The following is a 45,116-nucleotide window of genomic DNA, read 5'->3' as shown; positions in this document are numbered from 1 at the left end:
GCCCACAATTACCCCCGCAACCCGCACGCGGCAACCGCCCCCGTGACACCCCCCGTTCGCGGCGTGACTAAGGGCCTCGTGACACGCCGCAATCGAGGGCCATTCGACTGCGCTCGACGGGGCACGAGCACTTCAACGCGCACGGGCTCGCCTGTGCCCGGTTCGAATGCAGCGAACAGCCGACCGTGGCATCCGATCGCGCACACGTCGACCGGAACGTCGGCGCGTTCGATGTTCGCCGTGCCAATGCCCGCTCGACGGACGACGGTGCCGAGCGGCCTGGATCCCGGAGCGGGGGTGTCAGCGGGGCGGGTAGCGAGGGCCAGCTGACGATCAACGGAGCAGGGCTGAGCAAATCTCGGGTAGCCGTGCTCGGATGCACCGGTTGAGCAGGACGGCGACCAAGACGCGCGGGATAGTCAAATGGACACGCCGGATGGCAGCTGTCCGTTTCACGTGAATCAGCGAATTTGCCGCTATCGACCATGGTCGCGATCCGCCGGATCGGGCGGCGGGGCACGGGTGGTGATCATGGCGGCGGGTGGTCGGGGTTGCCGGGGTGGCGGCGTGCCCGTTGTCACGGCGGGCCGCGTGCCGGAGCAGCCCTGCCGACATGGGAAGATGGACGACGTGTTGCGCTGGATAACTGCCGGAGAATCCCATGGTCCCGCTCTTGTCGCCATCCTCGAGGGGATGGTGGCCGGTGTCGAGGTGACGTCCGACGAGATTTCCGCGCAGCTGGCGCGCCGCAGGCTCGGGTACGGCCGCGGCGCCAGGATGAAGTTCGAGGCCGACAAGGTGACCATGGTCGGCGGCGTCCGGCACGGGCGCACCATGGGCGGCCCGGTCGCCATCGAGGTCGCCAACTCCGAGTGGCCCAAGTGGACCACCGTCATGGCGCCCGACCCGGTGGATGCGGCCGAACTCGCCGAACTCGCCCGCAACGCGCCGCTCACCCGGCCACGCCCCGGCCACGCCGACTACTCCGGCATGCTCAAGTACAACTTCGACGACGCGCGCAACGTGCTCGAGCGCGCCAGCGCACGCGAAACCGCGGCCAGGGTCGCCGCGGGCACCGTGGCGCGCGCGTTCCTGCGCCAGGCGTTCGGCGTCGAGGTGATCTCGCACGTGGTGTCCATCGGCGCCGCCGCGAACACCACCGGTATCGCGCCCACCGCCGCCGATCTGGCCGCGATCGATGAGAGCCCGGTGCGCGCGTTCGACAAGGATGCCGAGGCCGCGATGATCGCCGAGATCGAAGCCGCCAAGAAGGACGGTGACACCCTCGGCGGCGTCGTCGAGGTGATCGTGGAGGGCCTGCCCGTCGGGCTCGGCTCGTTCGTCAGCGGCGCGGACCGTCTCGATTCGCGACTTGCCGCCGCGCTCATGGGAATTCAGGCGATCAAGGGTGTCGAGGTCGGCGACGGCTTCGAGACCGCGCGCCGCCGCGGCAGCCAGGCGCACGACGAGATGAAGCCCGGCCCCGACGGCGTGCTCCGCTCCACCAACCGCGCGGGCGGCCTCGAGGGCGGCATGACCAACGGCGAGGCGCTGCGGGTGCGCGCCGCGATGAAGCCGATCTCTACGGTGCCGCGCGCGCTGTCCACCGTCGACATGACCACCGGCGAAGAGGCCGTCGCCATCCACCAGCGCTCCGATGTGTGCGCCGTGCCCGCCGCGGGTGTGGTGGCCGAGGCGATGGTCGCGCTGGTCGTCGCGCAGGCCGCGCTGGAGAAGTTCGGCGGCGATTCGATCGCCGAGACCGTCGACAACATCACCAGCTACGTCAAGCGGGTCAACAGCCGCCCGCACGTCCCGGCGCCGCAATGATCGTGCAGACCGACCCGCGCGCACCGCGCGTGGTGCTGGTCGGACCGCCCGGTGCCGGGAAATCCACGATCGGCCGCAAGCTCGCCAGGGAACTCGGTGTCGAGCTGTACGACACCGATGCCGGGATCGAGCGCGATACCGGGCGCACCATTCCCGAGATCTTCGCCGAGGACGGCGAACCCGAGTTCCGCAAGATCGAGGAGCGGGTGGTGCGCCGCGCCGTGCTCGCCGAACGCGGCGTCGTCTCGCTCGGCGGCGGCGCCGTGCTGTCCAAGGACACCAGGGCGCTGCTGCGCAACCGCACCGTGGTGTACCTGGAAATCAGTGTGGCCGAAGGACTTCGGCGCACCGGCGCGAGCAACACCAGACCGCTGCTCAACGGCGCCGACCCGGCCGCCAAATATCGCGAGCTGATGCGCAAGCGCCGCCCGCTCTACCGCGAGGTGGCCTCGGTCCGCGTGCGCACCGACGGCCGCAGCCCCGGCCGCGTGGTCCGCATGATCATGGCCAAACTCGGCCTCGAACCCGCGGAGCCCGCCGTTACCGCCCCTTCCACCGAGGCGCCCAACGCGATCCCCCAGGGCAGCAGCCGATCCCGCGCCCGCCGCCGCGCCAGGGCCCGCGCCGCCGCCCGCCGCGCCGACGCGACCACCCCCGACCTACCGGGCGCCGACATCGCCGACACCGCGCCGCAGCCCACCCGAACCAGGCGAACCCGCCGCCTCCTTCCTCCGTCAACCGACCCCACACCCCCCGAAACCTCAACCAGCGCCGCGGAACCCAGCACCCCCGCGACCCGGCGCCCACGCCGCGCCCGCCGCCCCTCCGGGGCGCCAGGCACTCCCGCGGATCCCGAATCCACCACCCACGCCGCGAACTTCGCAGCGACGACCGCAGGCAGCGACATCCTGACATCGGGCGCGCCCACTCGACCAACGGCCGACGCGACGACGTCCAGCAGCACCCCCAGCCGCACCGCGAGTTCCAGCGACGCACCGGTAGGCAGCCGTGCCACCGATGCGACGAAAACCGTCGGCACGCACCGGGCCGACGCTTCCGGCACCGTAGGTGTCCGCGGCGGCACCCGTGGATCCGGTGGGGGCGACGAATCCGGCCCGGACCGCGCGCAGGGCGAAGTCGGCGCCACCGCCGCAGGTAGGCGCAGCACCGGCGAAACAAACCGGGGTGCCACCGAATCCAGTGCGGGCAGCCGGACACGTCGTGACGCTACGACCGCGGGCGGCCGGCCGGATCGCACACGGGGCGGAGTTGGTGACTCGGCAGCCGAGGCAGGCGCCGGAGCAAATCAGGATGCCACCGGATCCAGCGCGAAGCTGGGGAGCGACGAGTCTCGGCAGGCCGGGGATGATCCGGCGCCGGGTGAAGCCGGTGACGGCAGTAGTTCCAGTGGGCGGGCGCGGCGCGCTCGGGCACGGCGGGCTCGGGCGCGAGCACGCAAAGAGATGGCATCGACAGAATCGGAGCAGAGCACGTGACGATAGAGCCGACTCGCATTGAGGTCAGGACGGCCGAACCGTATCCGGTGATCATCGGGCGTGGCCTGCTCGGCGAGCTCGTCGAATCGGTGAACGGCAGCGGCGGGGTGCGCACGGTCGCGATCTTCCATCAGCCGCCGCTCGCCGAGACCGCGGAAGCGGTACGGAAAGCGCTGGCGGACACCGGAATCGACGCGCACCGGGTGGAGATCCCGGACGCCGAATCCGGTAAGGATCTCGCGGTCGCCGGATTCTGCTGGGAGGTGCTGGGCCGAATCGGCCTGACCCGCAACGACGTCGTGGTGAGCCTCGGCGGCGGCGCGGCCACCGACCTGGCCGGCTTCGTCGCCGCCACCTGGATGCGCGGCGTGCGCATCGTGCATGTGCCGACCACCCTGCTCGCCATGGTCGACGCGGCCGTCGGCGGCAAGACCGGTATCAACACCGAAGCGGGCAAGAACCTGGTCGGCTGCTTCCACGAACCGACCGCGGTGCTCGTCGATCTGGCGACGCTGGAGACCGTGCCGCGCAACGAGATCGTCGCGGGCATGGCCGAGATCCTCAAGGCCGGTTTCATCGCCGACCCGGTGATCCTCGATCTGGTGGAGCGCGATCCCGAGGCCGCGCTCGACCCGACCGGTGACGTGCTGCCCGAGCTGATCCGCCGCGCCATCCAGGTGAAGGCCGATGTGGTCGCCGCCGACCTCAAAGAGGCCAGCCTGCGCGAAATCCTCAACTACGGCCACACTTTGGGCCACGCCATCGAGCGCCGCGAGCGCTACCGCTGGCGCCACGGCGCCGCCGTCTCGGTCGGCCTGGTGTTCGCCGCGGAACTCGGCCGTCTCGCGGGCCGTCTCGACGACGCGACCGCCGACCGCCACCGCACCATCCTCGAAAGCGTCGGCCTGCCCACCACCTATGACGCCGACGCACTCCCCCAACTCCTCGACTCGATGCAAACGGACAAGAAGACCCGTTCAGGCGTCCTGCGCTTCGTCGTCCTCGACGGCCTGGCCAAACCCGGCCGCCTCGAAGGCCCCGACCCCTCCCTCCTGGCCGCCGCCTACTCCGCCATCGCCCGCGAACACCCCTCGAGCAGCGGCGCCATCCTCCTGTAGCCATCGACCGCAGCCGAATGGCCGCCTCACCTCGCGTGTCATCCGGCCATTCGACCGCGCTCGACCAGCAATAGCCCGCACTCAATGAATGCAGCTCGCCACTCGGCCAGGCGTCACCGCGCTCGACGAGCAGGAACCACACCAGGCAAGAGCAGCTACGCCGAGCGCAGTCAGCTGGCTGCCCTACTCGGCGTGTCGTACAGCCATTTGACTGCGCTCGACGAACCAGGACCGCGCTGGGTGATCAGCCCCGATCGGGTGCGGCGAATGCGCGGCGAGCGGGGCCGGGGCCGAGATGCGAAGCGGCGCACCTCATGTTGATGGGGTGCGCCGTGCGGGCTGCGGGCTGCGGGCTGCGGGCTGCGGGCTGCGGGCTGCGGGCTGCGGGCTGCGGGCTGCGGGCTGCGGGCTGCGGGCTGCGGGCTGCGGGGTCAGGCTACGGGGACGGCGGGGGTCTGGGCCGGGGTTTCCGCGGGGTGGTTGCCTGCGTTGCGGCCTGCCAGGTAGCGGCCGAGGGCTACGCCGACGAGGGCGGGGATGAAGATCAGCAGGACGATGAACGAGGCGCCGGCGGTGACTTCGAAGAGCAGGCCGTTGTCGCCCAGGTCGAAGCGGGGCACGAAGTCGAGCAGCCAGCTGACCAGGCCGCTGCCGAGGCCGCCGGCGACCGCGGTCGCGAGCCATCGAATGGTCAGGTCCGAGCCGTGCTCCGGGTCGGGGTGCGCGGCGCGATCCTTACGGCCGTCCAGCAGACCCCAGTAGCCGATCGCCGCGAGCAGCACGATCAGGCACAGGATCCGCATCCAGGCGCCGTGGGTCGGCCAGTACACCATCGCGAACCCCAGCACGGTGCGCAGGAATACGACCAGCGCGCCGAGCATCACGGCCCGCAACTGCCAAGCATTCATGACAGACACCATAGCCCCCACCCCCACACAACAAAACTAGAACCAGTATCAGAAATCCCCGCGATATGCGTGCGCCACCATGATCATCAGGAACTCAGGTAAGTAAATCGCGAGAGGCGACTCACCTCAGTTCCTGATGATCTTGACCTCGGCCGAGCACCAGCGCGTCGCTCCGGCGCGTCGCGGGCGAGCGTGCAGCCAGGGTAAGCCGCGGTTCAGGCGGAAAGGTCCAGGGCGGAGGCCATTTCGGCGCGCGGGGCCGGGCGGCCGGTGAACTGTTCGACCTGGCCGTATGCCTGGTTGAGGAGCATCTGCAGGCCGCTGACGACGGTGTGGCCGGCGCGGGCGACCGCCTCGGCCAGCGGAGTGGGCCACGGGTTGTAGATGGCGTCGAGCACGACCGGCGCGGTGGCGACAGCGGCGGCGAAGGGGGCAGCGGCGTCGGCGGGGATGGTGCTCACCACGGCGCCCGCGGTGGCACACGCCTCGGTGATCGCGAACGGGTCGAAGGCGATCACGGATGCGCTCATATCCAGTCGCTCCGCCAAATCCAGTGCGCTACTTGCCCTTCCGGCATCGCGCGCGACGACGGTGACGGACTTGGCCCCGAGCTCCGAGAGCGCGAGCAGCGCGGGCCGCGCAGTGCCACCCGCACCGAGCACCACCGCCTCGGACAGCTCGGCCACGCCCCCGCCACGCAGCGCCCCGAGCACCCCGTCCACATCGGTGCAGTCCGCCCGCCAACCACCATCGATCCGCACGAGCGTGTTGGCGGAGCCGACCAGCACAGCCCGCTCGGTCCGCTCCGCACCGTAAGCGAGCGCGGCCTCCTTACCCGGCATGGTCACCGAAAGCCCGACCCATTCCGGCCCGAGCCCATCGACCAGCCCCGGCAACTGCGCCGCGTCACACTCGATGCGCTCATAGGTCCAGTCCAACCCCAGCGCACGATAAGCAGCCAAATGCAGCTGCGGCGACCGCGAGTGCGCGATCGGTTTCCCGAGCACAGCCGCCTTCCGCACCGCGCAACCATCGCCGCTCACCACATCACTCCCTCTCGCACAGAACACCGCCACCGCGCTGCTCGCCATCCAGATTCCAGCACAACCCCACCGCATCGCCACGCGGCGGCCACCACTATGACGCACCCACCGCCGCGAAGTCACCGACCTCTCGATGTTCCTACCTCCCGAGCAGACCAGTCACTGTGCGAGCCCCCGCGCACGCGCCCCCGGAAGTCGCCCCGCATCAGCACGGCCGCCGGCCTGCCCGGCATCCACTACCGAGGTTTCCGCCCGGCTGTGCAGACCGGCCACTGCTCAGCGTCGCACGCACACCACGGCCTTCGGACACGCATCGCGCCGTACCCGGCCTGCGCCACATCGACACCGGCCGCCGACCAGTATCCGGACTCCAGCCCAACCGCACCATATCGATGCCGACGCACCGGGCGTTCCGCGCTCAGCGTTCGGCCGAGATCCCGCACCGCCGAGGCAGATCCGACCGCTGCTCGGGCCTGCGCACCGACCTCTCGACACGCCCGCTCCCCGGCATGCCGAGCATCACGAGGACTCGATCGCGTTCACCGTCCGCTGTCGAGAATTCCGCTCTGCCTTGCTTTTTCGATATTGCGGAGGTGTTCGGTGTAGCTCTCGGTGAAGAGGGTGGTGCCCTGTTTGTCGATCGTGACGAAGTAGAGCCAGGTGCCCTGTTCCGGATTCTCCATGGCCTGCAACGCTTTCAGCGAGGGGGCGGAGATCGGGGTGGCGGGCAGGCCCGGCATCGCGTAGGTGTTCCACGGGTTGCGCTTGGCGCGGTCGGCATCGGTGGTGGCGACCTCGGTGCGGTCCAGGGTGTAGTTGACCGTCGAGTCGAACTGGAGCGGCTGATTGACCCGCAACCGGTTCACGATGACCCGCGCCACCTTGGACATATCCTGCGGCAGCGCTTCACGTTCCACGAGCGAGGCGGCGATCAGCGTCTGGTACGGGCTCAGCTTGGTTTCGGCGCCGGAGCTCAGCAGCCCGGTCGACTCGTAACTGCGCGAGCTCTGGGTCAGCAGCTGCTTGAGGATCTGCTCGGGCGTGCCGCTCGGATCGAAATCCAAAGTGCCCGCGGCGATCAGGCCCTCGAGCTGCCTGCTGCGATCGGGGACGTTGCGCACCGAATCCACCGCCCAGGCGGGCACGCCGAGCGCGACGAGATCCGGACCGGCCCCGGCGGCCTCGAGCTGTTCGTAGGACACGCATTTGCGGTCGTTCGCGGTGCCGATGCAGCTGGCCTCGGAAATCTTGCGGTAGATGCCGTCCTTGCGCGAGCCGGTGTTCACGTCCTGCTGGTCGTGCAGCTGACGCCCCTCGGAGACGACCAGGTTGCCGACCCGCGATTCCTTGCCGACCAGCGCGGTCACCGCCTGCGCGGCGGGGCTGTGGCTCGGGATGGCGTAGTAGCCGGGCTGCAGCGAGTTCATATTCGAATTGCGCACGGCCGCTTCGTAGAACGCGGCACTGCTCGCGACGACGCCCTTGGCGTGCATGCTGTCGGCGATCTGGGTCGCGGTATCGCCGGGCTGCACCTGGACCACGACGAGCGGCCCGGCCGGTCCGGCGAAATCCTCGGCCTTCTCGAATCGCTTCGCCAGCTTCAGACCGGCGAATCCGGCGGCGGCGACGAACAGCAGCACGAAGACGCCGCCGATGATCCACAGGTTGCGGCGGCGGCGCTTGCGCTCGGCCGCCTTCCGCGATGCGACGCGAGAACGCTTGCCGCGCCCACTCGTTCGGCCCTCGGCGCGCTGCGGCGCCGACCGGCGGCCGACCCGCCGCGCGGGCGCCCTCGGCTCCTCGTGCGGGTCCTCGTAGGGCTCCTCGTACGGTTCGTCGTCGGAGTAGCGCGGGATGACGGTGGTGTCGTCCTCGTAGTCGTCCCAGTCGTCCTGCTCGCGCCCGACGACGCGGCTCTTGGCGCGTGCGTCTCTGGCGTCGCGGTTCCAGGCGCGGTCGTCGCGCCGGTAACGCCGATCAGCCTCGCGCTGTCGGTAGCGTTCCTCGGCCCGCGCCCATCGATCCGTCATGCATCATCACCCGATGATGTCGAACGCATCGCGTCTTCGACCGACTTCAACACCGCACTCCGTTCGTCCAACCATCCTTGCAGGATCGACACGGCGGCCGCCTGGTCGATCACCTGCCGCTGGCCACGCGCGCGAACTCCACTGTCCCGCAATGCACGTGCTGCAGACACCGTAGTCAAACGTTCGTCGGAAAGTCGGACGGTCACCGGGGCGATCGCATCCCGCAACCGCTCCGCGAATGCGACGGCAAGCCCGGCGGCGGTGCCCTTCTCCCCGCGCAATGTCCTCGGTAGCCCGACGATCACCTCGACGGCCTCGTATTCCCGCACAATTTCGGCAATTCTGGCGATATCGGGCGCTGTGTCCGATTGGCGGCGCTCCCTGTGCCCTGCGTGGTCACGCTTCGCTGCCGCCTCCGGGCCCTGAGCTCGCGCCGCGACGTTGCGCGCGTTGGCTTTCGCGCGCGGCACCGTCTCGACGGGCGTGGCGAGGATGCCATCCGGGTCGCTGGAGGCGACGCCGATCCGGACGCTGCCCACATCGACGCCGATCCGCCTGCCCCGGCCGGGGTCGGTGGCGGGGTCGGGGCGGTCGGCACCGCTTGGCGATGCCATCATTTCGCCAGTTCGGCCACCCGGGCGCGCACCGCGGCGAGGCCCGCCGCGATGCCGGACGGATCGGAGCCCGCACCCTGCGCCATCTCCGGCTTGCCGCCGCCGCGTCCGGCGATGCTCGGGCCGAAGGCGCCGACCAGGTCGCCCGCCCTGAAGCCCAGATCCTGGGCGCCCTTGTTGACGGTCACCACGAAAGGCACCTTGCCGTCGGCGTTGCCGAGCAGCACCACCACGGCGGGCTCGCTGCCGAAGCGGCCGCGGATATCGGTGGCCAGGGTGCGCAGGTCACCGGCGGCTACGCCCTCCGGCGCGGCGGCGGCGACCAGCAGCACGCCGCCGATCCGCTCGGCTTCCTCGACGAACTTGCCCGCCGAGGACAACACCGCAGCGATCTTGGTGCGCTCCAGTTCTTTTTCAGCAACCTTGAGCCGCTCCACCAACTGCTCGACGCGCGCGGGCACCTCCTCCGAGGGCACTTTCAGCGACGACGCGACACCGGCCAGCAGCGCACGCTCCTTGGCCAGGTACTTGTACGAGTCCAGGCCGACGAACGCCTCGACGCGGCGCACACCGGAACCGACCGACGATTCACCGAGCACGGTGATCGGGCCGATCTGCGAGGAATGCTGCACGTGCGTACCACCGCAGAGCTCCATCGAGAACGGGCCGCCGATCTCGACCACGCGGACCTCGTCGCCGTAGTTCTCCCCGAACAGCGCCATCGCACCCATGGCCTTGGCCTTCGGGTAGTCGGTGATGAAGGTGTTCACCGGGAAGTCGGCACCGACCGCGTCGTTGGACACGGCCTCGATATCGGCCTTCTGCTGCTCGGAGAGCTGCCCCTGCCAGTTGAAGTCGAAGCGCAGGTAGCCGGGCTTGTTCAGCGAACCGGCCTGCACCGCGTTCGGGCCGAGCACCTGACGCAGCGCGGCGTGCACCATATGCGTGCCGGAGTGGCCCTGGGTGGCGCCGCGACGCCAGGCCGGATCGGCCTGCGCCAGCACCACATCGCCCTCGGTGATCTGGCCGTGCTCGACGGTGGTCTTGTGCACCCACAGCGTCTTGGCGATCTTCTGCACGTCGTTGACGCGCACCTTCAGCCCCGACGACGCGGTGATGCTGCCGCGGTCGGCGATCTGGCCGCCCGATTCGGCGTACATCGGGCTGCGATCCAGGATCACCTCGACGTCCTGGCCCGCGCTCGCGGCCGGGATGCGGACACCGTCGGCGATCAGCGCGAGCACGTGCGCCTCGGAGGTCAGCTCGTCGAAGCCGGTGAATTCGGTGGCGCCGCGATCGACCAGTTCCTTGTAGATGGTGAGGTCGGCGTGCGCGTGCTTGCGGGCCTGGGCGTCTTCCTTGGCGCGCTGGCGCTGCTCGGCCATCAGCGCACGGAAGCCGTCCTCGTCGACCGCCAGACCGGCCTCGGCGGCCATCTCCAGCGTCAGGTCGATCGGGAAGCCGTAGGTGTCGTGCAGCGTGAACGCGTCCGAGCCGCCGATGGTCTTGCCGCCCTTGGCCTTCACCGCGGCGGCGGTGTTGTCGAACAGGGTGGAGCCGGTGTTCAGCGTCTTCAGGAACGCCGTCTCCTCGCCCACCGCGACGGTCTCGATGCGCCGGAAATCGGTGCCGAGCTCCGGGTAGGACGGCGACATGAGCTCGCTGACCACCTTCATGAACTGGCCGATCACCGGCTGCTCCGCACCGAGCAGGCGGGCCGAGCGCACGATACGGCGCAACAGACGGCGCAGGACATAGCCGCGGCCGTCGTTGCCCGGGTTGACACCGTCCGCGATGAGCATCGCGGCGGTGCGCGCGTGGTCGGCGATGACGCGGAAGCGTACATCGTCTTCGTGCTGCACACCGTAGGAACGGCCGGTCAATTCCTCGGCTTTATCGATGATCGGGCGGAGCAGATCGGTCTCGTAGACGTTGTCGACGCCCTGCAGCAGGAACGCGACGCGCTCCACGCCCATACCGGTGTCGATGTTCTGCTTCGGCAGCGGGCCGAGGATCTCGAAATTGTCCTTGCCGATGCCGGCGCCGCGCTCGTTCTGCATGAACACGAGGTTCCAGATTTCGAGGTAGCGGTCCTCATCCGCTTCCGGGCCGCCCTCCTTGCCGAATTCGGGGCCGCGATCGAAGTAGATCTCCGAGCACGGGCCGCACGGGCCGGGGATGCTCATCGACCAGTAGTTGTCGGCCATGCCGCGGCGCTGGATGCGCTCGCTCGGCACGCCCATCTCCAGCCACATCCGCTCGGCCTCGTCGTCGTCGAGATAGACGGTGACCCACAGCCGTTCGGGGTCGAAGCCGTAGCCGCCGTCCTCGACGCTGTTGGTGAGCAGCGACCAGGCCAGCGTGATGGCCTCACGCTTGAAGTAGTCGCCGAAGCTGAAGTTGCCCGCCATCTGGAAGAAGGTGTTGTGGCGGGTGGTGATGCCGACGTTCTCGATGTCGAGGGTGCGCACGCACTTCTGCACGCTGGTCGCCGTCGCGTACGGCGGGGTCTGCTGACCGAGGAAATACGGAACGAACTGCACCATGCCTGCGTTGACGAACAGCAGGTTCGGGTCGGCCAGGATCAGCGAGGCACTCGGCACCTCGGTGTGGCCGGCACGGACGAAATGGTCCAGGAAACGCCGTCGAATCTCGTGGGTCTGCACAGATATCCAGCCTACCGGTGCCGTCCACGCGGTTTTTCATCGACCGGCGTGGCGCCCGCCACCTCCGGCAGGTCCACCGGAAGACCCGGCGTGGCCACCAGGAAACCCATGTCGATCCCGCATATCGGGCGACCGGATCAGCACCCGATAGCTACCCCCGCCCGGCGCGCAGCCCGCGGACGATGCGGCGCAGGGTGCCGATGCGGGCGGCGATGGGGCGTTCGGCACCGTGGTCGGTGGGCCGGTAGTAGTCGACGCCGACGAGCTCGTCGGGGGGATATTGCTGAGCGAGGACGCCGTCCGGGTTGTCGTGCGGGTATTTGTAGCCCTGGGCGTTGCCCAGTTTGGCGGCGCCCGCGTAGTGGCCGTCGCGCAGGTGGGCGGGGACCGCACCGGCTTTGCCCGCGGAGATGTCGGCCATCGCGGCGCCGAGGCCCGAGGTCACCGCGCCCGATTTGGGGGCGGTGGCGATATGGATGGTGGCCTGGGCCAAGGCGAGCTGCGCCTCGGGCAGGCCGACCAGCTGGACCACCTGGGCGGCGGCGACCGCGGTCTGCAGGGCGGTGGGGTCGGCCATGCCGACGTCCTCGCTGGCCTGAATCATCAAGCGGCGGGCAATGAAGCGCGGATCCTCACCCGCGGTGAGCATGCGGGCGAGGTAGTGCAGCGCGGCATCCACATCGGAGCCGCGCAGGGATTTGATGAACGCGCTGATCACGTCGTAGTGCTGATCGCCTGCGCGGTCGTAGCGCACGGCGGCCTTGTCGACGCTGGCTTCGACCAGTGCCACGTCGACCTTGCCGTCGAGCGAGGATTCGGCCGAGGCCTCGAGCGCCGTCAGCGAACGCCGGGCGTCGCCGCCCGCGATGCGGACGATGTGATCGAGTGCCTCTTCGGTGACGGTGTACTCGCCCCTGAGCCCGCGCGGATCCTCGATCGCCCGGGTGAGCACCTGCCGGATATCCGTCTCGGTCAGCGAATGCAGTTGCAGCACAAGCGACCTCGACAGCAGCGGGGAGACCACGGAGAACGAGGGATTCTCCGTCGTCGCGCCGACAAGCAGCACGATCCGGTTCTCCACCGCCGCGAGCAGCGCATCCTGCTGGGTCTTGGAGAACCGGTGCACCTCGTCGATGAACAGCACCGTCTGCTCGCCGACGGTGAGCCTGCGCCGCGCGATATCGATGACCGCGCGCACGTCCTTCACCCCCGCCGACAGCGCGGACAGCGCCTCGAACCGCCGCCCGGTCGCCTGCGAGATCAGCGAAGCCAGCGTGGTCTTCCCGGTCCCCGGCGGACCGTAGAGCAGTACCGACGCCGCACCCGACCCCTCGATCAACCGCCGCAGCGGCGACCCGGGCCCGAGCAGATGCTGCTGCCCGACCACTTCGTCCAACGAAGCGGGCCGCATGCGCACCGCCAACGGCGCGGCGGCCCCCGCCCCGCGAAAATCGACAACGGCGCTACCTGACGATTCCACCTCGCCCCCTCCCCCCGGCACGTCGAACAGCCCATCACTCATAACTTTCGACCGTACCGCCCGGGTCCGACACATCGCGGCGCGCAGTATCCCGCCAACTCCACCCGACAGCCTGCGCTCGGCGAGGTGTCGATGTCGCGTGCGGGTGGCGGGCTGCCGACACGCGGGTGGGGCGCGCGGGTGCGAGCGGGTCGATTTGCTTGGTGTCCGCGGATCGACTGTGATCAATAGTCGTGGCTGAAAACGTGGGCGTTTCAGATTTTGGGTCCTTCGCGCGGCGCACGCTGTTCAAGGGTGGTGCGGCCGCGGCGGCGACCGCGACCGTGGCGCTCACGGCCGGGCCCGCGCGGGCGGCGGCGCCGGTGTTCCAGCACGGGGTCGCGTCCGGTGATCCGCTGCCGGGTGGTGTCATCCTGTGGACACGGGTCACCGTTTCCGAGGCGGCCACGCCGGGCTCCGGTGTCGGTGCGGATGCCGCGGTGCGCTGGGAGGTGGCGCACGACGAAGGGTTCGGCTCACCGGCCGCTTCCGGGACCGCAACGGCCACAGCGGATTCCGATCACACCGTGAAGGTCGACGTGTCCGGGCTCGCACCGGGGCGCGGCTACTACTACCGCTTCACCGCGTGCGGCGAGACCTCGCCGGTCGGACGCACCCGCACCGCGCCCGCGACCTCGGACTCGCCCGAGCGGCTGCGCTTCGGCGTGGTGTCCTGCGCGAACTGGGAGGCGGGCTACTTCGGCGCGTACCGGCACCTGGCCGACCGCGCCGACCTGGACGCGATCATCCACCTCGGCGACTACATCTACGAATACGGCCGCGGCAAGTACGGCGGCCGCAACGGCACGGTGCGCCCGCACGAACCCGCCAACGAGATCGTGACGCTCACCGACTACCGAATTCGCCACGCGCAGTACAAGACCGACCCCGACCTGCTCGCGCTGCACGCGCGCCAGCCGTTCATCTGCACCTGGGACGACCACGAATTCGCCGACAACACCTGGTCCGGCGGCGCCAACAACCACGATCCGGCCACCGAGGGCGACTGGCCGGCCCGCCGCGCGGCCTCGGCGCGGGCGTATCTGGAGTGGATGCCGGTGCGCACCAGTGGATCCGGCGCGGACGTGCAGATCTACCGCAGGCTGCGCTTCGGCGATCTCGCGGAGCTGTCGATGCTCGATCTGCGCAGCTATCGCGATCAGGAGGTCAAGCCGGGCGCGGGCTGGCGCGAGGTGGACAGCCCGGCGCGCACCATCACCGGCAAGGCCCAAATGGATTGGCTCACCGCCGGTCTGGCGTCGGCGCCGGTGCGCTGGAAACTCGTCGGCAACTCGGTGATGATCGCCCCGCTGGTGTTCCCGCCGCTGGAGCCCGCCACCACCGCGGCCATCACCAGCGCCATCGGCGTGCCGCAATCCGGTATCCCGGCCAACGCCGATCAATGGGACGGGTACACCGCGGATCGGCGAAAGTTGTTCGCCGCCATCACCGAACAGAATCTGGCGGATATCGTGTTCCTGACCGGCGACATCCATTCGTCCTGGGCCGCCGACCTGCCGCTCGATGCCGCGAACTACCCGGGCGGCCGGACCGCGGGCGCGGAGTTCGTCGTCCCGTCGGTCACCTCGACCAGCGTCGGCGACATGGTGAAGGCGAACTCGGCGCCGCTGGCCGAATCGCTGAAGGGCATCAACCAGCACCTGCGCTATGTCGAACTCGATTCGCACGGCTACGGCGTGCTGGAGGTCGTCCGCGACCAGACCCAGATGGACTGGTTCTACCTCGCCGACGTCACCGACCCGAATTCCGGTGTCCGCCACGCCGCCTCCTACGCGGTCCGCTCCGGCGGCCGAGTAGAACCCCGCACCGCCCCACTTGCCTGAGCCATCCCACGCACCGACCAGCCTCCCGCGCGGTGATTGATTCGCCGCGCACACATTCCCCCGCAAACCGCACGCGGCAACCGCCCCCGTGACAACCCCCCGTCGAGCGCAGTCGAATGGCCCAGTGACACGCCGCAATCGAGGACTATTCGACTGCGCTCGACGGGGCACGAGCACTTCAACGCGCACCGGCTCGCCTGTGCCCGGTTCGAATGCAGTGAACGGCCGACCGTGGCATCCGATCGCGCACACGTCGACCGGAACGTCGGCGCGTTCGGTCCGCACGAATAGCTGGCGCCGCGCACAGTTCTGGCCGCCGCGCACCCTCCCGAGCGCAACGCATCCATTCCGGCGCTGAAGCATGCGCGGCGTGACAATCGGAGCGCGCGGTACATCAGAAGCCGGATTCGCGTGCTCGAGCGGGCCTCTTCGGCGGTCCCGGCGAATGCGTAGCAATTCGAGCCGTTAGGCTGCCTTCCATTGCCAGAGGGAGTTCAAACCGGTCGGTATGCCTGCCGGTAGTGCGCGAGGGGGAACCAGATGCCGTTGCGGGTCAGTCCGGAGAGTCTGCGCTCGGCCGCGGGCACGCTGAGCCTGCTGCCGACCGAGATCGATCGGGCGCCGCATCTCGGCGCGGGGCCACCGGCGGCCAAGCTGATGAGCGGGTCGGCGGTCGGCACGGCACTCGGCACCACCGATCCGCTGAGCAAGCGGGCCAAGGACGTGCTGAAGGCGCGGTTCAACGAGTTCGCCGCGGTGCTCGCACTGTCGGCGGACACCTTCCAGGGCACCGATGCCGACGCGGCCCAGCGGCTCGCCGCGCTGAGCGATATCAACTCCGGCGACCCGCACGGGGGTAGATAGCGGTGGCCACCCCGAACGACGTGCTCGCCTGGGACGTCTCCGGACTGCAGGCGGTCGCCGACCACGCCACCCAGATCGCCGAGGCGATCATCAAGGCGTCCAACACCATGTTCACCACCATCAACGACGACCTGATCTGGGAGGGCCAGGCCAGGGAGGCCGCGAGCGACCGGGCGACCAGGGAGCAGCGGCAGATGCGCGCGATCGCGACGGCCTACGACGACCTGAGCACCGCCTGCGCCGGCGCGGGCCGTGACATGGCCTACCCGCTCGACGAGATCAAATCCATCTTCCGCAATTACGTTGTCGCGCCGGTATCGGTCGCCGACGACTGGTCGGTCAGCGGCGTGGACGACTGGGAATCCGAAGCGGGCGTTCAGCTTTCGCGACTGTCCGGGCTGGCGACGGCCCTGCTCGACGCCGACGCGAAGTGGGGCGGGCAGATCGCGACGGCCAACGACGAACTGTCAACGATGGCACCGGAATCGGCGCTCACCGCGGCGAACAACGAGATCCAGCAGGACAGGTCGCGCGATCCGCGCGCCGATCCCGAGCGGCTGCGCACCTCGGCGGCCGCCTTCCAGCAGGTATTCGGCCGCCCGCCGAAGAGCGCCGCCGACTGGCAGACCGCCGAGGTCCTCAATCCGCACAGCTACGACCCCAAATACAAGGGGCAGGATCCCAGCATCGTGGTCGGGCGGATCAATCCCGTTCCCGGACAGGGGGTTGTCCGCGCGGGCTTCTACATTCCGGCCGCGCAGGTGACCAACGTGCCCGCCTACGACCTCGGCGACAACCGCAAGGAAGACCCGAACTTCGATCCGGAACACACCCGGGTCACCACGTATATCGACTACGAGAACGGCCTGATCGTCACGCGGCAGAACCCGTCGGTCACGGTGGACGGTGACGTGAAGGTCGATACGCCGAAGGTCGAGGCGCAGCAGTTGCCCAATGGATCGGTGCTGGTCAGATACGATGCCGTCAACCCGTTCGCGCCGCCGGGCGCCCACGTCACCGGGCATACCGTCAACGGCACCCTGGTCGTGGCGCCGACCAGCGGGAACCCGGGCACGCCGCGGGTCGTCGCGGGCGGTGAGATCGGCGACTATCCGTCGGTCGAGGTCTACCAGGACAACTCGGCAGGTAAGGCTCGACCCGTTCTGATCGACGCGGCGGATTCCGGTAGCCAGTGGGGCCCGCTGTTCAATCTCCCGTTCAGCCACGAAGTCGGAGGAGGAACCGCCATGTACGACCCGTTCCGGGCCGATTTCAACGACCCCGACTGGATGAAGAACAAACCGACCGAGCTGGGCGGCGTCGACAAACCGCCGTCGATCGTCGTGGTGCGCAAATGATTTCCGGCGAAGACGCCGCGGCGCGGCCGAAGTACGGTCCGCCGTTCTGGCGGGCCGCGACGCTGGCGGTGCCGATCGCGGCGGCCGTCTCGGTGCTGGTGTTCGCGCTGTTCGGTTCCGCGATAACCAATTCCGACGACGACGCCGATCCGGCGCCGCTGCTATTGCTCGGCATCGCCTTCCTCGTGCTGGTGGCGGCCGCCGCGCTGCTCGCGCGCAAGCCGATTCCGTGGCGGCGCGGCGCGGCCCTCGGAATCGCTACGGCCGCAGCACTTCTGGTCTACGTCTGGGCGGTACTCGGATGAGCGGCCCCGCCGTGAACAGATCGCCGGGCGCCTGGTTCGGCCCGGAGAGCTTCGCCGCCGTCGTGCTCGGCATGGTCTGCATCTCGCTGCCGTACGTCGGCTTGGCGCCGCGCGAAGCGGGGTGGCTGATCCTCGCCCCGCTCGGGCTCGGCGGCGCGGCACTCGCGGCAGGCATCGGCATGAACCAGACCGCGTTGCGTCGCATCGGTGCCGGCCTGCTCGCCGCGTTCGCCGGATTTCTGCTGATGCTGATCGGCTTCCTGATCGGCATCGGCATCGGGCACCTGTTCCAGTGATGCTCGCTCGCCAGCGCCGATCCCTCAACGCGCCGGCAATGCGGGACAAGCACTTCCGCTCGCGATCCGTGAAAGCTATTCGGACCAGCGCTCTTCCAGCATCGCCGACACCCGCTCGGCGAAATCGCCGATCGCGTCGTCGCCGGTGCAGCGCGCATCCTCGGCCAGGGCGGCCCAGCGATTGATGAGCGCCTCCGACCGCGGCACCGACAGCCCGTGTTCGCGGGCGGACGCGATGCGCGCGTGATCGGCGGGCAGGAACCAGAAGGTCGACAGCCACACCCAGATGAGGCGGGCCTCCAGGATCCGCTCGGCGAGCACGTCGTCATCGGCCAGGGCGGGCCACACCCCGACCACCTCGGAGCGCCACGCCTCCACCATCTGCCGCGCGCGTTCGCGGGACAGCTCGAAATCGCACAGGCAGCCGGGGAACGACACCAGCGCATAGGCGATATCGAGGGTGGCGTCGCGGAAACCGCCCCACTCGTAGTCGAGGAACCGCGCGCCCTCCTCGTTGAGGATGACATTGTCCGGGCACAGGTCAGACGGGCTGAACGCGCGCGACCGGCCCGCGGAGAACAGCCGGTTACCGCGCACGATGCGCTCGGCGATCTCACCGGGCACATCGATACCGAGCTCGCGCTCGAGCAGTCCGGGCACCTCGGCGATGGCCGACTCGGCCTGCTGCGCGATCCCGTCGACCCGGTGCACCACATCGACCCGGCGCAGCAGCGCGACGAAATCCGCCTCGCGGCCGACGGTGGCGGCGTGCATCCGGCCGAGCGCCTGCGCGAAGGCCATCAGCGCGTTGCGGGTGGCCGGTTCGGCGCCGGATTGCAGCACGGCGGTCATCTTGGTGTTCTCGCCGAGGTCGCTGAGGATCAGCAGACGGTCGGGCAGGCTGTGCGCGATGACGTACGCGCCGGGTCGCTGTTCGCGGCTCAGCGCGGTCGTGAACTGATACGACACCGCTTCGCGCAGGAATGCGGAATCGATGCTGGCGACGCCGGGCGCTAGCCCACCGGTGCGTCGGTCCGCCGCGGATCCGCGAACCTGTTTGATGATGAGGGTCCGTGGCAACGAGAAGGCGTTCTCGGCAACACGCACGCGTAGGACTGTCGTCCTACCACTGCCGCTGAGTTCGATCGGATCGCTCAGCTTTACCGGAGCACCCATTCGCTTTGTGAGCAACTGTTGCGCTGCGGACACGACTTCGGTGGCGCGTTCGGCCAATAGTGCGGTCATCGCCTCTCAAGGTACTCGTATCCGGTCACTTCTAGCGAGCGGTTGCACAACCTTTCCGCGTCGCTCGGCGTGTCTCGATGAAGGTTGCGGAACGGGCGCTGGTTTGCTTGACACCATCCTGCCCGTACGCTTTTCTCATCGTGAACTGCTGTGCGCCACACCGCAAACCAGCTGCGTCGAAAGGTCTACCCGATGGCCGACAAACCGACTCCCACACCGGACGAACCGGCCGGCGACGCACCCGGGCACGGGGGTGGGGAACGCGGTGCGGCGCAGCCGGGGCAACACCAGAGCCACGACCCGCACGCACCGGATGCCGGCCCCGGGCACGGGCGCCACGAGATGGCAGGTGCGGCCGGGTATCCGCAGTTCGAGGGGCCGGGCGCGCCGCAGTACGGCAACTTGCCGGTCGAACCGGCGCCGCCGATCGCCAACGCGCCCGGCGCGTCGCAGCAGCAGTCGCACAGTCCGGCGCCCGGCGGCGCGCCCTATTCCGGTGCCGTGCCGCCACACGGTGCGATGCCGCCGCCCGGCGCCACGCCACCGCAGGGCACCATGCCGCCACCGCCCGGCGCATACCCACCAGGCGGAACGACACAGCCGCCACCAGGCGCGATGGCGCCCCCACCAGGGGAAATGGCGCCGCCACCAGGCGCGATGCCACCGCCGGGCAGTCCGGCGGCACCGCCCTACGGCGGGCAGCAAACGTATGGCCAACCGATGGCATCGACCGGTCTCGACGTGGGCAACGCGCTGAGTTACGGCTTCGAGAAGTTCCGCGCCAACCCCGGCCCGTGGGTCGCGGTGACCGCACTCGGATTCGTCATCTATCTCGTCTATCTACTCGTCGTGCAGATCGTGAATCCGAACGACTCACTGTTCGCACTGCTGTTGATCTTCCTCGCCGTGCTGGTGGCCACCTGGCTGCTCCAGGGGGTGATGGTGCGCGGCGCGCTGTACGAAACCGATGGCAACAAACCAGCTTTCGGCTCGTTCTTCCGATTCGTCAACGCGGGCAACGTGTTGCTGACCGCACTGCTGGCGTTCATCCTCACCTCGCTCGGCTCCGCGCTCTGTCTCGTCGGCGCGCTCATCGTCGGCATGCTGCTGATGTTCGCGCTGCACTTCGTCGTCGATCAGGACGAGGGCCCGTTCATGGCGCTCAAATCCAGTGCGAGCCTGGTGATCGCGAACATCTGGCCGCTGCTGCTGCTCACCGCCGCCGTCATCGTGATCACCGTCGTCGGCACCCTGCTGTGCCTCGTCGGCCTGCTCGTCGCGGGCCCGGTCTCGGTCATCGCCGTCACCTACGCCTACCGCACCCTCACCGGCGGCGTGGTCGCGCCCATCTGATCCGCGCACGTATCGTCATGCCGCACAACGAACTTCACGCCGCACCGGTTCTCGTCGCCAAATACATGCGCGGCGTGACGTTCGGTGCGTGGCAGTCGTTTCCGTGCGCGGCAGTCCGATACCCGCGCGGCAGAATGCGGTGGCCCCGCGCACACCGGTTGTCACGCCGCGCACGTTTCGGGGACGAGAATGTGCGCGGCGTCGAGTTGGGTGCGCGGCGAGTGCATGAAGTGCGTGGGCTACTTGCCGACCGGTGAGCGTGTGGCGAGCCAGCGCTGGAAGCGGGCGATGGGGCCGAGGTCGCTGCCCGCGCCGGGGCGCAGTTCGAGGACGAGGACGCCCGCGACGACGATGCCGGCGAGGTTCACGGCGAGCTGACCCGCGGACATGAAGGCGACGTGCCATTCGCCGAGCGTCGCCGCGACGACCGCGAACCCCGCCGCGGGAACCGTTGTGACGGAGATGAATACGCCGATCAGCGCCGCCGACTTCGAGGTGACCACCGAGAGCATGCCCGCCGCTCCGGCGAGCAGCGCGACCACCAGGGAGAACGGCCCGACCTCATAGATGAAGTCGACGTTGCGGATGCTCTCGATACCCTCGATGGTGATCCAGCCGAACTGCTCCCACGCCAGCGTCGCCGCGAGGGTGATGAGCATCGCGACCGGAAACCCGACGGCCAGCGCGATGGCCGAGCGACGCGCGAGCCGAAAGTCCCTGCGCACCAAGCCGACCGCGAACGCGGCCAGCGGACCGAACTCCGGGCCGACCACCATCGCGCCGACGATGGTCACCGGGGAATCGGTGGCGACGCCGACCGCGGCGAGCAGGCACGCGATGGTGAGGAAGGCGAGAAAGGTCAGGTTGAGCGTCGACTCCTCGTGGGTCTGCGCGAGCAGTTCCTCCCACACCACCGCATCGGTCGGATCGCCGGGCGCCTCCTCGACGGCGCGCTCCCCCGCATCCGACAGCACGGTCTCCACCGGGTTGAGCGTGATCCCGCCGGTATGCGTGACGCCGAGCGCGGTGATATCGGCGAGCACATCGTTGGCCGCCTCCCGCGCCACATCCGCCTGAACGAGATCACCGGCCGGTTCGAGCGCCGCGCCGCGCACCAGCGTGACATGCGTGACGCCGGGATCGCCCGACAGCACCGCAAGCACCTTCTCGGTCGTCTCGGTCGGGCTGATCATGCGCAGATGCAGCACTGGATCCCCTTGTGGTCGGCGTCGATTGATCGACATCGGCAAAACTGACCAGAAAGTACCAACCCCCGCACCCGGCACCCGACCCCGACCGCGCGCGAACTACCGCCGCGAGCTCACAGGTCCGGTGAACAGGGTCGCCGGTGCGGTTCTTCGCGCACGGTGAGCTCGCGCCGCGCTGACCCACCTCACGGCAGGCAGATCGAAAGCGGCCCGCACCCGAACGATCGGATGCGGGCCGCTTCGATTCAGGCGCTGCCGGCTACTCGGCCGCCCCACCCTTGGGCTCGTCGCCCTTCTTCTTCTCCGGCTTGAAATCCAGGCCGGCTTCCTTGCGCTGCTGCGGGGTGATCGGCGCGGGCGCGTCGGTCAGCGGGTCGACGCCGCCGCCCGACTTCGGGAACGCGATGACCTCGCGGATGGAGTCGACACCGGCCAGCAGTGCGACGATGCGGTCCATGCCGAGCGCGAGCCCGCCCATCGGCGGTGCGCCGAAGGAGAACGCGTCGAGCAGGAAGCCGAACTTCTCCTGCGCCTCGTCGTGGTTGATGCCCATCACCTTGAACACCCGCTCCTGCACGTCACGGCGATGGATGCGGATGCTGCCGCCGCCGATCTCGTTGCCGTTGCAGACGATGTCGTAGGCGTAGGCCAGCGCGGAACCCGGGTCGGTGTCGAAGGTGTCCATCGAATCCGGCTTGGGCGAGGTGAAGGCGTGGTGCACCGCGGTCCAGGCCGAATGGCCAAGGGCCACATCGCCGCTCGCGGTGGCGTCGGCGGCTGGCTCGAACATGGGGGCGTCCACGATCCACACGAAAGCCCATTCGCTCTCGTCGATGAGGCCGCACTTGCGGGCGATCTCGCCGCGGGCCGCACCCAGAATCGCCCGGCCGGACTTCTCGTCACCTGCCGCGAAGAAGATGCAGTCGCCCGGTTCCGCGCCGACGAACTTGGCCAGGCCGTCGCGTTCGGCGTCGGTCAGGTTCTTGGCGACGGGACCGCCGAGCGTGCCGTCCTCCTGGACCAGGACGTAGGCCAGGCCCTTCGAACCGCGCTGCTTTGCCCACTCCTGCCACGCGTCGAGCTGACGCCGCGGCTGCGACGCACCACCGGGCATGACGACCGCGCCGACGTACGCCGACTGGAACACCCGGAACGGAGTGTCCTTGAAGTACTCGGCCATTTCGGTGATCTCGACCCCGAACCGCAGGTCCGGCTTGTCGGAGCCGAAGCGGCGCATGGCCTCGGTGTAGGTCATGTGCGGGATCGGCGTGGTGATGTCGTGGCCGATCAGCTTCCACAGGCCGACCAGGATGTCCTCGGTCAGGAGGATCACATCCTCCTGGGTCACGAAGCTCATCTCGAGGTCGAGCTGGGTGAACTCGGGCTGGCGGTCGGCGCGGAAGTCCTCGTCGCGGTAGCAGCGCGCGATCTGGTAGTAGCGCTCGATGCCGCCGACCATCAGCAGCTGCTTGAACAGCTGCGGCGACTGCGGCAGCGCGTAGAACGAGCCGGGCTGCAGGCGGGCAGGCACCAGGAAGTCGCGTGCGCCCTCCGGGGTTGCCCTGGTCATGGTCGGGGTCTCGACCTCGACGAAGGCGTGCTTACCGAGTACGTCGCGCACCGCGGCGTTGGCCTTGGACCGCAGCCGGATCGCGTGCGCGGGACCCTCGCGGCGCAGATCCAGGTAGCGGTACTTGAGCCGGACCTCTTCGCCGGGCTCGTCGTCGAGCTGGAACGGCAGCGGCGCGGATTCGTTGAGCACCTCGAGTTCGGTCACGTTGACCTCGATGGCGCCGGTCGGCAAGTTCGGGTTCTCGCTGCCCGCCGGGCGGTTCTCCACCACACCGGTGATCTTCACGCAGAATTCGTTGCGCAGCTTGTGTGCCTGCTCTGCCGGTTCTCCCTCACGGAAAACCGCCTGTGAGACACCCGAAGCATCGCGCAGATCGATGAAGATCACGCCACCGTGGTCACGACGTCGGGCCACCCAGCCGGTGAGGGTGACGGTCTGACCGGCATGCTCGCTTCGCAGCGAACCAGCCAAGTGGGTGCGCAGCACGGGATTCCTTTCGACGACTCCGGCACCTGCGGAGATGACCACGGTGCGTAGCCATCGTAGTTAGACACGTACACCGAGAGGAAACCGATATCCGCCCGCACATGCCAAGCTGTATTACGCCCGGTCACCACACCGTTGTTTCCGGGCACTGAAACCGGTCATAACCACCACGTACTCATCCACAGCGACCCTTCGAGCTCTATTCGCCGAGCCCCGCGGCTAGGCACCGACCATGCCCACCGGACCCGGCCCCGCACGGAGCGAGTCTTACGAGCGACGTTCGCGGCCCGTCTCGCGTCCGAGTGGCCGAAGCGCATGCGCCGAAGGCGCTGCCATCAATCACAGAAAGTACAGAATGACCTTCAACGAGGGCATGCAGATCGATCCCGATCGGGTTTCCTCCGGCGGCGGTCCGGGGATGGGCGGCAAGATCGCACTGGGTGGTGGCGCGGGCGGGCTTGTCCTATTGGTGTTGACGCTGCTGCTCGGCGGGGATCCGGGGTCGATTCTCGGGCAGTTCACCGGCGCGCAGAGCACCCAGCAGAGCCAGCCGGGTACGGCGGGCACGCCGTCGCATTGCAAGACGGGCGCGGATGCGAACAAGTACGTGGACTGCCGGGTGGTGCTGACGGCGCAGAGCCTCGACGCGGTGTGGTCGACGGAACTGCCGCAGCAGACCGGTAAGCGCTACGTGAAGCCGAAGGTGGTGCTGTTCTCCGGCGCGGTGTCGACCGCGTGCGGTCAGGCGTCGAGCGCGGTCGGCCCGTTCTACTGCCCGGCCGACCGGACCGCCTACTTCGATACGTCCTTCTTCCAGGAGCTGGTCGACCGCTTCGGTTCCAGCGGCGGCCCGCTCGCGCAGGAGTATGTGGTCGCGCACGAGATCGGCCATCACATCCAGAACCAGCTCGGCGATATCGGCCGGGCGCAACGGGATCCGCGCGGCCCGGAGTCGGGCGCGGTACGCACCGAACTGCAGGCCGACTGCTACGCCGGGCTGTGGGCGCACTACGCGGACAAGCTGCCCGCGCCGGGTGGCGGTCAGCCGTTCTTGAAGCCGTTGTCGGACAACGACATCAAGGACGCGCTGTCGGCGGCCTCGGCGGTCGGCGACGACCGGATCCAGAAGAAGTCGCAGGGCAGGGTGAACCCGGACGCGTGGACGCACGGTTCGTCGGATCAGCGGCAGAAGTGGTTCCTGGTGGGGTACCGGACGGGGCAGGTCGGTGCGTGCGATACGTATTCGGCGCCGAACTTGGACAACCCACCCGCGTTGCGCTGACGTCACCGATGATCGACACCACAGCGCGCCCAGCCACGAATCGTGCGGGCGCGCTGCGATGATCGACGACGGATAGCTTGTAGCACTGAGGAATACGGGGAATTGATGCGCAGTACAACCGCGACCTTGCTTGTTCTCGGAACGGTCCTCGCGGGCCCGTGGGGCACCGCGGCGGCGCAACCGCCGGCCGCTCCCCCACCGCCACCACCCGCCACGGCGCTGCTCACCCTCACCACCATGCCCAACGGCTGGCAGAGCCGCACCGATCTACGGGCACAGCTGGAGGTGTTCGCGGACGGCCGCGCCGTGAAGGTGCCCGATGCCACCGCGCCGACGCGCGACCCGAATACCCCGCCGCAGCGGATCGGCGGGCACATCCCCACCGACGTGCTCGCGGCCTCGGTGGCGGAGACGAAATCGCTTGCGGCGGTTGATCTCGGCACGCCTGGCGCTACCGACCAGGGCAGCCAGATCATCGATCTGCTCCCGCAGCAGCCGGATCAGGACGTGCACGTGGTGATGTACGCGCCCGATGCCACCGAGGGCCTCAGCGCCGAACAGCAGGCCGCCCGTAAGCGTTTCGCGGATCTGTTCCGCAAGCTCCTCGACTCGTTCGTCAAGGACTGAAATCGACAAGGACTGAAATCGACGACGGCCCTCCTGCCAGGAGGGGTTCGGCAGGAGGACCGTCTTCGATCTAGTTCTGTTGCGGCGGGCTAGAACTGGTCCTGTTCGTAGTCGGAGCCGACCACCTCGTCCGGATGCGTCGCGCCGATCACGTCCGGTGTGGACTCGCCGAGCGGCCCGGTGAGATCGGAGTTGCCCGATGGGCTCTGGTACGGCTGCACGTGGCGCGAGTGTTCCTCGTCGCCGCCGCGCTGCCCGGCCGCACCGGGGGCGCCCATGAATCCGCTGCCCGTTCCGGTAGCGCCGGTGCCGGGCACACCGCCGCGCAGCGCGGCGGCCTCCGGCACGCCGGGCCGCATCGGCACACCGGGGATGGTGGACCCGGGCAGCCCCGACGGCTTCGGCGAGCCAGGCGAGCCGGGGGCGCCGAGCCTGCCGGGCGTACCCGACCTGCTGCCGAGCAGGCTGGAGGACGGCGACCCCGGCGAGGTGCCCGGCGAATGCGGCGTGGTCACCGACGCGGGCGTGGTGGTGTTCGGTGTGGTGGTCTTGGTCTGATCGCCGAGTCCCGCTGCCTTGGTGGCGTTCTCGGTCGCGCTCTGCGCGGTTTCCTTGGCCTGGCTCAGAATCGGCTCGGCGATGTTCTGCGCCACCGCCTGCGCCACTTCCTGCGGCGCGGGCAGCCCGGAGCGCCCGACCAGCTGCTGCACCACGCCGTTCAATTCGGCGGTGTGCCCGGCCAATTCGCCGCGGGTGGCGTTCACGACGCCGACCGCCTGCCCGACGTGCTCCGTGGCGGTCGCGATCAGCGCTGTCTGCGCGGGCGGAGTCAGGATGACCGGCGCGAGCGCGGCGGCCTGGGTGGCGAACGACGTGGCGATGGTGGCCAGCTCCGCGTTGCCCTTCTGCACCACCGCGGCGGCCTTCGTGGTCAGCTCGGAGATATCGAAGCCACGCTGGCTGGTCTCCTGCCCCTCGGCGGTCGCCTTCTGCGCGGAAGCCTGCGCGGTGCGCGCGGCCTGGCCCTGCCACAGCTGGTCGACGGTCTTGATGCTGCCCTTGCCGACCTGCATGGCGAGTTCGATGATCTTCGACGACTGGGCGAGCAGCTTGGTCGGATCGAGCGCGCCGATCACGCCGGTGCCGAAGCTGCTCAGCATGTCGAGGATCGGCTTGAACAGCAGGTCGATGCCGGGCAGCGCGGGCAGCTGCAAACCCTGCAGCAGCGCGGCGACCGGATCGGCGGGCATCGCGGCGTTCGGCACGCCCGCGGTCGGCGCGGCGCCCGGTGCCGTCGCGGTGGGCACCGATGCGGCAGGCGCACCGCCGCGCAGACCGTTCAGTGCGCCCTGCGCGCCGGTGAGCACGTTCTGCGCGGCGTCGAACGCGGGCGCGGCGGCGTGGTGGATCGCGGTGTCGGCGCCGCTGAGCACGGAGCTCACATCGGACTGGAGGCCCGACAGGATGTGCGAGGCGTCGGGCGCCTGATTTCCGGCCAGGCCGGGCATACCCGCGGGGAAGGTGCCGAGCGCGGGTGCGTCCTCGGTGATCTTGCGCGACAGCACGAAAGCGGGCGGTTCGATCGGCGGCAGGTCGGCGGGCAGCTGCGGCAGGGGTAGGTCCAGAATCGCCTGGGCGGGCGAGTTCTGTAGCGCGTCGAGCACGGTCGCGGGCTGCACGTGGTTCATCGACCCCGCCTGCATCGACGCGGCGACCTCTTCGACGGGCGGTGCGATGACGCCGGTGGGATGACCCTGATCGATGTACCGCATCAGGCCCCCATTCCCTTGGCTGCCGCGGTGACCGCGGCAGCACTGCTCACGTCGGTGAGGTCGTAGAGGTTGGCCGAGCTGAACGCGGCCGCCGAGAGCTTGCCGAACTTCGCCGACAGATCGTTGATGTCCTTGGCCTGCAACACCTGCGCGGCCGCGAACATGGCCAGATAGTCCGCCCCGATCAAACCGAACACCGGCGTGAGCGCCGCGACGTTCTTCACCACGTCGAAGTTCGCCGCCCCCGAAATATCGCCCGCGATGCCCGCGTTCGTCGCCGCGAACGCCCGGACACCGTCGGTTTCCACCGAGAGATCACTCATCGTGTCGCCCCCCAATCGTCGTGAACATCAGTGCCGTCATCATCTCGAATGTCGCTGCCCGATGGGCCACTGCCGCTACGTTGGGTCAATATAGCCCACGCTCCGGACATCTTTCGAGCCCTGCGAAACCTATACGCCACCCCAGCGAAGGAAACTGAAACGTGTTGCAAATTAGAACAAGTTCTATATTCTCGTTGCCATGAAGGTCGCAGTGACCGGCGCAGCCGGCTACCTTGGCACGAATCTGCTCCGCCTGCTGGTCGAGCGCGGCCACGAGGTCACCGCCATCGATCGGGTGACGCCCGAGCGGACCGAGGATCCCGGCATCACCTGGGTGAGCGGCGATGTGCTCGACCCGGAATCGATGCGCACCGTGCTCGCGGGCGCCGAGGTGGTCTATCACCTGGTCGCGGTCATCACGCTGGCCGAGAAGAACGATCTGGCCTGGAAAGTGAACACCGAGGGCGTCCGGGTGGTCGCCGAGGCCGCACATGCCGCCGGGGTGCGCCGGATGGTGCACGCCAGTTCCATCCACGCCTTCAACCAGTACAGCTGTGGCGGCCGCATCGACGAGGCGGCGCCCCGCTCGACCGACCCGGACCTGCCCGTCTACGACCGCTCCAAGTGGGCGGGCGAGGTGGAACTGCGCAAGGTGATCGATCAGGGCCTGGACGCCGTGCTCTGCAACCCCACCGGCGTGTTCGGCCCCCTGGACTTCTGCAAGCCGCTCTCGCGGATCAACCGGACGCTCAGGGATGCCGCGCAGGGCCGGGTACCGGCGATGATCGGCGGCGGCTTCGATCTGGTCGACGTCCGCGATGTGGCCGAGGGCCTGATCCTGGCCGGCGAACGCGGCCGCACCGGCGAGAACTATCTGCTCGGCGGCGAGATGATCTCGATGCTCGACCTGTGCCGCATCGCGGCCGCGCACGGCGGCAAGAAGGGACCCAAGTTCACCATCTCCCCCAAGCTGGTCTCCGGCCTGATCCCGGTGCTCGAGCCGATCGGCAAGCTGCTCGGCACCGACATCCTGTCCAAAGCCGCTCTCGGCGCGCTGGTTTCGGCACCGGTGGTCGATCACGGCAAGGCCGAACGCGAACTCGGCTACGCGCCGCGCCCCACCGACGAGACGGTGCGTGATCTGGTCGCCTTCTTCGCCGATCCGGACTGCCTGACCCGGCCCGACACCCGCCGGATCGCTTGACACGTTCTAGAACACATGTTCGACTGGAGGGGTGCGCTGGCAAAACCAAACCTTGGACGCCGACGACGGCGCCCTACCCGGCCTCCACCGGGCCGGTTTCGTGCGCACCGTGCAGACTCCCGAATTCGAGGGCATCACCTTCCACGAGGTGCTGTGCAAGAGCGCCTTGAACAAGGTGCCCGCCGGCGCGGCCGTTCCGGCCCAGTGGACGATCAATCCGATGCGTGGCTGCTCGCACGCCTGCCGCTACTGCTTCGCCAGGCCCACCCACGAGTATCTCGATCTGGACGCGGGCCGCGATTTCGATTCGCAGATCGTGGTGAAGACCAATATCGCCGCGGTGCTGCGCAAAGAGCTGCATCGCAAGTCCTGGCACCGGGAACGGGTCGCGCTCGGCACCAACACCGATCCGTATCAGCGCGCCGAGGGCCGATACCGATTGATGCCCGGCATCATTCGCGAACTCACCGATTCCGGCACGCCGTTCTCCATTCTCACCAAGGGGACGCTGCTACGCCGCGACCTACCGCTGCTCACCCTCGCCGCGCGCGAGGTAAAAGTAGACCTGGCGGTTTCCATCGCCATTCTGGATATGGACCTGCATCGCGGCCTGGAATCCGGTACGCCCGCCCCAAAAGCCCGCTTGGAACTCGTCCGCGCGCTGACCGACGCGGGCTTCAGCGTGAATGTTCTGGTGGCGCCCGTCATTCCCTATCTCACCGACGGCAAGGCCCATCTCGACGAACTGTTCGGCGCGCTCGCCGCGGCCGGAACAAACTCTGTGGTCGCTTTTCCCATGCACCTGCGCGGCAGCACCCGCGGCTGGTTCCTGACCTGGCTGGCCGAACACCACCCCGCGCTGGTGCGCCGCTATCGACAGCTGTACGGGCGCGGCGCATATGTGACACCCGAATACGCGACCTGGCTACGCGAGCGCATCGAACCATTGCTAGAAAGACACGGGCTGCGACGCGACCACCCGGCCGAACCCGAGCCGCTACCGGAGCGTCCACCCGTCGACGATCCACAGCTTGCCCTGTTCGCCTGAAACAGTCCGACCTGATTCTCGCCCGACCGCCCGCTTCGGGAGCAATTTCCCGGCACCGGAGGGTAGTTTGGCCAATGGCACCTCACATCGACGAGGAAGTGAAGCAGGCACATGGTTTCGCACCAAAATGATGTCGGCACAGCGAAATTGGAAAAGGTTGTAATTCGGTTCGCCGGAGACTCCGGCGACGGAATGCAGCTGACCGGCGACCGCTTCACGCACGAGGCGGCCGCCTTCGGCAACGACCTCGCCACCCAACCGAATTTCCCCGCCGAGATCCGGGCGCCACAGGGCACGCTGCCCGGCGTCTCGTCGTTCCAGATCCAGATCGCGGACTACGACATCCTCACCGCGGGCGACCAGCCCGATGTGCTGGTGGCGATGAATCCGGCCGCGCTCAAGGCGAATCTGGAGGAGTTGCCGCGTGGCGCCACCGTCATCGTGAACACCGACGAGTTCAGCAAGCGCAACCTGTCGAAGGTCGGCTACGCCGCCGATCCGCTGGAAGACGACACGCTGTCCGACTTCGTGGTGCACCGGGTGCCGATGACCACGCTGACGCTCACCGCCACCGAATCGACCGGTGTCGGCAAGAAGGACGGCCAGCGCGCGAAGAACATGTTCGCCCTCGGCCTGCTGTCCTGGATGTACGGCCGCCCGATCGGCGGCACCGAGCAGTTCCTGCGGGAGAAGTTCGCCGCCAAACCCGACATCCTGCAGGCGAACATCCTGGCGTTCCGCGCGGGCTGGAACTACGGCGAGACCACCGAGAGTTTCGCGACCACCTACGAAATCGCGCCCGCCAAGCTGCCATCGGGCACCTATCGGCAGATCACCGGCAACACCGCGCTCGCCTACGGCCTGGTCGCCGCCGGGCAGCTGTCCGGGCTGCCGGTATTCCTCGGCACCTACCCGATCACGCCGGCCTCGGACATCCTGCACGAGCTCAGCAAGCACAAGAACTTCGGCGTCACCACCTTCCAGGCCGAGGACGAGATCGCGGGCATCGGCGCGGCACTCGGCGCGGCACTCGGCGGTTCGCTCGGCGTCACCAGCACCTCGGGCCCCGGGCTCGCGCTCAAGAGCGAGACCATCGGGCTCGCGGTGATGACGGAGCTGCCGCTGGTGATCGTCGACGTGCAGCGCGGCGGTCCGTCGACCGGCCTGCCGACCAAGACCGAACAGGCCGATCTGCTGCAGGCGCTCTACGGCCGCAACGGCGAATCGCCGGTGGCGGTGCTCGCGCCGCGCTCCCCCGCCGACTGCTTCGCCACCGCGGTGGAGGCGGCGCGCATCGCGCTCACCTACCGCACGCCGGTGCTGCTGCTCTCCGACGGCGCCATCGCGAACGGCTCGGAGCCGTGGTCGATTCCGCGCGTCTCGGAGCTGGCGCCGATCGATCCCGGCTTCGAACCCGACGCCGAGGAGGGCAGCGCGTTCCAGCCGTACGCGCGCGATCCCGAGACGCTGGCCAGGCCGCTCGCGGTGCCCGGCACCAAGGGCCGCGCGCATCGCATCGGCGGGCTGGAGAAGGCCGACGGCAGCGGCAACATCTCCTACGAGCCGGTCAACCACGAGCTGATGGTCCGGTTGCGCCAGGCCAAGATCGACGCGATCGCGGTGCCCGAGGTCGAGGTGGACGATCCGGACGGCAGGGCGGAACTGCTACTGGTCGGCTGGGGCAGTTCGTTCGGGCCGATCGGCGAGGCCTGCCGCCGGGCGCGCAGGCGCGGGGTACCGGTCGCGCAGGTGCACCTGCGGCATCTGAACCCGTTGCCGCCCAATCTCGGCGCCGTGCTGCGCCGCTATCGGACGGTGGTCGCCCCGGAGATGAACGGCGGCCAGCTCGCCATGCTGCTGCGCGCGAAGTACCTGGTGGATGTGCAGCCGTGGACCAAGATCGCGGGCCTTGCCTTCTCCGCACAGGAACTCGTCGGGGTGATCGACGCGGCACTCGACGGCTCCATCGAGGAGATGGAAAACGACAAGGCCTTCGCCGCCCGGGCACGGGCCACCTATCGCCAGTCAGGGGGCAACCGATGACCATTACCGAAACCTCGCTCATCGGCACCGATTTGGGGCTCACCGGCCTGTCCGGCGTGCCCGCCGCGGACGGGCCGCAGAAGGTCAAGGACTTCACCACCGATCAGGAGGTGCGGTGGTGCCCCGGCTGCGGCGACTACGTCATCCTGGCGACAGTACGCAGCTACCTCGCCGATCTCGGATTGCGCAGGGAAAACCTGATGTTCGTGTCCGGGATCGGCTGCTCCAGCCGCTTCCCGTACTACCTCGAGGCCTACGGCATCCACTCGATCCACGGCCGCGCGCCCGCCATCGCGACCGGGCTCGCGGTGAGCAGGCCCGATCTCTCGGTCTGGGTGGTGACCGGTGACGGCGACGCGCTCTCGATCGGCGGCAACCATCTCATCCACGCGCTGCGCCGCAATGTGAACATGACGATCCTGCTCTTCAACAACCGGATCTACGGCCTGACCAAGGGCCAGTACTCACCGACCTCCGAACAGGGCAAGATCACCAAGTCGACGCCGATGGGATCGGTGGACCATCCGTTCAACACGCTGTCGCTCGCGCTGGGCGCCGAGGCGAGTTTCGCCGCGCGCGCACTGGATTCGGACCGCCCCGGCCTCACCGAGGTGCTGCGGGCGGCCGCCGAACATCGCGGTACCTCCTTCGTGGAGATCCTGCAGGACTGCCCGATCTTCAACGACGGCTCCTTCGATGTGCTGCGCCGCGGCGATGCCGAATCCCGGTTGATCCCGCTGCACCACGGCGCACCGATCCGATTCGGCGCCGACGGTGAATTCGCGGTGGTGCGCAAGGGTTTCGGGCTCACCGTGGCCCGCACGGATGCGGTGGCCGAGGCCGATATCGTCGTCCACGACGCGTACTCCGACGATCCGGAGTACGCCTACGCGCTGTCCCGGCTGTCCGACCAGGACCTCGGCCATGTGGTGACCGGCATCTTCCGCAGCGTTTCCCGCCCCACCTACGACGACGCGGTGCGCGCCCAGGCCGAGACAGCGCGGGAACGTAAACCGGTCACCCCCGATTCCTTGCAGAACCTGCTCAACGGCCCGGAAACCTGGACCGTCAGTTGATCTTTCGCGGTGCGACCCGGCCCGGTCGCACCGCGAACCAACTACTACACATCGCCCCACATCATCATTCGCCTCCCTCCGAAAACCTCTCGCCCGCACCGTGACTCACGGTCACGCGGGGCACGGTCACGCCCAGCGGGTCAGTAGCCACCGCGACGGGGCGCCGCGATCGGCCGCTTCGGCGCGTTGACCCGTCCCGTCGGTTGCACGGTCCGCACCGGGCGACCCCGGCGTGCCGCACGGCTGGCCTGCTCGGTGCCGGTGATCGCGGCAGGAAGCTTGATCTGAAGCTGGTCTCGCATGCTGTTCTCCTCTGCGACTCACTGCATATCCTTCGAACCACTACGATCGAAGTGATTGAAATGTAGTACTCCACTCGTAGTGGTGTCAACCTCGCACGCGCTACCGCACGTCAGGCACGTGATTCAGATCTGCTCACCTACGCCGCGGGCACGTCGATGACGACTTCGGCGGGCGGCGGAGGTGGGCATACCGGATCCCACATTGGGCATCGGGCCGCCGTCCTCGGTGAAACTCAACCTGACCGCGGTCGCCACACGGATCGGATCCGCGTGCCGACCGCGCTAGACGACTCGGTTCGGCGACTGCGTCAGGCGTGCTTGGCGAAGCCGAGGCCGATGACGGCGTCGCGTTCCTGGGTGAGTTCGGTGACGCTGGTGTCGATTCGGGCGCGGGAGAACTCGTCGACCGGCAGATCGGGAACGATGCGGTAGACGCCGTCCGCGCAGGTGACCGGGAACGAGCTGATCAGGCCCTCGGGGACGCCGTAGGAACCGTCCGACGGGACGGCCATGGAGACCCAGTCGTTTTCGTGGGTGCCGAGGACCCAGTCGTGGATGTGGTCGATCGCGGCGCTGGCGGCGCTCGCGGCCGAGGAGGCGCCCCGGGCCTGGATGATCGCGGTGCCGCGCTGCTGCACGGTCGGGATGAAATCGTCGGTGAGCCAGGCGCGGTCGTCGATCAGGTCGAGGGCGGGGCGGCCGTCGATGGTGGCGTGGGTGATGTCCGGGTACTGGGTCGCGGAGTGATTGCCCCAGATCGCGACGCGCGCGATATCGGCGGCGGGCGCACCGGACTTCTTGGCCAGCTGCGCGATCGCGCGATTGTGGTCGAGGCGGGTCATCGCGGTGAAACGCTCGGCGGGCACGTCGGGAGCGTTGCTCATGGCGATGAAGGCGTTGGTGTTGGCCGGGTTACCGACCACGAGCACCTTCACATCGCCTGCGGCACTGGCGCTGATCGCGGCGCCCTGCTCGGTGAAGATCGTGCCGTTGGCCGAGAGCAGATCCGCCCGCTCCATGCCCGCCGTGCGCGGCCGCGCACCGACGAGCAGCGCGACGTTCGCCCCGTCGAAGCCGACCCACGGATCATCGCTGATATCAATGGATTCCAGCAGCGGGAAGGCGCCGTCCTCCAGTTCCATCGCGACACCCTCCAGCGAGGACACCGCGGCCGGGATCTCCAGCAGCCGCAATCGCACCGGAGTGTCGGGCCCGAGCATCGCACCGGACGCGATACGGAACAACAGCCCGTACGCGATCTGACCTGCGCCACCCGTCACCGCGACGGTCACGGGCGCGTTCCGAGCTCCGGTGCTCACAACCAACTCCTTGCGCTAGAAGATCTCTCCTTCCCCACCCTAACGACCCTCACCACCCCCACCTCCCCGTCGTGAGCTACCAGACATTCACACCCCGACCACATACACCCCAGACCCCTCCGCAACCCGCACAGCCACCCCCCAACGCACATACCCGAGCCCACCGCTGGCCCCGCAGCAGCGATCGCCGCACACGAAATGCCACCTGCGGGCACACCAACCTCGCAATGCCACGAACCCGCATCAGCACTCAGTCGAAAACCTGGCCGTCAACGGTCAAACCACGACAAAGCGCCGCTCATACCTCACAAAGAGCGCAAGCCGACTCGAAAGGCGCACCGACGCTCAGCCGGGAACCAACCGCGACAGCCGAACAACAGGCAGTGCACGGCGAGAAAGGGGTACTCAGCCGAGTTCGGCGACTTCGCGGTCGGAGAGGACTATCGGTGAGATGTAGTCCTTTGCTCGTACCAGCTGCACGGCTCGGTACAGGGGGCGCTCGGTCAGGGTGGCGTCTCGGGCCTCGGCTCGCAGTTGTTGGACCAGCAGGGCCGAAACCGATACTGCCGCAGCCAGTTCGCTGGCGGCGAGGGCGTCGGCGAGGCGGCGCAGGCCGAGCAGGTGGAGTTCGCGGCCGCTGCCCGCGTCGGTGTACATGGCCAGCGGGATGGTCTGGATCTCCGGTCCGGCGGTGAGGCGCAGGACGATTCGGCTGAGGCGGGCCGGGAAGACCAGCACCTCGACGCCGGTCGCGGCCGCCACCTCGATGCGCCGCTCCCTGAATACCGTTCGCGCGTGAATGGTATTGCCCACCAGCCACATTCGGCGTCGTCGCAGGGCGAGCGAGTAGGCGACCGTCGGCGCGCCGACGACCACTCCGACGGCCACCGCGATCGGCCAGGCGAACATCGCGGCCGACAGCAGGCCCGCGCCGATCCCGATACCTCCGGCCGCCAAGGCCAGCCGCCGCAACATCGGCGCGTAGACCTCGGGCGCGACCAGATCGAGCCCTATCGGCGGAACCCCTTGTCCGTCCCCGGAATTCGCCTCCACCATCCCCGCCTCTCCGCGACCACACACATCGCGTGCTGCGTCAGGTTACCCCGCACACTCCCCCACCTCCCCCCGTTCGCCCCGATTGCTCCCCACCCGCGACCCACACCTGAAGCTGCGCCCGCCCGAGCGGTCGAGCGCACTCGAATGGCCACTGCCCCGCGCTGAGTACACCGTCCCACCTGATCGACGAGCGTGCACTCAGGCAGGCGCCACTCGGCGGTTGCCGCCGTAGTCGCACCCTCGCGCCGGGGCACGGGAGGGGTAGGTGAGCATGCACTCAGGCAGGTGCCGTCAGGCGGTTGCCGCCGCGATTGCAGGCTCGGGCGACGGGTGGGAGTGCGCGAGCACCCGGGCTCCGCAGGGGCCCGGGTGCTCGCGGGATGGGTTGGGCTGGTTGGGGATCGGCGGTCAGGCGAGGGATTCCTGGACGGTGGTGATGACGTCGTCGAGGGAGATCTGGCGCTGGTCGCCGGTGGCCATGTCCTTGACACCGATGGTGTTCTCGGCCAGGTCGCGGTCGCCGAGGACGAGGGTGAGCTCGGCGCCGGAGCGGTCGGCGGCCTTCATGGCACCCTTGACGCCGCGGCCGCCGTAGGCCAGGTCGACGCGGATGCCCGCGGCGCGCAGCCGGGCGGCGAGTACCACCATGCGCTGCTTGGCGGCGTCGCCGAGCGGCACACCGAAGACCTCGCAGCGCGCCGGATCGCCCGCCGTCTTGCCTTCGGCCTGCAGCGCGAGCACGGTGCGGTCGACGCCGAGCCCGAAACCGATGCCGGACAACGGTTGTCCGCCGAGCTGAGCCATCAGCCCGTCGTAGCGCCCGCCGCCGCCGATGCCCGACTGGGCGCCGAGCCCGTCGTGCACGAACTCGAAGGTGGTCTTGGTGTAGTAGTCGAGCCCGCGCACCATCCTCGGGTTCACCACGTACGGCACACCCAGCGCGTCCAGGTGGCCGAGCACCTGCTCGAAGTGCGTCTTGGCCGATTCGGACAGGTGATCGATCATCAGCGGCGCGTTCGCGGTCATCTCGCGCACCTCGGGCCGCTTGTCGTCGAGCACCCGCAGCGGATTGAGCTGCGCGCGGCGCTTGGTCTCCTCGTCGAGCGGCAGCCCGAACAGGAACTCCTGCAACAGTTCCCGGTACTGCGGGCGGCAGGTCTCGTCGCCGAGGGAGGTGATCTCCAGCCGGAAACCGTCGAGCCCGAGCCCGCGGTACCCCGCGTCGGCGATCGCGATGACCTCGGCGTCCAGCGCCGGATCGTCCACACCGATGGCCTCCACGCCGACCTGCTGCAGCTGCCGGTACCGGCCGGCCTGCGGACGTTCGTAGCGGAAGAACGGACCGGCGTAGTACACCTTCAGCGGCAGCTGGCCGCGGTCGAGCCCGTGTTCGATCACCGCGCGCATGACGCCCGCGGTCCCCTCGGGGCGCAGCGTCACGCTGCGGTCGCCACGGTCGGGGAAGGTGTACATCTCCTTGGAGACCACGTCGGTGGATTCGCCGACGCCGCGCGCGAACAGCGCGGTGTCCTCGAAGATCGGCAGCTCGATATGCCCGTACCCGGCCAGTCGGGCGGCACGGATCAAGCCGTCGCGCACCGCGACGAACTCGGCCGAGCCGGGTGGCACATAGTCCGGTACCCCCTTCGGGGCGGAGAAGCTGCTGGTCTTGGTCACGATGGTCAAGTTTCCACCACCACCGCCCGCCAAGTCCAACCGGTTATCCGCGCCACTCTCAGGAAGTATCGAGGCTGTCTCAGGAATAGATGGCACACTCTTATGCCGAACGTAACGACACCGCGGCGTGAGCGACGGGCTCGGAGGCGGTAGCTTGCCACGCAGGGCCCCGGGGGGCGCCGCCCATCGAACACGGAGGAAATCGGTAGTGCCGAGCAACGAACAGCGACGAGCGGCCGCGCAGCGCAAGCTGGAACGCCAGCTGGCCAATCGCGCCGCACGCGCCCGCAAGCGCAAACAACTCACCATCGCCGGCTCGGTGCTCGGTGTGGTTGTCCTCGTCGCCGCCGGCGTCGGCGTCTACTTCCTGACCAAGGGCGACGACGACAAGAGCAAGGATGCCGCGCTGGCGGGCTCGGTGAACTGCACCTACAACGCCTCGCGCCAGCCCGCGGCCAAACCGGTGAACAAGCCGCGCACCGACGGCATCAAGACCACCGGCGGCGACGCGAAGCTGAGTGTCAGCATGGACACCAGCGCGGGCCCGATCGGCCTGACCCTGAACAACGCCAAAGCGCCGTGCACGGTGAACAGCTTCGCCAGCCTGGTCGGCCAGAAGTATTTCGACGGCACCACCTGCCACCGGATGACCGCGGGCGAGGGCCTGAAGGTGCTGCAGTGCGGCGACCCGACCGGTACCGGCACGGGCGGGCCCGGCTACACCTTCGACGACGAGTACCCGGCCAACCAGTTCCCGCCGGGTGATCCGTCGGCGCAGATGCCTATTCCTTATAAGCGCGGTGTGGTCGCGATGGCCAACGGTGGCCCGAGCACCAACGGCAGCCAGTTCTTCCTGGTGTACGGCGATTCGCAGCTACCGCCCGCGTACACGATCTTCGGCACGGTCGACGAGCCCGGCCTCGCCACGCTGGACAAGATCGCCGCGGCGGGCCAGGACAACTCCGGCGGCCAGGGCGACGGCAAGCCGAATGTTCCGGTCGAGATCAAGAACATCCAGATCGACTGACGCGTGTCGCCGGACCGATCCGCCACGCCGGGGTAGAGTCCGCTCAGCGAGGGTAGGCGACCCTAATCGTACGGTTAGGGTCGACTTACACCGGAGATCCTCCGTTACTTTTCACCCGCTGCCGGAATTGTGCGATATATGCTGATAAGCGGCACGGCCGTACGGTTGAGTCGGAGCATTCTCGGGTAATCTCGAACCAAGGAGTTCCCGTAGCGTAGTCAAACCCTGACAGAGGGCGACCCCCACCCAGGGAATGCCACGCGACGAGTCCTCTGGGTGTCCACGTTTGCAGGCGGGGCATCGTTGCGACGGACTACAGTCGCGTGGCGGTGTCCGTGACGAAGCACCACAACATCCATAGTGATCACTGCAGCATCGGGGAGCAGCCATGTCCGAGGAACTGGACGACATCGGCCGTGAAGCCGCGGCCATGATGAGGACTATGTTGCAGCTTGCGACATTGGTCGCACTGCGCACCCGCGAACGTGGTCAACGAGAAGCGGAAGCCCGAGTCAAGGTTACCGAGGCCCGTCTGAAAGAGGCCCGGGAAATGCAGATCCGTGAGGCCCGCGATATGAAGGCCAAGGATCCGCGCAACACCGAACTCGCGCGACTCATGGAGAAGCCCGTCCAGAACCAGGGCGTCTCTTTGGAGAAGGACCGCTTCTCCGCGCAGGCGGAGGCCAGCCGCATGGCCGCGACCGCCGCCGCGCACGCGAAACCGGTGCTGCGCTACGACTCCCCCGAACGCCGCATGGCAATCGCCGCCCACCTGGCCAAGATCGGCATCGCCCCGGAACTCGCCGCGGTACGCATGCTGATCGAGGTAGGTCAGGCACAACCGCCGGGTGAGGCGGTGCGTGCCCGTCCCGATGAGGCGCCGACGGTCACCAGGGCCAGGGAACAGGAAGCCCGCGGACTCGAACGCGCCAGGCAGTAAACAGCCACGCCCGCCGGATCGGCGGGCGTTTCGCTATCCACTGATCGTCACATGCGGAAATCACCGATGGTCGGATCGCCGAACATGCCGTGCTGCGGCGACTTCAGCGGCAGCGGACTGAGCATGTCCTTGTGGCCGTTGCGCACACTGCAGTACTTGAACGGGCCCTTGGGGTCGAACAGCTTGGCCATGTGCGGATCGGCGTGATCGAGGAACCACACGCTCAAACCCGTTCGCCCATCGAGCCGATAGTGCTCCCAGGCCCGCCATAGCGCATCGAGCCTGGCCACCGCCTCGGCGTGCTGCCACCACTCCGGGCACCACACGGTGTCGCTCAGATCGGTGACCTGACGCCGATACACCAGGCTCAGATAATTCTCCACGAACTCCACCACGCTCGCGTAGATCATCGGTTGCTGCTGTTGTTCGGTCACAGCCGCACCTCACTGGCACTCGGCTCCATGCTCACAGTGGCCGAACCTCCTCAGGCATCCCGTAATCATCCGGCGGCGGTTTCTTGGTCAATGAAGTCGACCCGAACAAGTCCGAAATCTCCGTCTTGCGTTGCGGATCATGATGCGTGATGGACTTCTTCACCTCGGGAGCGTACTCGCCCTCCCACCAGGGCACGGTGCGAACGAGCACCGGCGGCGCGCCGGAGGCGAAGACGATGACACGCCCGCGCGGCAGCTGCGCGAGCGCCTGCACGCTGAAGGTTTTCGACGAACCGAGCGAGCGCGAATAGCTCTTGCCGCCTTTGGATTCCGAGACCGACGCCGACACCACCTCGAAGTCGCCGATCGCCTCGGAACGCTCGCGCAGGAAGTTCGCGTCGTCCACGCCGCTGCCGAGCACCTTGATATTGGCGGCGGCCCACAGCGCGTTCATCCCGCCCTCGCCCCAGCAGCGGGCGCCCTGCGCCCAGGACTGCAGCACCGTCATCACCACGATGCCGCGCGAGCCGAAGTGGCTGTACTGCTTGGGCAGATCCTTCCAGCGCACCACGTTCGCGGCCTCGTCGAGCACCGCGAGCAGCGGGATGGCCAAGCGCCCGCCCGCCGACTGCGACGCCTTGCGCATGGCCACGTCGATGACCGCCTCGGTGAGCGCGCTGACCAGCGGCGCCGCCGAGCCGCGCCCCTCGAGCGAGAGGCTGTAGAGGGTGCCGTTGCGCTCGATGAACTCGAGCTCGTCGAACTCCCTGCGGTCGCCGCCGCGGGTGATCCACGGGTGCACGTTGGACAGCTTGAGGCAGCGGATCATCTTCTTGGCGGTGCCGAAAATGCCACTGCGCGTCCGCGGATCGGTGTTGTACTGCGAGGAGAGACCAGATGCCGTGTAGTGGTGGCGTGCCGCGCGCAGCAGCTCGATCGGCTCGGTGTCCTGCGGGTTGGTCACCCACTCCCACACCTGCACGATCGGCCGATCGCCGACGGCCGCGGCCAGGAACAGCCCGGCGAGCAGATCCTCGGCCTCGGGATCGAAGAAGGAGTCGGTCTGCGCGTCGGAACCGTCGTCGCCGTCGGCGAAGTGGCCCGCCAGCCGCGCGGCCCGCATCTCGCAGCCCTCGTGGCGGGCGTCCACCCAGGACAGCGGGTCCCAGAACCAGCTCGGCTCCTCGCTGGCCACGCCCTGCGGGTCGAAGACGAACGTCGGACTTCCCTTGGCCTCGCGGACATCTCGGGTCGCGTCGACGACATCGCGCTTGTTCGAGGTGGCAAGCACCGGGCCGATGGCGGTGAGAATGGCCGGGATCACCCGCGAGGTGGACTTGCCCTGGCGCGGGCCCCAGATGTCCAGGTGCAGATCCTCGTAGGAGCCGTACAGCATCACCCCGTCGGCGACGCCGATGCCGATCGGCACGCCGGGCGAATCGTCGTAGCCGAGGCGGACGCCGAGCTGTTCGGCCTTCTCCCGCACGCCCGTCTCGGTGAGCGCGGTGATGGCGCTGCCGTTGCCCATCACATCGGCCTTCTCGTCCACCGGGAGCTTGCCCTTGCTCTTGCGCGCCTTCATGTTCCGGCGCAGGAAGACGTAGGCGAGCAGCGCCGCGACGACGAGCAGCACGATCACGGTCGAGGTGCGCGGCCAGTGCAGGTTGCCGCGCGCCAGATCGGCGACGATGGCGATCGGATTGATCGGGATCTTCTGCGGTGTCACCGCCATCGCGTTGCCGATGTGCAGCGCAAGCCACAGCGTGCCGAGGACGGCGAAGCCCGCATAGACCGAGTACAGGCTCAGGTCCGGCCCTATCGCGGCCGGATCCTGCACCTTCTTCTTCGCCATGTCTGCCTCCTGGAATGGACCGGAAAATGCTTGGTGTTCAGCGGAACGCGTCGAGCCGCCAGCCGTCGGGCGTGCGCACCACGGTGGCGATGACCGTGGCGGGCGGCAGGGGTTCCTTGCGCCCGTTCGGGTAGACGACGGTCTGCTCGATCCCGATCTTGAATTGCTGGATGCTTGGGTCGGGGCCCGCCGGGGGCCGCTCGCCCGAGGCGAAGGTGAAGGCGTCGACGCGTGCCTTCGCCGCGGCCCAATCCGCCCACTGCAACGTCGCCTTCGGCGTCTCCAGCCCGGTCGGCGCGGCATCGACGACCCGGATCAGGCTGGGGCCCAACCACTTCCGCGCACGGCCCAGGGAGGATCCCTGGGTTTCGGTGGCGGGCAGCCAGGTGTAGATCTCCTTCAGCGCGGTCACCGCGACACCCTCCGGCGTCACCGGATCGGGTGCGGGCGCGCCCTCGAGCAACCGGGCGGTCGACGTGGCGGGCTGTGCCGCACCGGGACCCGTGTCACCGCGGTCGCCGCTGCCGCAGGCCGCGCCGAGCATCGCGACGCTCATCACCAGTATCACCACCAGTTTCGCGCATGCGTTTGGACTGTCTTTCCAGGCTAGTCGCAACCGCGGACTATTCGGGAGTATGGTCACCGCCCGCTGTCCGGCGTGTTCCCCGCAATCCGTCACAGCACCCTCCGCACCCGCGCGCCACCGGGAACCGCCACCTCGGTGACGCCGCCGCGCGACCGGGCGTCCACGGCGGGCGCCGACTGGATCATCGAACCGCCGCCGATATAGATGCCGACCTGCGCGGGCCCGCGCGGGCCGAACGAGCTGAACACCAGATCTCCCGGTTGTGCCTTGCGCAGCGGCACTTCCACACCTGCCTCCCACTGTTGTTCGGCGGTGCGCGGCAGCGTCACCGCGCCGGAGGACGCGGCGAATACCGCGGCCGCGGTCAGGCCGGGCCCGTCGAGCCCGCCACCGGTCGGTCCCTGCGGACCGCCGCCGCCCCAGACATACGGCGTGCCGAGCCACTGCCGCGCGGCCTCGACGATCTGCGCGCTGCCGCCACCCTCCTGCGGTGTGAACCGGCCCTGCGCGCCTTGCGCGCGATACTGCGGCTCCATCGCCAGGATGTTCGCCACGTACGGCCAGGTCTCGGCGAAGTGCGCCGCGACCTGATTCGGCATACCGCCGGAGGCGAGCACCGCGCCCTCGCCCGCGTTGTAGGCGGCCAGGGTGAGCGAGACGATATCGCCCTGCACCTTGCCCTCGCCGAGCCAGCGCTGAATCTGGTTGGCGATGGCGCACATATAGCGGCCCTGGCCGATGATGGCGTCGCCGTCGTCCCATACGCTGGCCACCCCGTTGCCGTCGGCGTCGAGCACATAGGGCCTGCCGTCGTCCGGATCGGTCGCGGCCGCGGTGGTCGGCAGGAACTGCGCAAGACCCTGTGCGCCCGCGGGCGAGGTGGCGCCGCGCCGGAAGCCGGATTCCTGCCTGCCCTGGGCCGCGAGCAGCGACGGGGTGATCGCCGGGCACAGTGATCCGGCACGGCGATACCAGATTTCGAGTTCGGGCGGCACCTTGCCCGCGGCCAGCGCACCGCCCGCGGTGCCGAAACCGCGCACGCAGCGCGGATCGGCGGAAAAGGCCTTGGCGCCACCGACATCCGGCGTCGGCGCACCGTCGAGCCATGGCAGCGGGTCGATCTGGCGGCCACCGGTGAACCGGCCGCCCGGCACGATTTCGAAATGCAGGTGCGGGCCGCTGGATTCGCCCGCCGAACCGACCTGGGCGATGGGCTGGCCCGCGGTCACGGTGTCGCCGACACGCACGCCGACACCGCTGTCCCACATATGGCCGTAGACGGCGGAATACGCGCGGCCGTTGCTCGGGTCGATCGAATCGATGACGATCCAGTTGCCGAAACCCGAAGCCGGACCGGCGGCGACGACCTTGCCGTCGGAGACCGAGTAGATGGTGGTGCCGTCGGGGGCCGCCAGGTCGACGCCGAGGTGCGCACCGCCGCGCGCGCCGAAGGTGTCCGACACCACGAACTTGCCGACCTCCATCGGCATGGTGCGCCGGATCGGGCCCGCGCCCGCGGCCAGCGAGGGGGTCGCGGTCAGCGTCGGATTGGCTTGCCGCGTTGTCGAATTCGCACCCGCGGCGCGCGGATCGCCAGGGGCGTAGCCGCCGAACGGCGGCAGCGTGGTCGCCGAGCCGAGCAGCGGGGTTCCCTCGCACGGGTTGTCGACCGAGGGCAGCACGATCACCACGACCAGCGTCATCAACGCCAGCACCGATCCGAGACCGATCCACAGGATGCTGCGCGCGTTCACGACCGCACCGGCCGATCGACGGGCGCCGGCTCGGATCGGGCCGACGGTATTTTCACGTCTGGCGCCGTGCTTCGTTGAGCGTATCGGCCAGTGTACGGTTCATCTCCGCCGCGGCGGCCAGTTGTTGTTGCAGCACAGCCACTTTGCGGCGTAGCGCGGTGGCGTCGAGGCGCTCCAGGCTCGGACCCTCCGCGGCGCGGACCCAGTTGCGCACCGAATTGGTGTGCACCCCTATCTGTTCGGCGACCACGCGGCAGGCCTCGGACTCGCTGCTCAACTTCCCGGCGAGCGCGATGACCTGCTGCACGGCCGCCTGTCTGACCTCGGGCGAGACTCTCCGATACGACCGGTGCGGCATCATGCGACCCACCTCCCGAACCCGGCGGAGCGAGTCTTACGAGCGATGTTCGCGGCTCGTCTCGTCATGCGGCGCTCCCTCCCGCCGAATCGGAGTCCCGCGCAGTGGATTCGGTGAATTCGCTGAAGCGCTGGTTGGTTTCGTGGATGCCGCTTTCCTTCTCCGACAGGGTGAATTCCATGTGGAAGGGGATGCCGGGGCGGCGGTCCTCACCGATTTTCAGCAGGAATTTACCGGTACCGGGCGGCGAAGGCCGCTGCTGTCCCGGTTTGAGCGCCTCGCCCGTGAGCGCTTGCGGCGCTGACCATCCGGTCACCATCTCCTCCTCGGCGGACGTGAACGGAACGGTGCTGTCGAGGCGCTTGACCTCCTCGGCGGGCAGTGCGCCGAATATCTTGGCGCGGGCGCGTTCGAGGAAGCCGATCGCCTTGGCGATCGCGGCATCGGATCCGAGTGCTTGCAGGTCCTTGATGGTGTGGCTGATCATGATCAGCGCGGTGGCGATGGTGCGCTGCAGGCGGGTCAGCTCGTCGACCCGGTCGACCATGAAGTCGCCGAGGCCGAGCACCTGCCACAGCTCGTCCATCACCACCTGGAAGTAGCGCTGCGGGCCCATCTTCGCGTCGGCGAGCACGTGCGCGGCCTCGACCGAGGCGAAGCCGTCGGCCCAGCAGGCAAGC

General features: G+C 68.7%; 37 protein-coding genes and 1 pseudogene (1 of these 38 cut by a window edge). 17 read left to right on the top strand and 21 right to left on the bottom strand.

The window, feature by feature from the left end:
• Positions 1–630 precede the first annotated feature (630 nt).
• From aroC to aroB, 3 genes and pseudogenes are all read left to right on the top strand, one after another.
• Complete coding sequence (aroC, locus tag ACIG5A_RS43650; RefSeq protein ID WP_397251581.1) at positions 631–1,830, top strand: chorismate synthase; 1,200 nt, start codon at positions 631–633, stop codon at positions 1,828–1,830.
• Positions 1,827–2,345 (top strand): annotated as a pseudogene (locus tag ACIG5A_RS43645) (shikimate kinase); the annotation flags it as partial. The gene aroC and the pseudogene ACIG5A_RS43645, both read left to right, overlap by 4 nt.
• A 977-nt stretch (positions 2,346–3,322) precedes the next feature.
• A complete protein-coding gene (aroB, locus tag ACIG5A_RS43640) occupies positions 3,323–4,444 on the top strand; it encodes a 3-dehydroquinate synthase (protein ID WP_397251538.1) in 1,122 nt (373 codons plus the stop codon).
• Positions 4,445–4,875: 431 nt separating this feature from the next.
• On the opposite strand, the gene ACIG5A_RS43635 is transcribed toward aroB, so the two are convergent.
• From ACIG5A_RS43635 to ACIG5A_RS43610, 6 genes are all read right to left on the bottom strand, one after another.
• Entirely contained in the window at positions 4,876–5,352 is a 477-nt protein-coding gene (locus ACIG5A_RS43635; protein ID WP_397251536.1) for a B-4DMT family transporter, read from the bottom strand.
• Positions 5,353–5,567: 215 nt separating this feature from the next.
• Positions 5,568–6,395 carry a shikimate dehydrogenase gene (locus tag ACIG5A_RS43630; RefSeq protein ID WP_397251534.1) on the bottom strand — a complete coding sequence of 276 codons (828 nt, stop codon included), beginning with the start codon at positions 6,393–6,395 and terminating at the stop codon, positions 5,568–5,570.
• Positions 6,396–6,934: 539 nt separating this feature from the next.
• Positions 6,935–8,425, bottom strand: coding sequence for an endolytic transglycosylase MltG (mltG, locus tag ACIG5A_RS43625; protein ID WP_397251532.1), 1,491 nt, complete (start codon positions 8,423–8,425; stop codon positions 6,935–6,937).
• Positions 8,422–9,042: a Holliday junction resolvase RuvX gene (gene ruvX / locus ACIG5A_RS43620; protein ID WP_397251530.1), complete on the bottom strand. Its 621-nt coding sequence runs from the start codon at positions 9,040–9,042 to the stop codon at positions 8,422–8,424. Before ruvX ends, mltG begins: the two co-directional genes overlap by 4 nt.
• Positions 9,039–11,705 (bottom strand): alanine--tRNA ligase, encoded by a 2,667-nt coding sequence (gene alaS, locus ACIG5A_RS43615; RefSeq protein WP_397251528.1) that lies wholly within the window; start codon positions 11,703–11,705, stop codon positions 9,039–9,041. The genes ruvX and alaS overlap by 4 nt, the downstream gene beginning before the upstream one ends.
• A gap of 151 nt (positions 11,706–11,856) precedes the next feature.
• A complete protein-coding gene (locus ACIG5A_RS43610) occupies positions 11,857–13,227 on the bottom strand; it encodes a replication-associated recombination protein A (protein ID WP_397251526.1) in 1,371 nt (456 codons plus the stop codon).
• A 191-nt stretch (positions 13,228–13,418) separates the two neighbouring features.
• Between ACIG5A_RS43610 and ACIG5A_RS43605 the strand changes: the two genes are divergently transcribed.
• From ACIG5A_RS43605 to ACIG5A_RS43585, 5 genes are all read left to right on the top strand, one after another.
• Entirely contained in the window at positions 13,419–15,068 is a 1,650-nt protein-coding gene (locus tag ACIG5A_RS43605; RefSeq protein ID WP_397251524.1) for an alkaline phosphatase D family protein, read from the top strand.
• 540 nt (positions 15,069–15,608) lie between these two features.
• The gene (locus tag ACIG5A_RS43600; RefSeq protein WP_397251522.1) at positions 15,609–15,932 is read left to right on the top strand and encodes a hypothetical protein; all 324 of its coding nucleotides are present in this window, start codon (positions 15,609–15,611) and stop codon (positions 15,930–15,932) included.
• Between the two features lie 2 nt (positions 15,933–15,934).
• A complete protein-coding gene (locus ACIG5A_RS43595) occupies positions 15,935–17,290 on the top strand; it encodes a hypothetical protein (RefSeq protein WP_397251520.1) in 1,356 nt (451 codons plus the stop codon).
• Positions 17,287–17,595 (top strand): hypothetical protein, encoded by a 309-nt coding sequence (locus tag ACIG5A_RS43590; protein WP_397251518.1) that lies wholly within the window; start codon positions 17,287–17,289, stop codon positions 17,593–17,595. Before ACIG5A_RS43595 ends, ACIG5A_RS43590 begins: the two co-directional genes overlap by 4 nt.
• An 11-nt stretch (positions 17,596–17,606) precedes the next feature.
• Complete coding sequence (locus ACIG5A_RS43585) at positions 17,607–17,891, top strand: hypothetical protein (RefSeq protein WP_397251516.1); 285 nt, start codon at positions 17,607–17,609, stop codon at positions 17,889–17,891.
• 75 nt (positions 17,892–17,966) lie between these two features.
• Here the strand turns inward: ACIG5A_RS43585 and ACIG5A_RS43580 are convergent, their stop codons facing one another.
• Positions 17,967–19,136, bottom strand: a complete 1,170-nt coding sequence (locus ACIG5A_RS43580) for a phosphotransferase family protein (RefSeq protein ID WP_397251514.1) — start codon at positions 19,134–19,136, stop codon at positions 17,967–17,969.
• A gap of 192 nt (positions 19,137–19,328) precedes the next feature.
• Between ACIG5A_RS43580 and ACIG5A_RS43575 the strand changes: the two genes are divergently transcribed.
• Positions 19,329–20,489: a hypothetical protein gene (locus tag ACIG5A_RS43575; RefSeq protein ID WP_397251512.1), complete on the top strand. Its 1,161-nt coding sequence runs from the start codon at positions 19,329–19,331 to the stop codon at positions 20,487–20,489.
• A gap of 239 nt (positions 20,490–20,728) precedes the next feature.
• Here the strand turns inward: ACIG5A_RS43575 and ACIG5A_RS43570 are convergent, their stop codons facing one another.
• Positions 20,729–21,697 carry a DUF389 domain-containing protein gene (locus ACIG5A_RS43570; protein ID WP_397251510.1) on the bottom strand — a complete coding sequence of 323 codons (969 nt, stop codon included), beginning with the start codon at positions 21,695–21,697 and terminating at the stop codon, positions 20,729–20,731.
• A 259-nt stretch (positions 21,698–21,956) separates the two neighbouring features.
• Positions 21,957–23,756 (bottom strand): aspartate--tRNA ligase, encoded by a 1,800-nt coding sequence (gene aspS / locus ACIG5A_RS43565; RefSeq protein ID WP_397251579.1) that lies wholly within the window; start codon positions 23,754–23,756, stop codon positions 21,957–21,959.
• Positions 23,757–24,111: 355 nt separating this feature from the next.
• Between aspS and ACIG5A_RS43560 the strand changes: the two genes are divergently transcribed.
• Together ACIG5A_RS43560 and ACIG5A_RS43555 are read left to right on the top strand one after the other, a co-directional pair.
• Positions 24,112–25,038: a neutral zinc metallopeptidase gene (locus tag ACIG5A_RS43560; RefSeq protein ID WP_397251508.1), complete on the top strand. Its 927-nt coding sequence runs from the start codon at positions 24,112–24,114 to the stop codon at positions 25,036–25,038.
• 105 nt (positions 25,039–25,143) lie between these two features.
• Positions 25,144–25,665, top strand: a complete 522-nt coding sequence (locus ACIG5A_RS43555) for a hypothetical protein (protein ID WP_397251506.1) — start codon at positions 25,144–25,146, stop codon at positions 25,663–25,665.
• 89 nt (positions 25,666–25,754) lie between these two features.
• Here ACIG5A_RS43555 and ACIG5A_RS43550 read toward each other — a convergent pair whose 3' ends face one another.
• Both ACIG5A_RS43550 and ACIG5A_RS43545 read right to left on the bottom strand, forming a co-directional pair.
• Positions 25,755–27,437 carry a hypothetical protein gene (locus tag ACIG5A_RS43550; protein ID WP_397251504.1) on the bottom strand — a complete coding sequence of 561 codons (1,683 nt, stop codon included), beginning with the start codon at positions 27,435–27,437 and terminating at the stop codon, positions 25,755–25,757.
• Positions 27,437–27,760 carry a type VII secretion target gene (locus ACIG5A_RS43545; protein ID WP_397251502.1) on the bottom strand — a complete coding sequence of 108 codons (324 nt, stop codon included), beginning with the start codon at positions 27,758–27,760 and terminating at the stop codon, positions 27,437–27,439. The genes ACIG5A_RS43550 and ACIG5A_RS43545 overlap by 1 nt, the downstream gene beginning before the upstream one ends.
• A gap of 199 nt (positions 27,761–27,959) precedes the next feature.
• Here ACIG5A_RS43545 and ACIG5A_RS43540 point away from each other — a divergent pair, with 199 nt between their 5' ends.
• The 4 genes from ACIG5A_RS43540 to ACIG5A_RS43525 all read left to right on the top strand — a co-directional run bounded on the left by ACIG5A_RS43540 (position 27,960) and on the right by ACIG5A_RS43525 (position 33,131).
• Positions 27,960–28,964 carry an NAD-dependent epimerase/dehydratase family protein gene (locus ACIG5A_RS43540; RefSeq protein ID WP_397251500.1) on the top strand — a complete coding sequence of 335 codons (1,005 nt, stop codon included), beginning with the start codon at positions 27,960–27,962 and terminating at the stop codon, positions 28,962–28,964.
• 31 nt (positions 28,965–28,995) lie between these two features.
• Positions 28,996–30,012: an Rv2578c family radical SAM protein gene (locus ACIG5A_RS43535; protein WP_397251497.1), complete on the top strand. Its 1,017-nt coding sequence runs from the start codon at positions 28,996–28,998 to the stop codon at positions 30,010–30,012.
• A gap of 111 nt (positions 30,013–30,123) precedes the next feature.
• Positions 30,124–32,055 (top strand): 2-oxoacid:acceptor oxidoreductase subunit alpha, encoded by a 1,932-nt coding sequence (locus tag ACIG5A_RS43530; protein WP_397251495.1) that lies wholly within the window; start codon positions 30,124–30,126, stop codon positions 32,053–32,055.
• Complete coding sequence (locus ACIG5A_RS43525; RefSeq protein ID WP_397251492.1) at positions 32,052–33,131, top strand: 2-oxoacid:ferredoxin oxidoreductase subunit beta; 1,080 nt, start codon at positions 32,052–32,054, stop codon at positions 33,129–33,131. Before ACIG5A_RS43530 ends, ACIG5A_RS43525 begins: the two co-directional genes overlap by 4 nt.
• Positions 33,132–33,271: 140 nt before the next feature.
• On the opposite strand, the gene ACIG5A_RS43520 is transcribed toward ACIG5A_RS43525, so the two are convergent.
• The 4 genes from ACIG5A_RS43520 to hisS form a co-directional block, all read right to left on the bottom strand.
• Positions 33,272–33,433, bottom strand: a complete 162-nt coding sequence (locus tag ACIG5A_RS43520) for a hypothetical protein (protein WP_397251490.1) — start codon at positions 33,431–33,433, stop codon at positions 33,272–33,274.
• A 308-nt stretch (positions 33,434–33,741) separates the two neighbouring features.
• Positions 33,742–34,752, bottom strand: a complete 1,011-nt coding sequence (locus tag ACIG5A_RS43515) for a malate dehydrogenase (protein ID WP_397251488.1) — start codon at positions 34,750–34,752, stop codon at positions 33,742–33,744.
• A gap of 405 nt (positions 34,753–35,157) precedes the next feature.
• Entirely contained in the window at positions 35,158–35,808 is a 651-nt protein-coding gene (locus tag ACIG5A_RS43510; protein ID WP_397251486.1) for a hypothetical protein, read from the bottom strand.
• Positions 35,809–36,216: 408 nt separating this feature from the next.
• Positions 36,217–37,485, bottom strand: coding sequence for a histidine--tRNA ligase (gene hisS / locus ACIG5A_RS43505; RefSeq protein ID WP_397251484.1), 1,269 nt, complete (start codon positions 37,483–37,485; stop codon positions 36,217–36,219).
• Between the two features lie 208 nt (positions 37,486–37,693).
• On the opposite strand from hisS, the gene ACIG5A_RS43500 reads away from it, so the two are divergent.
• Together ACIG5A_RS43500 and ACIG5A_RS43495 are read left to right on the top strand one after the other, a co-directional pair.
• Positions 37,694–38,512 (top strand): peptidylprolyl isomerase, encoded by an 819-nt coding sequence (locus ACIG5A_RS43500; protein WP_397251482.1) that lies wholly within the window; start codon positions 37,694–37,696, stop codon positions 38,510–38,512.
• Between the two features lie 388 nt (positions 38,513–38,900).
• On the top strand, positions 38,901–39,452 hold the full coding sequence (locus ACIG5A_RS43495) for a hypothetical protein (protein ID WP_397251480.1): 552 nt from the start codon (positions 38,901–38,903) through the stop codon (positions 39,450–39,452).
• 47 nt (positions 39,453–39,499) lie between these two features.
• Here the strand turns inward: ACIG5A_RS43495 and ACIG5A_RS43490 are convergent, their stop codons facing one another.
• The 6 genes from ACIG5A_RS43490 to ACIG5A_RS43465 all read right to left on the bottom strand — a co-directional run.
• Positions 39,500–39,886 (bottom strand): DUF4913 domain-containing protein, encoded by a 387-nt coding sequence (locus ACIG5A_RS43490; RefSeq protein WP_397251478.1) that lies wholly within the window; start codon positions 39,884–39,886, stop codon positions 39,500–39,502.
• A gap of 31 nt (positions 39,887–39,917) precedes the next feature.
• Positions 39,918–41,738, bottom strand: coding sequence for a type IV secretory system conjugative DNA transfer family protein (locus ACIG5A_RS43485; protein WP_397251476.1), 1,821 nt, complete (start codon positions 41,736–41,738; stop codon positions 39,918–39,920).
• Positions 41,739–41,775: 37 nt separating this feature from the next.
• The gene (locus ACIG5A_RS43480; RefSeq protein WP_397251474.1) at positions 41,776–42,294 is read right to left on the bottom strand and encodes a hypothetical protein; all 519 of its coding nucleotides are present in this window, start codon (positions 42,292–42,294) and stop codon (positions 41,776–41,778) included.
• Positions 42,295–42,413: 119 nt separating this feature from the next.
• The gene (locus tag ACIG5A_RS43475) at positions 42,414–44,078 is read right to left on the bottom strand and encodes a peptidoglycan DD-metalloendopeptidase family protein (RefSeq protein WP_397251472.1); all 1,665 of its coding nucleotides are present in this window, start codon (positions 44,076–44,078) and stop codon (positions 42,414–42,416) included.
• 52 nt (positions 44,079–44,130) lie between these two features.
• Positions 44,131–44,439, bottom strand: a complete 309-nt coding sequence (locus ACIG5A_RS43470) for a transposase (RefSeq protein ID WP_397251470.1) — start codon at positions 44,437–44,439, stop codon at positions 44,131–44,133.
• Positions 44,440–44,500: 61 nt separating this feature from the next.
• Positions 44,501–45,116: the 3' portion of a hypothetical protein gene (locus ACIG5A_RS43465; RefSeq protein WP_397251467.1), read on the bottom strand. 1,694 nt of this gene lie beyond the right edge of the window; only the last 616 of its 2,310 coding nucleotides appear in the window; the start codon falls outside the window, past its right edge; it ends in the stop codon at positions 44,501–44,503.

The organism is Nocardia sp. NPDC052566 (assembly GCF_044547285.1).
Classification (GTDB): Bacteria; Actinomycetota; Actinomycetes; order Mycobacteriales; family Mycobacteriaceae; genus Nocardia.
Note: the sequence above shows the minus strand (reverse complement) of the source record. Positions and strands in the feature narration are given on the sequence as shown.

Bases quoted from the DNA above. Each gene is read 5' to 3' on its own strand.
- ACIG5A_RS43635 (WP_397251536.1), bottom strand. From the start codon at position 5,352: ATGAATGCTTGGCAGTTGCGGGCCGTGATGCTCGGCGCGCTGGTCGTA.
- mltG (WP_397251532.1), bottom strand. From the start codon at position 8,425: ATGACGGATCGATGGGCGCGGGCCGAGGAACGCTACCGACAGCGCGAG.
- ruvX (WP_397251530.1), bottom strand. From the start codon at position 9,042: ATGATGGCATCGCCAAGCGGTGCCGACCGCCCCGACCCCGCCACCGAC.
- ACIG5A_RS43610 (WP_397251526.1), bottom strand. From the start codon at position 13,227: ATGAGTGATGGGCTGTTCGACGTGCCGGGGGGAGGGGGCGAGGTGGAA.
- ACIG5A_RS43600 (WP_397251522.1), top strand. From the start codon at position 15,609: ATGCCGTTGCGGGTCAGTCCGGAGAGTCTGCGCTCGGCCGCGGGCACG.
- ACIG5A_RS43590 (WP_397251518.1), top strand. From the start codon at position 17,287: ATGATTTCCGGCGAAGACGCCGCGGCGCGGCCGAAGTACGGTCCGCCG.
- ACIG5A_RS43580 (WP_397251514.1), bottom strand. From the start codon at position 19,136: ATGACCGCACTATTGGCCGAACGCGCCACCGAAGTCGTGTCCGCAGCG.
- ACIG5A_RS43575 (WP_397251512.1), top strand. From the start codon at position 19,329: ATGGCCGACAAACCGACTCCCACACCGGACGAACCGGCCGGCGACGCA.
- ACIG5A_RS43560 (WP_397251508.1), top strand. From the start codon at position 24,112: ATGACCTTCAACGAGGGCATGCAGATCGATCCCGATCGGGTTTCCTCC.
- ACIG5A_RS43555 (WP_397251506.1), top strand. From the start codon at position 25,144: ATGCGCAGTACAACCGCGACCTTGCTTGTTCTCGGAACGGTCCTCGCG.
- ACIG5A_RS43550 (WP_397251504.1), bottom strand. From the start codon at position 27,437: ATGCGGTACATCGATCAGGGTCATCCCACCGGCGTCATCGCACCGCCC.
- ACIG5A_RS43545 (WP_397251502.1), bottom strand. From the start codon at position 27,760: ATGAGTGATCTCTCGGTGGAAACCGACGGTGTCCGGGCGTTCGCGGCG.
- ACIG5A_RS43540 (WP_397251500.1), top strand. From the start codon at position 27,960: ATGAAGGTCGCAGTGACCGGCGCAGCCGGCTACCTTGGCACGAATCTG.
- ACIG5A_RS43530 (WP_397251495.1), top strand. From the start codon at position 30,124: ATGGTTTCGCACCAAAATGATGTCGGCACAGCGAAATTGGAAAAGGTT.
- ACIG5A_RS43525 (WP_397251492.1), top strand. From the start codon at position 32,052: ATGACCATTACCGAAACCTCGCTCATCGGCACCGATTTGGGGCTCACC.
- ACIG5A_RS43520 (WP_397251490.1), bottom strand. From the start codon at position 33,433: ATGCGAGACCAGCTTCAGATCAAGCTTCCTGCCGCGATCACCGGCACC.
- ACIG5A_RS43510 (WP_397251486.1), bottom strand. From the start codon at position 35,808: ATGGTGGAGGCGAATTCCGGGGACGGACAAGGGGTTCCGCCGATAGGG.
- ACIG5A_RS43495 (WP_397251480.1), top strand. From the start codon at position 38,901: ATGTCCGAGGAACTGGACGACATCGGCCGTGAAGCCGCGGCCATGATG.
- ACIG5A_RS43485 (WP_397251476.1), bottom strand. From the start codon at position 41,738: ATGGCGAAGAAGAAGGTGCAGGATCCGGCCGCGATAGGGCCGGACCTG.
- ACIG5A_RS43480 (WP_397251474.1), bottom strand. From the start codon at position 42,294: ATGAGCGTCGCGATGCTCGGCGCGGCCTGCGGCAGCGGCGACCGCGGT.
- ACIG5A_RS43470 (WP_397251470.1), bottom strand. From the start codon at position 44,439: ATGATGCCGCACCGGTCGTATCGGAGAGTCTCGCCCGAGGTCAGACAG.